This is a genomic window from Streptomyces sp. BV286, assembly GCF_019090165.1.
In the GTDB taxonomy this organism is placed as follows: Bacteria; Actinomycetota; Actinomycetes; order Streptomycetales; family Streptomycetaceae; genus Streptomyces.
On sequence record NZ_JAHRIB010000004.1, the window covers coordinates 1 to 56,550 of the forward strand.

Annotated in this window: 51 protein-coding genes, 1 tRNA gene, 1 pseudogene and 1 riboswitch; of the genes and pseudogenes, 26 read left to right on the forward strand and 27 right to left on the reverse strand. The window is 71.5% G+C overall.

Features of this window, described 5'->3' with window-relative positions; translation table 11 throughout:
- Nucleotides 1–1,536, reverse strand: a 1,536-nt coding sequence (locus KUF83_RS00345) for a glycosyltransferase family 4 protein (protein ID WP_374105948.1), incomplete at its 3' end; no start/stop codon positions are given.
- A gap of 220 nt (nt 1,537–1,756) precedes the next feature.
- On the opposite strand from KUF83_RS00345, the gene KUF83_RS00350 reads away from it, so the two are divergent.
- Nucleotides 1,757–2,410: a TetR family transcriptional regulator gene (locus KUF83_RS00350; protein WP_217452439.1), complete on the forward strand. Its 654-nt coding sequence runs from the start codon at nt 1,757–1,759 to the stop codon at nt 2,408–2,410.
- On the opposite strand, the gene KUF83_RS00355 is transcribed toward KUF83_RS00350, so the two are convergent.
- The 3 genes from KUF83_RS00355 to KUF83_RS00365 all read right to left on the reverse strand — a co-directional run bounded on the left by KUF83_RS00355 (nt 2,394) and on the right by KUF83_RS00365 (nt 4,717).
- Nucleotides 2,394–2,900 (reverse strand): hypothetical protein, encoded by a 507-nt coding sequence (locus KUF83_RS00355; protein ID WP_217452440.1) that lies wholly within the window; start codon nt 2,898–2,900, stop codon nt 2,394–2,396. The two genes, KUF83_RS00350 and KUF83_RS00355, sit on opposite strands and share 17 nt — an antisense overlap.
- A gap of 122 nt (nt 2,901–3,022) precedes the next feature.
- On the reverse strand, nt 3,023–3,256 hold the full coding sequence (locus tag KUF83_RS00360; RefSeq protein ID WP_217452441.1) for a ferredoxin: 234 nt from the start codon (nt 3,254–3,256) through the stop codon (nt 3,023–3,025).
- Nucleotides 3,257–3,259: 3 nt separating this feature from the next.
- Complete coding sequence (locus KUF83_RS00365; protein WP_217452509.1) at nt 3,260–4,717, reverse strand: aldehyde dehydrogenase; 1,458 nt, start codon at nt 4,715–4,717, stop codon at nt 3,260–3,262.
- A 198-nt stretch (nt 4,718–4,915) separates the two neighbouring features.
- Here KUF83_RS00365 and KUF83_RS00370 point away from each other — a divergent pair, with 198 nt between their 5' ends.
- Nucleotides 4,916–5,938, forward strand: a complete 1,023-nt coding sequence (locus KUF83_RS00370; RefSeq protein WP_217452442.1) for an MBL fold metallo-hydrolase — start codon at nt 4,916–4,918, stop codon at nt 5,936–5,938.
- A 127-nt stretch (nt 5,939–6,065) separates the two neighbouring features.
- On the opposite strand, the gene KUF83_RS00375 is transcribed toward KUF83_RS00370, so the two are convergent.
- Complete coding sequence (locus KUF83_RS00375) at nt 6,066–8,300, reverse strand: AAA family ATPase (RefSeq protein ID WP_308402877.1); 2,235 nt, start codon at nt 8,298–8,300, stop codon at nt 6,066–6,068.
- A 294-nt stretch (nt 8,301–8,594) separates the two neighbouring features.
- Nucleotides 8,595–8,674: riboswitch (cobalamin riboswitch) on the forward strand.
- 230 nt (nt 8,675–8,904) lie between these two features.
- Between KUF83_RS00375 and KUF83_RS00380 the strand changes: the two genes are divergently transcribed.
- From KUF83_RS00380 to KUF83_RS00405, 6 genes are all read left to right on the forward strand, one after another.
- Nucleotides 8,905–10,158, forward strand: a complete 1,254-nt coding sequence (locus KUF83_RS00380; protein WP_217452510.1) for a prenyltransferase/squalene oxidase repeat-containing protein — start codon at nt 8,905–8,907, stop codon at nt 10,156–10,158.
- On the forward strand, nt 10,155–10,808 hold the full coding sequence (locus KUF83_RS00385) for an SCO2322 family protein (RefSeq protein WP_217452444.1): 654 nt from the start codon (nt 10,155–10,157) through the stop codon (nt 10,806–10,808). The genes KUF83_RS00380 and KUF83_RS00385 overlap by 4 nt, the downstream gene beginning before the upstream one ends.
- A 13-nt stretch (nt 10,809–10,821) precedes the next feature.
- Nucleotides 10,822–12,078: an energy-coupling factor transporter transmembrane protein EcfT gene (locus tag KUF83_RS00390; protein WP_217452445.1), complete on the forward strand. Its 1,257-nt coding sequence runs from the start codon at nt 10,822–10,824 to the stop codon at nt 12,076–12,078.
- On the forward strand, nt 12,075–13,787 hold the full coding sequence (locus KUF83_RS00395) for an ABC transporter ATP-binding protein (RefSeq protein WP_217452446.1): 1,713 nt from the start codon (nt 12,075–12,077) through the stop codon (nt 13,785–13,787). The genes KUF83_RS00390 and KUF83_RS00395 overlap by 4 nt, the downstream gene beginning before the upstream one ends.
- Nucleotides 13,784–14,656, forward strand: a complete 873-nt coding sequence (locus tag KUF83_RS00400; protein WP_217452447.1) for an ECF transporter S component — start codon at nt 13,784–13,786, stop codon at nt 14,654–14,656. The genes KUF83_RS00395 and KUF83_RS00400 overlap by 4 nt, the downstream gene beginning before the upstream one ends.
- Before the next feature lie 330 nt (nt 14,657–14,986).
- On the forward strand, nt 14,987–15,412 hold the full coding sequence (locus KUF83_RS00405; RefSeq protein ID WP_217452448.1) for a transglycosylase SLT domain-containing protein: 426 nt from the start codon (nt 14,987–14,989) through the stop codon (nt 15,410–15,412).
- Between the two features lie 193 nt (nt 15,413–15,605).
- Here the strand turns inward: KUF83_RS00405 and KUF83_RS00410 are convergent, their stop codons facing one another.
- A complete protein-coding gene (locus KUF83_RS00410) occupies nt 15,606–16,775 on the reverse strand; it encodes a steroid 3-ketoacyl-CoA thiolase (protein ID WP_217452449.1) in 1,170 nt (389 codons plus the stop codon).
- Nucleotides 16,776–17,086: 311 nt separating this feature from the next.
- Here KUF83_RS00410 and KUF83_RS00415 point away from each other — a divergent pair, with 311 nt between their 5' ends.
- Nucleotides 17,087–18,331, forward strand: a complete 1,245-nt coding sequence (locus KUF83_RS00415) for a cytochrome P450 (RefSeq protein ID WP_217452450.1) — start codon at nt 17,087–17,089, stop codon at nt 18,329–18,331.
- Between the two features lie 222 nt (nt 18,332–18,553).
- The gene (locus KUF83_RS00420) at nt 18,554–20,191 is read left to right on the forward strand and encodes a hypothetical protein (RefSeq protein ID WP_217452451.1); all 1,638 of its coding nucleotides are present in this window, start codon (nt 18,554–18,556) and stop codon (nt 20,189–20,191) included.
- Here KUF83_RS00420 and KUF83_RS00425 read toward each other — a convergent pair.
- The gene (locus KUF83_RS00425; protein WP_217452452.1) at nt 20,124–22,184 is read right to left on the reverse strand and encodes a bifunctional glycosyltransferase 87/phosphatase PAP2 family protein; all 2,061 of its coding nucleotides are present in this window, start codon (nt 22,182–22,184) and stop codon (nt 20,124–20,126) included. The genes KUF83_RS00420 and KUF83_RS00425 overlap by 68 nt on opposite strands.
- A 310-nt stretch (nt 22,185–22,494) precedes the next feature.
- Between KUF83_RS00425 and KUF83_RS00430 the strand changes: the two genes are divergently transcribed.
- Nucleotides 22,495–23,166 carry an O-methyltransferase gene (locus KUF83_RS00430; RefSeq protein ID WP_217452453.1) on the forward strand — a complete coding sequence of 224 codons (672 nt, stop codon included), beginning with the start codon at nt 22,495–22,497 and terminating at the stop codon, nt 23,164–23,166.
- A 154-nt stretch (nt 23,167–23,320) separates the two neighbouring features.
- Here the strand turns inward: KUF83_RS00430 and KUF83_RS00435 are convergent, their stop codons facing one another.
- The gene (locus tag KUF83_RS00435) at nt 23,321–23,716 is read right to left on the reverse strand and encodes a hypothetical protein (protein WP_217452454.1); all 396 of its coding nucleotides are present in this window, start codon (nt 23,714–23,716) and stop codon (nt 23,321–23,323) included.
- Between the two features lie 171 nt (nt 23,717–23,887).
- Here KUF83_RS00435 and KUF83_RS00440 point away from each other — a divergent pair, with 171 nt between their 5' ends.
- Nucleotides 23,888–24,292 carry a DUF1992 domain-containing protein gene (locus KUF83_RS00440; protein ID WP_217452455.1) on the forward strand — a complete coding sequence of 135 codons (405 nt, stop codon included), beginning with the start codon at nt 23,888–23,890 and terminating at the stop codon, nt 24,290–24,292.
- 186 nt (nt 24,293–24,478) lie between these two features.
- Here KUF83_RS00440 and KUF83_RS42930 read toward each other — a convergent pair whose 3' ends face one another.
- The 3 genes from KUF83_RS42930 to KUF83_RS00455 form a co-directional block, all read right to left on the reverse strand.
- A complete protein-coding gene (locus tag KUF83_RS42930) occupies nt 24,479–25,291 on the reverse strand; it encodes a hypothetical protein (protein WP_254643158.1) in 813 nt (270 codons plus the stop codon).
- 5 nt (nt 25,292–25,296) lie between these two features.
- Nucleotides 25,297–25,983, reverse strand: coding sequence for a hypothetical protein (locus KUF83_RS00450; RefSeq protein ID WP_217452456.1), 687 nt, complete (start codon nt 25,981–25,983; stop codon nt 25,297–25,299).
- A 180-nt stretch (nt 25,984–26,163) separates the two neighbouring features.
- Nucleotides 26,164–28,272, reverse strand: coding sequence for an MFS transporter (locus KUF83_RS00455; protein ID WP_217452457.1), 2,109 nt, complete (start codon nt 28,270–28,272; stop codon nt 26,164–26,166).
- A gap of 334 nt (nt 28,273–28,606) precedes the next feature.
- Between KUF83_RS00455 and KUF83_RS00460 the strand changes: the two genes are divergently transcribed.
- Complete coding sequence (locus KUF83_RS00460; protein ID WP_217452458.1) at nt 28,607–29,803, forward strand: peptidoglycan-binding protein; 1,197 nt, start codon at nt 28,607–28,609, stop codon at nt 29,801–29,803.
- Between the two features lie 159 nt (nt 29,804–29,962).
- Here KUF83_RS00460 and KUF83_RS00465 read toward each other — a convergent pair whose 3' ends face one another.
- Entirely contained in the window at nt 29,963–30,646 is a 684-nt protein-coding gene (locus KUF83_RS00465; protein WP_217452459.1) for an HAD family hydrolase, read from the reverse strand.
- 321 nt (nt 30,647–30,967) lie between these two features.
- Between KUF83_RS00465 and KUF83_RS00470 the strand changes: the two genes are divergently transcribed.
- From KUF83_RS00470 to KUF83_RS00480, 3 genes are all read left to right on the forward strand, one after another.
- Nucleotides 30,968–31,612, forward strand: coding sequence for an HNH endonuclease family protein (locus KUF83_RS00470; protein ID WP_217452460.1), 645 nt, complete (start codon nt 30,968–30,970; stop codon nt 31,610–31,612).
- A 129-nt stretch (nt 31,613–31,741) separates the two neighbouring features.
- Complete coding sequence (locus tag KUF83_RS00475; protein WP_217452461.1) at nt 31,742–33,385, forward strand: alkaline phosphatase D family protein; 1,644 nt, start codon at nt 31,742–31,744, stop codon at nt 33,383–33,385.
- 472 nt (nt 33,386–33,857) lie between these two features.
- Entirely contained in the window at nt 33,858–34,310 is a 453-nt protein-coding gene (locus tag KUF83_RS00480; RefSeq protein ID WP_217452462.1) for a DoxX family protein, read from the forward strand.
- A 300-nt stretch (nt 34,311–34,610) separates the two neighbouring features.
- On the opposite strand, the gene KUF83_RS00485 is transcribed toward KUF83_RS00480, so the two are convergent.
- Nucleotides 34,611–35,210: a superoxide dismutase family protein gene (locus KUF83_RS00485; protein ID WP_217452511.1), complete on the reverse strand. Its 600-nt coding sequence runs from the start codon at nt 35,208–35,210 to the stop codon at nt 34,611–34,613.
- Between the two features lie 369 nt (nt 35,211–35,579).
- Between KUF83_RS00485 and KUF83_RS00490 the strand changes: the two genes are divergently transcribed.
- A complete protein-coding gene (locus KUF83_RS00490) occupies nt 35,580–36,257 on the forward strand; it encodes a DedA family protein (protein ID WP_217452463.1) in 678 nt (225 codons plus the stop codon).
- 182 nt (nt 36,258–36,439) lie between these two features.
- On the opposite strand, the gene KUF83_RS00495 is transcribed toward KUF83_RS00490, so the two are convergent.
- Nucleotides 36,440–36,679, reverse strand: a complete 240-nt coding sequence (locus KUF83_RS00495) for a DUF2277 domain-containing protein (protein ID WP_217452464.1) — start codon at nt 36,677–36,679, stop codon at nt 36,440–36,442.
- Between the two features lie 142 nt (nt 36,680–36,821).
- Between KUF83_RS00495 and KUF83_RS00500 the strand changes: the two are divergent.
- A pseudogene (locus tag KUF83_RS00500) lies at nt 36,822–37,142 on the forward strand (hypothetical protein); the annotation flags it as partial.
- Between the two features lie 313 nt (nt 37,143–37,455).
- Here KUF83_RS00500 and KUF83_RS00505 read toward each other — a convergent pair.
- Nucleotides 37,456–38,874 carry a hypothetical protein gene (locus tag KUF83_RS00505; RefSeq protein ID WP_217452465.1) on the reverse strand — a complete coding sequence of 473 codons (1,419 nt, stop codon included), beginning with the start codon at nt 38,872–38,874 and terminating at the stop codon, nt 37,456–37,458.
- An 82-nt stretch (nt 38,875–38,956) separates the two neighbouring features.
- Nucleotides 38,957–39,784, reverse strand: coding sequence for a DUF4097 family beta strand repeat-containing protein (locus KUF83_RS00510; RefSeq protein WP_217452466.1), 828 nt, complete (start codon nt 39,782–39,784; stop codon nt 38,957–38,959).
- 208 nt (nt 39,785–39,992) lie between these two features.
- Between KUF83_RS00510 and KUF83_RS00515 the strand changes: the two genes are divergently transcribed.
- The 3 genes from KUF83_RS00515 (at nt 39,993) to KUF83_RS00520 (ending at nt 40,849) form a co-directional block, all read left to right on the forward strand.
- Nucleotides 39,993–40,067 (forward strand) — tRNA-Val (locus KUF83_RS00515).
- 375 nt (nt 40,068–40,442) lie between these two features.
- Nucleotides 40,443–40,565 (forward strand): hypothetical protein, encoded by a 123-nt coding sequence (locus KUF83_RS42500; RefSeq protein WP_302828470.1) that lies wholly within the window; start codon nt 40,443–40,445, stop codon nt 40,563–40,565.
- A 14-nt stretch (nt 40,566–40,579) separates the two neighbouring features.
- Nucleotides 40,580–40,849, forward strand: a complete 270-nt coding sequence (locus tag KUF83_RS00520; protein WP_217452467.1) for a hypothetical protein — start codon at nt 40,580–40,582, stop codon at nt 40,847–40,849.
- An 81-nt stretch (nt 40,850–40,930) separates the two neighbouring features.
- Here KUF83_RS00520 and KUF83_RS00525 read toward each other — a convergent pair whose 3' ends face one another.
- Nucleotides 40,931–41,485, reverse strand: coding sequence for a hypothetical protein (locus KUF83_RS00525; protein ID WP_217452468.1), 555 nt, complete (start codon nt 41,483–41,485; stop codon nt 40,931–40,933).
- Between the two features lie 206 nt (nt 41,486–41,691).
- Nucleotides 41,692–42,195, reverse strand: coding sequence for a hypothetical protein (locus KUF83_RS00530; protein ID WP_217452469.1), 504 nt, complete (start codon nt 42,193–42,195; stop codon nt 41,692–41,694).
- Between the two features lie 383 nt (nt 42,196–42,578).
- Between KUF83_RS00530 and KUF83_RS00535 the strand changes: the two genes are divergently transcribed.
- From KUF83_RS00535 to KUF83_RS00550, 4 genes are all read left to right on the forward strand, one after another.
- The gene (locus KUF83_RS00535) at nt 42,579–43,991 is read left to right on the forward strand and encodes a Tat pathway signal sequence domain protein (RefSeq protein ID WP_217452470.1); all 1,413 of its coding nucleotides are present in this window, start codon (nt 42,579–42,581) and stop codon (nt 43,989–43,991) included.
- 96 nt (nt 43,992–44,087) lie between these two features.
- The gene (locus tag KUF83_RS00540; protein WP_217452471.1) at nt 44,088–44,690 is read left to right on the forward strand and encodes a DUF4383 domain-containing protein; all 603 of its coding nucleotides are present in this window, start codon (nt 44,088–44,090) and stop codon (nt 44,688–44,690) included.
- Nucleotides 44,691–44,699: 9 nt separating this feature from the next.
- Complete coding sequence (locus tag KUF83_RS00545; RefSeq protein ID WP_217452472.1) at nt 44,700–44,930, forward strand: zinc ribbon domain-containing protein; 231 nt, start codon at nt 44,700–44,702, stop codon at nt 44,928–44,930.
- A 99-nt stretch (nt 44,931–45,029) separates the two neighbouring features.
- Nucleotides 45,030–45,746 carry a DedA family protein gene (locus KUF83_RS00550; RefSeq protein ID WP_217452512.1) on the forward strand — a complete coding sequence of 239 codons (717 nt, stop codon included), beginning with the start codon at nt 45,030–45,032 and terminating at the stop codon, nt 45,744–45,746.
- Here the strand turns inward: KUF83_RS00550 and KUF83_RS00555 are convergent.
- Genes KUF83_RS00555 through KUF83_RS00565 form a run of 3 tightly spaced genes read right to left on the reverse strand, consistent with a single transcriptional unit; the run spans nt 45,673 to nt 50,268 of the window.
- Nucleotides 45,673–46,491, reverse strand: a complete 819-nt coding sequence (locus KUF83_RS00555; RefSeq protein WP_217452473.1) for an HAD family hydrolase — start codon at nt 46,489–46,491, stop codon at nt 45,673–45,675. The genes KUF83_RS00550 and KUF83_RS00555 overlap by 74 nt on opposite strands.
- Nucleotides 46,492–46,496: 5 nt before the next feature.
- Nucleotides 46,497–49,073 (reverse strand): phosphoribosyltransferase, encoded by a 2,577-nt coding sequence (locus tag KUF83_RS00560; RefSeq protein ID WP_217452474.1) that lies wholly within the window; start codon nt 49,071–49,073, stop codon nt 46,497–46,499.
- 28 nt (nt 49,074–49,101) lie between these two features.
- The gene (locus tag KUF83_RS00565) at nt 49,102–50,268 is read right to left on the reverse strand and encodes an HpcH/HpaI aldolase/citrate lyase family protein (protein ID WP_217452475.1); all 1,167 of its coding nucleotides are present in this window, start codon (nt 50,266–50,268) and stop codon (nt 49,102–49,104) included.
- Between the two features lie 199 nt (nt 50,269–50,467).
- Between KUF83_RS00565 and KUF83_RS00570 the strand changes: the two genes are divergently transcribed.
- A complete protein-coding gene (locus KUF83_RS00570) occupies nt 50,468–51,367 on the forward strand; it encodes a TerD family protein (protein ID WP_217452476.1) in 900 nt (299 codons plus the stop codon).
- A 125-nt stretch (nt 51,368–51,492) separates the two neighbouring features.
- Here the strand turns inward: KUF83_RS00570 and KUF83_RS00575 are convergent, their stop codons facing one another.
- From KUF83_RS00575 to KUF83_RS00600, 6 genes are all read right to left on the reverse strand, one after another.
- Nucleotides 51,493–52,230 carry a Tellurium resistance gene (locus tag KUF83_RS00575; RefSeq protein ID WP_217452477.1) on the reverse strand — a complete coding sequence of 246 codons (738 nt, stop codon included), beginning with the start codon at nt 52,228–52,230 and terminating at the stop codon, nt 51,493–51,495.
- A gap of 122 nt (nt 52,231–52,352) precedes the next feature.
- Nucleotides 52,353–53,498, reverse strand: coding sequence for a DUF475 domain-containing protein (locus KUF83_RS00580; RefSeq protein ID WP_217452478.1), 1,146 nt, complete (start codon nt 53,496–53,498; stop codon nt 52,353–52,355).
- Between the two features lie 270 nt (nt 53,499–53,768).
- A complete protein-coding gene (locus KUF83_RS00585) occupies nt 53,769–54,344 on the reverse strand; it encodes a TerD family protein (RefSeq protein ID WP_217452479.1) in 576 nt (191 codons plus the stop codon).
- 126 nt (nt 54,345–54,470) lie between these two features.
- Complete coding sequence (locus tag KUF83_RS00590) at nt 54,471–55,046, reverse strand: TerD family protein (RefSeq protein WP_217452480.1); 576 nt, start codon at nt 55,044–55,046, stop codon at nt 54,471–54,473.
- Nucleotides 55,047–55,207: 161 nt separating this feature from the next.
- Nucleotides 55,208–55,666, reverse strand: coding sequence for a peroxiredoxin (locus tag KUF83_RS00595; RefSeq protein WP_217452481.1), 459 nt, complete (start codon nt 55,664–55,666; stop codon nt 55,208–55,210).
- Nucleotides 55,667–55,917: 251 nt separating this feature from the next.
- On the reverse strand, nt 55,918–56,355 hold the full coding sequence (locus tag KUF83_RS00600; protein ID WP_055519877.1) for a DUF3052 domain-containing protein: 438 nt from the start codon (nt 56,353–56,355) through the stop codon (nt 55,918–55,920).
- Nucleotides 56,356–56,550: the final 195 nt, after the last annotated feature.

Genomic DNA, 56,550 nt, shown 5'->3' on the forward strand with positions numbered 1-56,550 from the left:
GGGCGTCGTGGACGCGGGGGCGCCGGTCGCCCTGTCGGCCGTCCGGGAGGGCGCGGCCGTGGCGGAAGCCGTGCCCGAGGTCCTGGTGGGCGCCGCGGGTGCTGCCGTGGCGGATGCCGTGTCCGTCGCCGCGGGTGCTGCTGCGGCGGGCGCGCGGTCCGCGTCCCGTGCGGCCGCGGAGCGGACGGAAGGCCGGGGGGCGGGGCGGCTCGGATTTACTGGCGCGGAGCGGTGGGTGGCTATCGCCTCGCGGTAGCGGGCCGCCGTGCCCTCCGCGGCCCTGGCCCAGGTGAACCGCTCCAGGACGCGCCTGCGCCCGGCGGAGCCGAGCCGCTCGCGCAGACCGGCGTCGCCCAACAGCCTGCTCAGCGCGGCGGCCAGGGCCCCCGCGTCGCCGGGCGGGACGGCCAGACAGGACTCGCCGTCAGGTCCGGTGACCTCCGGTATGGCCCCGCCGGTCGTGGCCACGAGCGGCGTGCCGGTCGCCATCGCCTCGGCGGCGGGCAGCGAGAAGCCCTCGTACAGGGAGGGGACGCAGGCGACTTCGGCGGACCGTACGAGGTCGACGAGTTCCGCGTCCGAGATGCCCTTCACGAACTGGACGGCGCCTTCGAGCCCGTACCGCTCGATGAGCTGGGCGACAGGCCCGTCCTCGGCACGCCTGCCGACGACCACGAGGTGGGCCGCCGGGTGCTCGGTGCGGATCTTCGCGAGCGCCTCGACGAGGAAGACGAGGCCCTTGAGGGGGACGTCCGCGCTGGACGTCGTGACGATCCGGCCCGGCACCTGCGGCACGGACGGATCGGGTGAGAAGAGGTCGGTGTCGGCACCGATGTGGACGACGTGAATCCGGTCGTCGCGCACACCGAGGTGGTCGACGATCTCCTGGCGGGACGTGCCGGAGACGGTCAGGACGGACGGCAGGCGGCGCGCGACACGCTTCTGCATGCGGGTGAACGCGTACCATCGCCGGACGGACATGCGCCTGCGCCGCCCCTCGGCGGCGTCCAGCTCCAACTGCCGGTCCACCGTGATGGGGTGGTGGATGGTGGTGACCAGCGGGGCACCCACGTCACCCAACAGCCCGTATCCCAGCGTCTGGTTGTCGTGCACGACGTCGAAGTCGCCGCGCCGGGCACGCAGATGGCGGCGGGCACGCAGGGAGAACGTCAGCGGCTCGGGGAAGCCGCCGGTCCACATCGTGCCGACCTCGACGGCGTCGATCCAGTCACGGAACTCGTCGCGCCCGGGGGTGCGGAAGGGGTCCGGGTGGCGGTACAGGTCGAGGCTGGGCAGCTCGGTGAGGGAGAGGCCGTCGAGTCCCTCGCCCTCGTCGAGCACGGGATAGGGCTGCGAGCCGATCACCTCGACCTGGTGGCCCAGGCGGGCGAGCTCGCGCGAGAGGTGTCGTACGTAGACGCCCTGGCCGCCGCAGAACGGGTTCCCCTTATAGGTGAGAAGCGCGATGCGCAGCGGTCGGTCGGCGTCGGCGGCCGAGCCCGCAGGGAGGCCTGCCTCCATGGCCTCATGGGTCACTCTCGGCCCCCTTCTTCCAGCACGTTCCCGCGAGATTACTTCGGGACGGTAATCTAGAACAAGTTTCAGACTTGATCGTTCAGGGAGCATCGAATCTACCGGCAGGTAGCCCTCCTGTGAGCGGTGGATCGGGTGATTCACGCCACGACGGGGCCCTACTCTGCTGTCACCCACCCGCCCCCACCGCCCTCTGTTGTACGAACGTCACGGAACGGGATCCATGCCTGCGGAAGCCAAGAGTGCGGCGAAGGCCGCGCAGCCGCCCGTACGGGCCGCGCAGCCGGTCACTCCCCCGCTCACCGAGCGCCAGGAGGCGCGACGACGGCGCATCCTGCACGCGAGCGCGCAGCTGGCGAGCCGGGGCGGCTTCGACGCGGTACAGATGCGGGAGGTGGCGGAGTCCTCGCAGGTCGCACTCGGCACGCTCTACCGCTACTTCCCGTCCAAGGTGCATCTGCTGGTCGCGACCATGCAGGACCAGCTGGCCCACATGCACGGGACGCTCCGCAAGAAGCCGCCGGCCGGTGACACGGCGGCGGAGCGGGTGGCGGAGACCCTGATGCGGGCCTTCCGCGCCCTTCAGCGCGAGCCGCATCTCGCCGACGCGATGGTCCGCGCCCTCACGTTCGCCGACCGCAGTGTCAGTCCGGAGGTCGACCAGGTCTCCCGGCAGACCACGGTGATCATCCTCGACGCCATGGGCCTCGACGATCCCACCCCCGCCCAGCTCTCCGCCGTCCGCGTCATCGAGCACACCTGGCACTCGGCCCTGATCACCTGGCTCTCCGGCCGTGCCTCCATCGCCCAGGTCAAGATCGACATCGAGACGGTGTGCCGGCTGATCGACCTGACGGAGGTCAGGGAGACGCGGTAGCCGTGACGGAGGAGCAGTCGAGCCGCGTCGCGGAGAGGGTGAACGGCGGGGTACCGGGCTCCTCCTCCGAAGGTGCTCTCGTGAAGACGTACATGCCCCAGTTCGCCCTCGTCAGGAACCAGGTGGCGCCGCCGTCCTCCGGCTTGCGGAACACCTGCTCCCAGCCGTGGCCCTTCAGGTCGGTCACCACCTTCGAGACGGCGGCCGCCTTCGGCTCGCCGTCCGTCCGCACGCCGACGATCAGCCGGCAGCGGGCGGGCTTCCCGTTGCGGTCGTCGACACCGTCGAAGCCCCCGGCGGCGACCGCCGCCCGCACGTTCCGCTGCACCGTGGCGCGGCTCAGCTTCGTCTCCTTCGCCGGAGAGGCGGACGTCGAACCCTCCTTCGGCCGGGGCGACTCGGAGCCGCCGCCGTCATCGGTCCCGCCGCCGCACCCCGTCAGCAGTACGGCCGCCACCACGGCACCCGCCGTCAACGCCTCTGCGCGCATCCCCGCCCCCTGTCCGCCCCGGCCCCGGGCCGTGCGCCCGGGGTCGTGACGCGGAGTTTCGCACAGGCTCCCCGGTCGCCGACCGTGAGGGAGCCCAGGCGCTTCGGGCGGGCGGGACGGACTCACTCCTCGGGCGGGAACACCGCCTCCCCGCTCCCCAGCAGGGAGATCGTGATCGCCTCGACCGGGCACCCCTCCGCAGCCCCCAGGACCTTCTCGTTGGCGTCCGTCTCGGCGTCCGTGGGGTGGGACTGCATGGCGGAGTCGAGGTGGAAGCCGGTGGGGGCGAGGTGGGCGCACTGGGCCGAGCCGATGCACAGCGAGCGGTCGACCTCGACGTGCCAGCGATCACCCATCCCTCAGGCCTCCCAGCCGGCCGGCAGGTGGATCATCTTGTGCTCCAGGTACTCGCCGTAGCCCTCGGGGCCGAACTCGCGGCCCAGGCCCGAGTTCTTGTAGCCGCCGAACGGGCCGAGCATGTCGAGGCTGAAGGTGTTGACGGAGTACGTGCCGGTGCGGACCTGACGGGCGACGTCGATGCCGCGGGCCACGTCGGCCGTCCAGACGCTGCCGCTCAGGCCGTAGTCGGAGTCGTTGGCGATCTTCACCGCCTCCTCCTCGTCGCCGTACGGGAGCAGGCAGATGACCGGCCCGAAGATCTCCTCGCGCGCGATCCGCATGGAGTTGTCGACGTCGCCGAAGAGTGTCGGCTCGACGTACCAGCCGCGGTCGAGGCCGGGTGGGCGGCCACCGCCGGTGAGGATCTTGGCGCCCTCCTCCTGGCCTATGCGGATGTAGTCGAGGTTGCGCTGCTGCTGCCGCTGCGCGACCAGCGGGCCGACCTGGGTGGCCGGGTCGAGCGGGTCACCGACGACCAGCGCGTTCGCCGCCGCGGTGAACGCCTCCGCGAACTCGTCGTAGCGCGAGCGCGGCAGGAGGATGCGGGTCTGGGCGACGCAGGCCTGCCCGTTGTTCATCCAGGCGGCCGAGGCGATGCCCGGGACGGCGGTCTCGATGTCCGCGTCCGGCAGGACCAGGGCCGCCGACTTGCCGCCCAGCTCCAGTGTGACGCGGGTGAGGTTGCGCGACGCGACCTCCATGACGCGCCGGCCGGCCGCGACCGAACCCGTGAAGGAGACCTTGTCGATTCCGGGGTGCCCGACCAGGTACTCGCTGACCTCACGGTCCGCCGGCAGGATCGACAGGACGCCCTCCGGCAGTCCGGCCTCCTTCGCGATCTCGCCGAGGATGTACGCGTCCAGCGGCGACTCGGGCGAGGGCTTGAGCACGACCGTGCAGCCGGTCAGCAGCGCGGGCGCGAGCTTGGCCGCCGCCACGAACTGCGGGACGTTCCACGGGGCGACGGCGGCCACGACCCCCACCGGTTCACGCCGCACGAGGATGCGCCCGAGCACCCCGTCGCGGGTCTCCTCGTACGTGAAGTCCCGGGCGACGGTGATCGCCGCGTCCCACACCATCATCGCGCCGAGCGCCTGCGCGAGGACGCTCCAGGAGTACGGGGAGCCGTTCTCGGAGGAGATGACCCGGGCGATCTCCTCGTGCCGTACGGCGATGGCGTCCTTGATCCGGCCGACCACCTCGATCCGCTCGTCGAGGGACATCCGCGGCCAGGGCCCCTCGTCGAAGGCGGTACGCGCCACCGCGACGGCCCGGTCGACGTCCTCCCGCGAGGCGTGCGGCACCCGGCCGATGACCTCCTCGGTGTGCGGGGAGACCACCTCGATGACGTCCCGGCCCAGGGGAGCGGCCAACTCCCCGCCGATGAACAGCTGTCCGTGTTCCACGAGTTCGGTCATGACCGACTGCCTCTCCGAGGACATTTCCTGACGGTGCATCAGACACTGAAACTGATACCAGTTCCACTTGGAGGAGTCCACGGAGCTCACAGCACTTCGCTCTCTCCGCCTCCTGCCGTGCGGGGTGGTTGAGTGACTTGGGCTCCCATTGGAACTGGTTCTAGTTATAGTGACCGGAAGTCGGCGACAGGGGAGCTCATGCCACAGGTGACCGATCACGGCGGAGGCGTACGGTCCGTCGAGGTCCCCATCCCGGACAACCCCCTCGGCAACACGCTCGTGTACGTCGTGGACACCGACCGCGGACCGGTACTGATCGACACGGGCTGGGACGATCCCGCGTCCTGGGACGCGCTCACCGAGGGGCTGACGGCCTGCGGGACGGCGGTCGGGGAGATCCACGGAGTGGTGATCACCCACCACCACCCGGACCACCACGGGCTGTCCGCCAAGGTGCGGGAGGCTTCGGGCGCATGGGTGGCCATGCACGCCGCCGACATCTCCATCGTGCGGCGCACCCGGGAGACACGGCCCGAGCGCTGGTTCGCGTACATGGTGGACAAGCTGACGGCGGCGGGGGCGCCCGAGGAGCACGTGACGCCGATGCGCGGCGCCCGCTCCCGGTTCCCCGGCCTCTCCCCCGCACTGCCCGACCGCGAGATCGTCCCCGGCGAGCTCCTCGACCTCGCCGGCCGCCGCCTGCGCGCGATCTGGACCCCGGGCCACACACCCGGCCACGTCTGCCTGCACCTGGAGGAGGCCCATCCGGCACAACTGCCGGGTCACGGGCGCCTGTTCTCCGGCGACCACCTCCTGCCGAGGATCACCCCGCACATCGGGCTGTACGAGGACCCGGACGACGACACCGTCCCCGATCCGCTCGGTGACTACCTCGACTCCCTGGAACGCGTCGGCGGCCTCGGACCGGCCGAGGTGCTCCCCGCCCATCTGCACGCCTTCACCGACGCCCCGTCCCGCGTACGGGAGTTGCTCGACCACCACGAGGACCGCCTCACCGATCTCCTCTCCCTTCTCAACGCCCCACTCACCGTGTGGCAGGTCGCCGAGCTCATGGAGTGGAACCGTCCCTGGGCCGACATCCCGTACGGCTCGCGGAACATCGCGGTCTCGGAGGCGGAGGCCCACCTGCGCCGCCTGGTGAAACTGGGGCGTGCGGAAGCCGTGACGGGAAGCGATCCGGTGACGTACGTGGCGGTATGACGCCACGTCAGCAGCCGACGCCCGGGCGGCCGGTGCCTCAACTGCCGCTGCCCACGCGGCCGGTGCTTCGGCAGCCCCAGTCCGGACGGCCGGCGCTTCGGCAGTCCCAGTCCGGACGGCCGGTGTTTCAGGGGCGCGGGCGCCGGTGGTCCGGGACGTCGCCCACCGCGTAGTCGATGCCCCGCTCGTACGACATGGCCAGCCCCTCCGCGTACGCCTCGGTGTAGGCCTCGTCGCCGATCTCCCGGCGGACCAGGTGTTCACGGGCCCGGCGGGCGGACATCAGGTCCGGCGACTGCATGTGGACGCTCCCGAGGCGCTCCCAGATGCGCTGGCCGACGGCGAGGAGGCGGGCCGCACGATGCCCGTCACCGGTCGCGACGACCGCCGAGGCCAGCACGTCGAGGGTGAGGGCGACACCGAGCGTGCTGTTCAGCAGCGAGTGCCCGACGATGGCCGTGCGGGCGTTGCGCACCGCGGCCACGAGGTCGCCCTCGTCCAGGTCGGCCTGGGCGACGAAACAGTCGGCGAAGGCGCCCACCCAGCACTCGCCGCGTCGCGCGCTCTCCTCGCGCACCTCGTCGGCGACCTCGCGGGAGCGGACGAGGTCACCGCTCAGCAGGTGGACGAAGGACAGCCCGAGCCGCACCTGGAGTTGCGCGGACCCCAGCCAGTCGTCGCGGACCGGGAGCAGTTCGGCCTCCCGGAACACCACCAGCGCCTCGGCCAGTCTGCCGCGCAGGAGCAGGTGCCCGCCGTTGAGGTACGCGGCGGCGACGACCGCCACGGGGTCGCCCTGTTCCACGGACGCCGCCGTACAGACCGCCGCCCAGCGCTCGGCGCTGTCCAGGTCGCCCTGGAGGAGCGCGACCGCTCCCCTCGCCCACAGGGCGCGCACGACGTCGGGGCCGGGCTCCGGATCGGCGGTGAGCACCTGGTCGAGGCAGTGCTGCGCGTCCCGCAGGTAGCCGCAGTGGCGCCACAGGAAGCCGATGTCGGCCGCCGTGCGCAGGGCGTCCGGGCCGTCGTGCCCGGACAGCGCGTAGTCCATGGCGGTGCGCAGGTTGGCGTGTTCGGTGACCGTACGCTCGCACCACAGCACCTGACGGCCGGTGTTCCACTCCGCGCAGCCGCTGCGGGCGAGGCTCCGGTAGTGGTCGAGGTGCCGCATCCGCAGGGCCCGCTCCTCACCGAGCGCGCGCAACCAGTCGGCGCCGAACTCGCGGACACTGTCGAGGAGTTGGTAGCGGTCGTCGGCGGTGCGGTGGCGCAGCACGATGGACTGCTCGACGAGCCGTTCGAGCAGCACAGCGATCCGCCCGGCGGGCAGGGGGCCGCCGGCGCAGACGTCCTCGGCCGCGGCCAGGTCGAAGCCGCCGGTGAACACGGAGAGCCTGGCCCACAGCAACCGCTCCAGGGGCGCGCACAGTTCGTGGCTCCAGCCGATGGCCGTGCGCAGGGTGCGGTGCCGCAGCGGCCCCTCGCCCGGCCCCGACGCGAGCAGGTCCAGCGGGGACGGCAGGCGCTCGCCGAGCCGTTCGTCCAGCGCGGCGAGGGAGAGTTCGGGGAGGCGGGCCGCGGCCAGTTCGATGGCCAGGGGGATTCCGTCCAGGCGACGGCAGATGGCGGCGACCGTGCCGGTGGAGTCCCCGTCGAGGACGAAGCCGGGCCACGCCTCGACAGCCCGCTGCGCGAACAGGTCGAGCGCGTCACCGGAACCGTCCCGGTCACCGGCGTCCTCCCGTACGGGCGTGCCCGCCGCCTCCTCCCGCACGGGGGCCGCTCCCTCCCGGTCCTCCCCCGCGGGGGACGCCCTGGCCTGCCGCGTGGGGCCGGCGTCCTCCCTCACCGGCAGCGGGGCGACCTCGATGCGGAGTTCGGACGGATGACCGAGGTGTTCCCGGGTGGTGGCCAGGAGCCGCAGGCCCGGTGCGGCGGGGAGCAGGGCGCGGGCCAGGTCGACGCAGTCGGGAAGCACGTGCTCGCAGGAGTCGAGGACGATCAGTACGTCCTTGTCCCGCAGCCATTCCGCGAGCACCTCGGTCACCGGACGGGTCGACTGGTCGGCGAGCCGCAGCGCCTCCATCACGGCGAAGCCCACCAGGCCCCGGGCCCGCAGCGGCGAGAGCTCCACGAACCAGACGCCGTCCGGATACCGAGGGGCGGCACGGCGGGCGGCACGCAGGGCGAGCCGGGTCTTGCCGACGCCGCCGGGCCCGACGAGCGTCACCAGGCGCTCGCGGTCCCCGGCCGGGCCCAGGACCGCGTCGAGCCGGGCCAGTTCGGGGCGCCGGCCGACGAAGCTCCGGGTCTCGGGCGGAAGATTTCCCGGCCGCCCGCCGGTCGTCCTGTCCTCTGGCACGGCAACGCCCTCCCCGCACGGCACACGGACGAGCCCCGTGGGACCCCGCATCCGGGCCAGTGTGACCCGGCCACCGGGCCGCTTCGCACCGCTCCGGCGAGGCGAACACGAACTCGGTCCATTGCCGTCACTTCCGGGCACATTCCGGAGGGATGCGGTCACAGCAGCTCCGTACGGACGGGCAACCACGTACGGGCGGGCAGCCTCGCGCACACGGGCATCCCGACCGGGCCGGGCCCGGGGGCCATTGCTACGGGCCGGTACAGTGAGCGGGTCGTCATCACGCTCGTACGGGGGGAAGCCGGTGCAAAACCGGCGCTGACCCGCAGCCGTGTGCCGCCCTCGGTCGAGCCGGGCGGTGAGCCGGAATGCCCCGTGCGGAAGTGACCGGCTCGCGTCACCGGGACCGCCGGTGACCGGCACCGTCGAGGCATACGGAGCCGAGCCGCCCGGTGCTCCGGGCTGCCCGGCTCCCCCGCAGGGACGCGCCGGTTCGGAGCCGGCGGACGTGCGGAGGCCGAAGGCCCGAGCGCGGTCGCCGGCCCGACACCGACCGCGGCGCCCCGCGGGCGAACCCGTGAGCACAGAGAGGCACCCGCCGATCATGTTTGTCCGCCGCAGCGCCGTGGTCCTGGCCGCCACCGCCGTGATCGGCACGGCCTTCGCGCCGGCCGCCCCCGCCGACGAGTCGCCCTCCGCATCCCCCTCCCAGGCCCTTCCCACGGGCCTCTTCGGCAGCACCGACCCCACGTACGACGGCGTCTGGCGCCAGTCGCTGGCGCTGCTCGCCCAGCACACGATGGACGTGAAGCCCGCGGGGAAGGCCGTCGACTGGCTCACCGGACAGCAGTGCGCGAACGGCGCCTTCGCGGCCTACCGCGCGGACCCGGCCGCGAAGTGCGACGCCAAGACGCAGATCGACACGAACAGCACGGCCGCCGCCGTCCAGGCCCTGGCGGAACTCGAAGAGGACGACGCCACGACCGGCCCGGCCGTGAAGTGGCTGAAGTCCGTGCAGAACAAGGACGGCGGCTGGGGCTACCTCCCCGGCGGGGCCACCGACACCAACTCGACGTCCGTCGTGATCGGGGCCCTGGAGGCCACGGACACCGACGTGGAGGGCGTGCGGTCGAAGGGCGGCCGGACGCCGTACGACGCCCTGCGCGGGCTGTCCGTCCCCTGCGACGAGGACGGCGGGGGCGCCTTCGCCTTCCAGCCCGACAAGAAGGGCGCGCTCGCGGCGAACGCGGACGCCACGGCGGCCGGGGTGCTCGGCGCGCTCGGTGAGGGGCTGGCGGCGGTACCGGACGACGAGCCCGTCTCCCCCAAGGCCCCCACCTGTGCGGGCAAGGGCTCGGTGACCCTGGACGAGGCGGCGGCCAACGGTGCCGGGTACCTGGTCGGGGCGGTCGCGAAGACCGGCCACCTGGAGTCCTCCCTGCCCGGCGCCGAGGACCAGCCCGACTACGGCAACACCGCCGACACGGTCGTCGCGCTCGCCGCGGCGGGCCGGACGGCCGATGCCAGGAAGCCGCTGGCCTGGCTGGAGAAGAACGCCGCCGCCTGGGCGGCGAAGAGCGGCCCGGCCGCGTACGCGCAGCTGATCTTCGCGGCGCACGCCACCGGTTCGAGCCCGAGCGACTTCGGCGGGGCCGACCTGGTCAAGCAGCTCGGCCGGACCGGCCCCGCGCCCGCACCCTCCGACTACTCCGCCGCGCCGTCCGACAGCGCGGACGAGCAGAGCGGGAACGAGGACGACGGCGGGGTCAGCGTCTGGTGGATCATCGGGGTCGGCCTGGTCGGCGGCATCGGCATCGGCTTCCTCATCAGCGGCCGCACCAGGAAGCAGCAGCTGTGACCCGCCGCCGCCCGGCCCTGCTGGTCCTGGGCCTCCTGCTCGCCGTACTCGGTACGGCGGGGCAGGCCCAGGCGGCCGGCTATCGCTACTGGTCCTTCTGGGACCGGGACGCCGACGGCGGCAGGTGGGTGTACGCGACGCAGGGCCCGTCGACCGCGCGGCCGTCCGACGGAGACGTCCAGGGCTTCCGGTTCTCGGTGAGCGAGGACTCGAAGGACTCGGCCAAGCCCCGAGGGGCGGCCGACTTCGCGACGATCTGCGCGAAGACGCCCGCCCGGGAGGGCACGAAACGGGTCGCCCTCGTCCTCGACTTCGGTACGGCCGCGGACGCCCCGACCGGCTCGACACCGCCGGGCCCGCGCACCGCCTGCGCCCGCGTCGGCGAGGACGCGACGACGGCCGACGCATTGGCCGCCGTCGCCAAGCCGCTGCGCTACGGCACGAACGCCCTGCTGTGCGCCATCGAGGGCTACCCCCGCACGGGATGCGGCGAGGCCGTGTCGGGCGACCGTCCGAAGGCCGCCGCGTCGCCCGGCGAGGAGAGCGGGTCCGAGGGCGGCGGACCGTCGGTGGGCCTGCTGGCCGGGGCCGCCGCCGTAGCCGTACTGGGTGCGGCCGCGGTCTGGCAGGCGCGTCGGCGTCGCGGCTGACGGGACGTACGTGATGGAGGACGACGGGAAACCCGGGCTGAGGCGAGCACATGCACCGGCACCCGCACCCGCACCCGCACCCGCACCCGCACCCGCACCGGGCAGCGTGTCCCGCCGGGTCCTGGGGCGCCTTCGCGCTCCTCGGGCGACGCGTGCCAACGCCCTGCATCCCGGCGCCTGGTGGGTCTGGGCCCTGGGCCTGGGGACCGCCGCGTCCCGCACCACCAACCCCCTCCTGCTCGCCCTGCTCGTCGGCGTGGCCGGTTACGTGGTGGCCGCACGCAGGACGGAGGCACCCTGGGCCCGCTCCTACGGCGCCTTCGTCAAGCTCGCCCTCGCCGTGCTGGCCATCCGGCTGGCCTTCGCGGTCCTCCTCGGCTCCCCCGTCCCGGGCACGCACCTCCTCGTCACCCTCCCCGAACTCCCCCTCCCCGACTGGGCGCAGGGCATCCGCGTCGGTGGCCGTGTCACCGCGGAAGGCCTGGTCTTCGCCCTCTACGACGGCCTGAAACTCGCCACGCTCCTCATCTGCGTGGGCGCGGCGAACGCCCTCGCGAACCCGTCCCGCCTCCTCAAGTCACTCCCAGGCGCCCTGTACGAGGCGGGAGTGGCCGTGGTCGTCGCTCTCACCTTCGCCCCGAACCTGATCGCGGACGTCCAGCGGCTGCGCGCGGCCCGGCGCCTGCGAGGGCGCTCCGACAACGGTCTGCGCGGCCTGCTCCAGGTCGGACTGCCGGTCCTGGAGGGCGCGTTGGAGCGTTCGGTGGCCCTCGCCGCGGCGATGGACGCGCGGGGTTACGGCCGTGCCGCCGAGGTGGCGCCCGGTGTCCGCCGCACCACCGCCGCACTCACCCTCGGCGGTCTGGTCGGAATCTGCGCGGGCACGTACGGCCTGCTCACCGCGGAGGGCGGCAGCTACGGCCTGCCCGTGCTGCTCGCCGGACTCGCCGCGGCCCTGGGCGGTCTGCGGCTCGGCGGCCGCCGGTCGCTGCGCACCCGGTACCGGCCGGACGCGTGGGGGGTCCGCGCGTGGCTCGTCGCCGCGTCCGGGGCGGCCGTCGCGGCGCTGCTGATCCTGTACGCCTCCCACGACTCGGCGGCGCTGCATCCGGGCGTCGTCCCGCTGACGGCACCGACGCTGCCGCTGTGGCCCGCGGCGGCGATCCTGCTCGGCCTGGCCCCCGCCTTCATCGCCCCGGCCCCGGCCGCCCCGGCCGCCGTCCCATCCCCCGCTCCCCCTCTCGGGAGCACCGGCAAGGAGTCGTCGTGATCCGCTTCGAGGATGTCTCCGTGACGTACGACGGGGCGTCGGAGCCCACCGTCCGCGACATCGAACTCACCGTTCCCGAGGGCGAGTTGGTGCTGCTGGTCGGGCCGTCCGGGGTCGGCAAGTCGACCCTGCTCGGCGCGGTGAGCGGTCTGGTCCCGCACTTCACGGGCGGCACCCTGCGCGGGCGCGTGACGGTCGCGGGCCGTGACACACGTACGCACAAGCCGCGCGAACTCGCCGACGTGGTCGGCACGGTGGGCCAGGACCCGCTGTCGCACTTCGTGACGGACACGGTCGAGGACGAACTCGCCTACGGAATGGAGTCGTTGGGGCTCGCGCCGGACGTGATGCGCCGCCGCGTCGAGGAGACCCTGGACCTGCTCGGTCTCGCCGACCTGCGCGACCGCCCCATCTCCACCCTGTCCGGCGGCCAGCAGCAGCGGGTGGCGATCGGCTCGGTCCTCACCCCGCACCCCAGGGTCCTGGTCCTCGACGAACCGACCTCCGCCCTCGACCCGGCCGCCGCGGAGGAGGTCCTCGCCGTCCTCCAGCGCCTCGTCCACGACCTCGGCACGACGGTCCTCATGGCCGAACACCGCCTGGAGCGCGTCGTCCAGTACGCCGACCAGGTCGCCCTCCTCCCGTCCCCGGGCGCCCCCCTGATGCTGGGTACGCCTGCCGAGGTCATGGCCGTGTCGCCGGTGTACCCGCCGGTGGTGGCCCTGGGCCGGCTCGACGGATGGTCTCCCCTGCCGCTGACGGTCCGGGACGCCCGGCGCAGGGCCGGAGCCCTGCGGGAACGGCTGGAGCCACTCACGTACGACGAGCCGGCCACGCCAGGAGCCGTACCCACGGCGAGCAGCGGCGCGAGGCCCTCCCGGCGCCCTCGGCTCCTCCGCAGGCGCCCTGCGGAAAGCACTGCCGACCTCCACCCGGCGGTGGTCGAGGGGCTCGCCGTCCGCCGCGGCCGCACCGAGGTGCTCCACGACGTCACCCTGAGCGTCGCCCCCGGAGAGACCGTCGCACTCATGGGCCGCAACGGCGCCGGGAAGTCGACGCTGCTGTCGGCCCTCGTCGGCCTCGTCCCGCCCGCCGCGGGCACCGTACGCGTGGGCGGTGTCCAGCCCCACCGCACGGCGCCCGCGGAGCTCGTCCGCCGCGTGGGCCTCGTACCGCAGGAGCCCCGGGACCTGCTGTACGCGGACACCGTGGCCGGCGAGTGCGCGGCCGCGGACACCGACGCGGGAGCCGGGCCGGGAACCTGCCGGGCCCTGGTGTCCGAGCTGCTCCCGGGCATCGGGGACGCCACCCATCCGCGGGACCTCTCGGAGGGGCAGCGGCTCACGCTGGCCCTGGCCGTCGTGCTGACCGCCCGTCCGCCCCTGATCCTTCTCGACGAGCCGACCCGCGGCCTCGACTACGCGGCCAAGTCCCGGCTGGTCACCCTCCTGCGGTCGCTCGCGGCGGAGGGCCACGCCATCGTCCTGGCCACCCATGACGTCGAGCTGGCCGCCGAGCTCTCCCACCGGGTCGTCATCCTCGCCGACGGCGAACCCGTCGCCGACGGCCCGACGGCCGAGGTCGTCGTCGCCTCCCCGTCCTTCGCCCCGCAGGTCACCAAGGTCCTCTCCCCGCAGAAGTGGCTGACCGTGGCGCAGGTGCGCGAGGCACTCCACGCGTCCGGGCCGGCGGAGGGCGCGGGCTCATGAACCTCCCGCCCCTGCCGCCCCAGCCCCAGGCCCGCCCCATCCGTCTGGGCCCCCGCTCGGTCGCCACCCTCGTCCTGGTCGGTGCCGTCGGTCTCGCCGCGCTCACCTGGCCCTTCTTCAGCGGTCCGACCTCGCAGGTCGGCGCCCACTCGAAGGACGCGCCCTGGCTGTTCGCCGGACTGCTGGTCCTGCTGGTCGGGGTCGTGGCGGCGACGATCTCCGAGTCCGGGCTGGGCCCCAAGGCCGTGGCCATGCTCGGGGTGCTCGCCGCGACCGGGGCGGCGCTGCGGCCGATCGGGGCCGGCACGGCGGGCATCGAGCCGATGTTCTTCCTGATGGTGCTGAGCGGGAGGGTGCTCGGTCCGGGGTTCGGTTTCGTGCTCGGGGCGGTCACGATGTTCGCGTCCGCGCTGCTCACGGGCGGGGTCGGGCCCTGGATGCCGTTCCAGATGCTTTCGATGGGCTGGTTCACGATGGGTGCGGGGCTGCTCCCGGGTCCGGACCGGCTGCGCGGCCGGGCCGAGTTGGCGATGCTCGCCGCGTACGGCTTCCTCGCGGCCTTCGCGTACGGCACGCTCATGAACCTGGCCGGCTGGCCCTTCATGGACGCGCTGTCGTCGAGCGTGGCCTTCGACCCGGCGGACGCCGTGGACACCAACCTGGCCCGGTTCGTCGCGTACTGCCTGGCCACCTCCCTCGGCTGGGACCTCGGGCGGGCCACGGTGACCGTCGTCCTGACCCTCACTCTGGGCGCGACGGTCCTCAAGGCGCTCCGCCGGGCCACGCGGAGGGCGGCTTTCGAGACGCCGGTCACGTTCGAGGACCCCGATGGTGCGGCGCCCGTCACACCGCCCGGCCGCGCACTGTAGAAGCGGCAACTACTTCCTGTTACACCGGCCGTGAGGCGGCCCACAGGACCTTGGTCCTCGACGAAGCGCGATCGTAGATCTTTTCCGCTGTCATGCCCACGTCGTTTCCCGCTCTGACCTGCGGATTGAGAGCCACGTCACAGAAGGACCTTTTCCGGCACATACGACCACAACTAGCAAAAGGGGTCATTGCGGACGCCTTGCCGGCCTGGTTCTCTGGAGGAGTCGCAAGGCGCCGACGTGCCCCTCCGGGCCTCGGCGCCGCCGCATGCCAGGGCTGCACGTCACGGCGTACGAGCGACCGTCCCGTCCCCGAAGAAAAGGTTCTCCGTGTCCTTCTCCACCCGCATTCGTCGCATCGCCTCCCCGAAGAGGGCCCTCACCGGTGTCGCCGTGGCAGCCGCCACCACCGGCATGGTGATCGCGGCGTCTCCCGCCCAGGCCGCCACCCCTACGGCGGCCACCTCCGCCTCGGCCAAGGCGATCGCGCAGAAGATGATCCACAACGACGCCCAGTACAAGGCGTTCGCCAAGATCGTCGAGCACGAGAGCGGCTGGGACGTCGACGCCACGAACTCCTCCTCCGGCGCCTACGGCCTGGTCCAGGCCCTGCCGGGCTCGAAGATGGCTTCGGCCGGCTCCGACTGGAAGACGAACCCGAAGACCCAGATCGAGTGGGGCCTCGACTACATGAAGTCCCGCTACGGCAGCCCCGTCGGCGCCTGGAACTTCTGGCAGGCCAACGGCTGGTACTGACCGGCCCGCACGACACCCCCGTACGCGAAGGCGGCGGCCCCGATCCCCGGGCCGCCGCCTTCGCCATGCGCCGGTGGGACACGTCCGGAGTCCCGGAGCGGGGACTCCATCCGGTCACAGGACAACGGCACCGGACAGCGGACACCGGCTTCAGCCGCTGGAGCCGCTCCAGCCGCCACAACCACTGCAAGAGCTACAACCGCTGGATGATCGTCCCCGTGGCCAGCGCTCCGCCCGCGCACATCGTGATGAGCGCGAACTCCTTGTCCCGCCGCTCCAGTTCGTGGAGCGCCGTGGTGATGAGCCGCGCCCCCGTCGCCCCCACCGGGTGACCCAGCGCTATCGCGCCGCCGTTCACGTTCACCTTCTCCAGGTCCTGTTCGAAGACCCGGGTCCAGCTCAGCACCACGGAGGCGAAGGCCTCGTTGATCTCGACGATGTCGATGTCCTTCAGGGACATCCCGGCCTTGCCCAGCACGGCCTTCGTCGCGTCGATCGGCCCGTCGAGGTGGAAGTGCGGGTCGGAGCCCACCAGCGCCTGGGCGACGATCCGGGCGCGCGGCCGCAGCTTCAGCGCCCGCGCCATCCGCTTGGACGCCCACATGATCGCGGATGCTCCGTCGGAGATCTGTGACGAGTTGCCCGCCGTGTGGACGGCCGTCGGCATGACCGGCTTCAGCCGCGCCAGAGCCTCCATGGAGGTGTCGCGCAGCCCCTCGTCCCGGTCGACGAGCCGCCACATGCCCTGCCCGGCACTCTGCTCGTCCTCCGTCGTGGGCACCTGCACGGCGAACGTCTCGCGCTTGAAGCGCTCCTCGGACCAGGCGATCCCGGCCCGCTCCTGCGAGACGAGTCCCAGCGAGTCGACGTGGGCGCGGGTGAGGCCGCGACGGCGCGCGATGCGCTCCGCCGCCTCGAACTGGTTCGGCAGATCCACGTTCCACTCGTCGGGGAACGGCTTGCCCGGCCCGTGCTTGGACCCGGAGCCCAGCGGCACCCGCGACATGGCCTCGACGCCGCACGAGATCCCGACGTCGATCACGCCCGCCGCGACCATGTTGGCGACCATGTGCGAGGCCTGCTGCGAGGAGCCGCACTGGCAGTCGACCGTCGTCGCCGCCGTCTCGTACGGCAGCCCCATGGCCAGCCAGGCCGTGCGGGCGGGATTCATGGACTGCTCACCGGCGTGCGTCACCGTACCGCCGACGATCTGCTCGACGCAGTCCGCGTGGATGCCGGTACGGCCGAGCAGCTCACGGTAGGTCTCGCCCAGCAGATAGGAGGGGTGCAGGTTGGCGAGCGCGCCGCCGCGCTTGCCGATGGGCGTGCGTACGGCTTCGACGATCACGGGTTCCGCGGCCATGGGGAGTTCCTCTCCTCGGGTCACCCGCGCGGCGCGGGCGTCCCGGCCCACCCGCCACGCTGAACTAGTACGCGTTCTAGTTCTGTCTGCAGTCTGCTGACACGGCGTCCGCCACCGCAAGGGTCGTGCAGCTCCCGAAGTCGCGATCTGCACCGATCCCGCACGCAATTCGGGGTGCCGCGCCTCTTGCCTCTTGTAGAACCCGTTACTACCTTCACGGCAATTCCCGGTTCCTGATGGGCCGTCAGAACTCGACAGTCAGTGCCCACCACCAGCACAGAACCCGACCGTCGCACGACCTGGAGTTGCCGATGCCCTGTCCAGCGCTGCCCGACGGGTTCGATTTCACCGACCCCGATCTGCTGCACCACCGCGTGCCCCTCCCGGAGTTCGCCGAGCTGCGTCAGGCCGAACCGGTGCGCTGGATCCCCCAGCCGCCCAATCTCGCAGGCTTCGAGGACGAGGGCTACTGGGCCGTCACCCGGCACGCCGACGTCAAGTACGTCTCCACGCACCCCGAGTTGTACTCCTCCACCCTCAACACCGCGATCATCCGCTTCAACGAGCACATGGAGCGCGACGCGATCGACGCCCAGCGGCTGATCCTGCTCAACATGGACCCGCCCGAGCACACCCGGGTCCGCCAGATCGTCCAGCGGGGCTTCACCCCTCGCGCCATCCGCGCCCTGGAGGAGAACCTGCGCGGCCGCGCGGTCCGGATCGTCGAGACCGCGCTCGCGGACGCCGGCCCCGGCGGTTCCTTCGACTTCGTCACCCAGGTCGCCTGTGAGCTGCCCCTGCAGGCGATAGCCGAGCTGATCGGCATCCCGCAGGACGACCGGGCCAAGATCTTCGACTGGTCCAACAAGATGATCGCGTACGACGACCCGGAGTACGCGATCACCGAGGAGGTCGGCCAGGAGTCGGCCACCGAGATCCTCGCCTACGCGATGAACATGTCCGCCGACCGCAAGCAGTGCCCCGCCAAGGACATCGTCACCACACTGGTGGCCGCCGAGAACGAGGGCAACCTCGCCTCCGACGAGTTCGGCTTCTTCGTGCTGATGCTGGCCGTCGCGGGCAACGAGACGACCCGCAACGCCATCACGCACGGCATGCACGCCTTCCTCACCCACCCCGACCAGTGGGACCTCTACAAGCGGGAGCGCCCGGCGACCGCCGCCGAGGAGATCGTCCGCTGGGCGACACCCGTCGTCTCCTTCCAGCGCACGGCGACCCAGGACACCGAACTGGGCGGCAAGCTGATCAGGAAGGGCGACCGCGTCGGCATCTTCTACTCGTCCGCCAACAACGACCCGGAGGTCTTCGACACGCCGGAGGTCTTCGACATCAACCGGGACCCGAACCCGCACCTCGGCTTCGGCGGCGGCGGCCCGCACTTCTGCCTCGGCAAGTCCCTGGCCACCCTGGAGATCGACCTCATCTTCAACGCGATCGCCGACGCGATGCCCGGCCTGCGTCTGGTCGGGGCCCCGCGCCGACTGCGCTCGGCCTGGATCAACGGCGTCAAGGAACTGCAGGTCAGCGCCGGTTGAGCCGCCGGTGACCCGCTTCGTGGGAGGCAGGGGCATTCCCCCCTACGCCCCGCCCCTGCCTCCCCCGGGTCCCACCGGACCCGGGCGGGAGGAACGTTTCCACTCCCTGGCACGTCTTCACGGGTGGCACAGACAACGCACACCTTCGAAGACTTCGAACGGAAACGCCGAGCCGTGGTCGCAGCCGAACCGTCCCCCCACCGGGCGGAAGGCGTCGGCTCCTTGCGGAAGCGGAACCTCCGGCCGGTTCCGGGACAACGCCGAGTGCCCCTCCTCGCCACCCTTGCGACCGTGCCGCTGTACGTCGTGTGGTGGCTGTTCCTCGCCACCGGCGGCGGTGATCTGGCGGCCCAGGAGGCCTGGGCGGACTTCGCATCCCGGCACGGCGACTCGGCGTACAGCCTCTTCTGGTACGGCGGGATGCACACCGCCAACTACAGCCTGATCTCGCCCTATCTGATGGCCGCCTTCGGCGTGCGGACGGTCACCGTGGCGGCCGGGCTGCTGGCCGCCTGGCTGGCCGCGGCGCTCATCGTCCGTACGGGGATCCGCCGCCCCCTCGGCCCGGCGCTGCTCGCGTCGCTCGCGCTGTGGTGCAACGTCGCGTCGGGGCGTACGACGTTCGCGCTCGGAGTCGCCTTCGGACTCGCCGCCTGCCTGCTGCTGACCCGCGAGCGGCGGATACCGCAGGCCGTGGCGTACGCGGCGCTCTCGGCCATGGCGAGCCCGGTGGCAGGCCTGTTCCTGGTCGTCGCGGGCGCCGGCCACGCCCTCGTGCGGGACCGGGGCCGGGCCGCCGCGCTGATCGTGCCCCCGGTCGTGGTGGTGGGCGCGACCACCCTGCTCTTCCCGTTCACCGGGGAGCAGTTGATGCCCGCCGCCCGGATCTGGCCGCCGGCGGTGATCGGTGTCGTCGTGCTGACGCTGGCCCCGCGCGGGTGGCGGGTACTGCGCTGGGGTGCCGTCGTGTACGCGGCCGGGACGGTTCTCACGTATCTGGTCCCCTCGCCCGTCGGCACGAACGTGGAACGCCTCGCGGAGCTGTTCGCGCCCGCCGCCCTGCTGGCCGCGCTGCTCGCCGTGCCGGGCTCCCGGCACACCTCGAAGGCCGACGCCCACCGGTGGCGCAGCAACAGAAGAAGGCGCGTCGCGCTCACGATGGCGCTGGTCTTCTCCGTGGGCTGGGTGGGCAAGAAGACCGTCGACGACCTGGAGGTGTCGACGGTGGTGCCCGCCTGGGCCCACGACACGACCAGCGTCGTGGAGGCCCTCGACCGGCTCGGCGCCGACCGCACCCGGGTCGAGGTGGTCCCGGCCCGCAACCACCGCGAGGCCACCGCGCTCGCCCCGCACGTCAACCTCGCACGGGGCTGGAACCGGCAGCTGGACATGGAGCGCGGCCGTCTCTTCTACGACGGGACGTTCTCGGAGAGGACGTACCGGGCCTGGCTGGACCGGTGGGCGGTCGGCTTCGTCGTGCTGCCCTCCGGGAAGCCGGACGGCTTCGCGGAGGACGAGGCGCGTCTGGTCAGGGGCGGCACCCCGTGGCTGGAGCCGGTGTGGCGGGACGCGAACTGGCGGATCTACCGGGTCCGCGGGGCGGTGCCGCTGGTGTCGCCGCCCGCCACGGTCCTGCGGGCCGACAGCGCCGAGATCGTGGTGCGTGTCCCGCGCCCCGGACCGGTGACCGTGCGGGTCGCCTTCTCGCCCTGGCTGTACGCCGAGGGCGGCTGCCTCGACAAGGAGGGCGAGTTCACGCGGCTGACGGTGACCGAGCCGGGCGAGTACCGGATCAGCTCGGGGTACGGCCCTTCGCCGGGACCGGCTCCGCGATGCCGGCCTCCTCGGCAGGTTCCGTGAGGGGCCGCGGCCTCGGCCTCGGTCCCTGGAGCAGATGGGTCAGCGCGAAGCCGGCGCCGACGACGGCCGCGCCGCCCACCGCGTCCAGCACCCAGTGGTTGCCGGTCGCCACGATCGCGGAGACCGTGAACAGCGGGTGCAGCAGGCCGAGAGCCTTCATCCACCACCGGGGGGCGAGGATCGCGATGACGAGCCCGCACCACAGCGACCAGCCGAAGTGCAGCGAGGGCATCGCCGCGTACTGGTTGGTGAGCGCGGTCAGCGTCCCGTAGTCCGGCTGGGTGAAGTCCTGCACGCCGTGCACGGTGTCGATGAAGCCGAGACCCGGCATCAGCCGCGGCGGGGCCAGCGGGTAGAGCCAGAACCCGACGAGCGCGAACAGCGTGGCGAAGCCGAGCGCCGAACGGGCCCAGCGGTAGTCGGCGGGCCGGCGGACGTACAGGACGCCGAGGACGCTCAGCGGCACCACGAAGTGGAACGACGTGTAGTAGAAGTTGAAGAAGTCCTCCAGCCACCCCACCCGCACGACCGCGTGGTTGACCCAGTGCTCGATGTCGATGAAGAGGAACTTCTCGATCGAGTGGATCTGCTCGCCGTGCTGCTCGGCGGTGGCCCGGCCGCCGCTGTTGGTGCCTCCGGTCGCCGCGAGCCTGACCTGCTGGTAGGCGGAGTAGCCGACACGGATCAGCAGCAGTTCGAGGAGCAGGTTCGGCCGGGTGAGGACCCGGCGCAGGAACGGCAGCAGGGGCACCCGCTTCCACCGGGTGGGCACGGGCTGCGCGTACCGCGTCGGGACCGGCGAGCGGTAGTACTCGGACGTACGCGACAGGAACGGGACGGCGGTCGCCGCGGCGAGGGCGGCGAGCAGGACGACGTTGTCGCGCAGCGGGTAGAGCGACTCCATGTTCGGCAGCATCATCTTCGCCGGCAGTGTCATCACCAGGATGACGGCGACCGGCCACACGTACCGGTCGCCCGCCTTCTTCCCGACCCGGCCGACCAGCGCGAGCAGCACCCACAGCAGCTGGTGCTGCCAGGTCGTCGGCGACACGAGGACGGCGACACAGCCGGTGATCGCGACGGCGAGCAGCAGTTGCCCGTCGCGGGCGTAGCGCACGGCGCGGCGCAGTCCGAGCACGGCGACGGCCGTGCCCAGCGTCAGGAAGAGCGCGATCTCCGGCGGGCCCTCGACGCCGATCCGCAGCAGCGCCCCGTGCAGCGACTGGTTGGCGAGGTCGTCGGCGGGCAGACCGAGGCCGACCCCGGCCAGGTGGTGCACCCAGTACGTGTACGAGTCGTGGGGCATCGCCGCCCAGGCGAGCGCCGTGAGCGCGGCGAAGGTGAGTCCGGTGGAGGCGGCGGCCCGGCGGCGTCCGGTGAACCACAGGAGCGGCGCGAAGAGGAGCACGGTCGGCTGCAGGGCCGCCGCGAGGCCGATGAGTACCCCGCTCGCCCGTTCCCCCCGCACGGCGAAGCAACCGAGGAGCACCAGCAGGACGGGGATGATGCTGGTCTGGCCGAGATACAGCGTGTTGCGCACGGGCAGCGACAGCATCAGCAGGGTGATCGCGACCGGAGCGGCCAGGAAGGCCGTACGACGGCTCACGGGCTGCGGCAGTGCGCGGGCGGCGACCAGGCCGAGGGCGGCGACCAGCAGCAGCGTGCCGAAGGTCCAGCCCCAGCCGAGGGCCTGTTCGGCCGCCCGGGTGAGGGGTTTGAGGACGAGTCCGCCCAGCGGTGTGCCCGTGAACCGCGTCGAGTCGTACAGCGATCCGTTCACGTGCAGCACGCCGTCGGGTCCGACCCAGGTCTCCAGGTCCGTCAGCCGTTCACCTTTCGGCGTGCTCAGGACAACGGCGACCTGCCGTACGGCCAGCACGGCGGCGACCAGCCAGAGGCCCGCGCGGACCATGCCCAGCCGTGCCTTCGCCGCCCCGGGCCCCGCCGCCCCGAAGGCGTCACCTGGTCGTCCACCGTGCTCCACGTTCGCCACGCGCCGTCGGCCCTCCCGCCCCGTTCGTCCCCTGCATCCCATGAGTCCCATGAGTCGCGTGCGCCTGATTCCTGTCCGAACCATATGAGGCTCGCACCACCCCCGACGTGAGACGCAGGCAACCCCCACTTCACCTGACGTCCTCCAGCCTTTTGTCCGGATGAAGGTGTTGTACGGCCGATGCGGACCCCTGGCACGCCGCGACGCGCGGGCGTGACGGAAATACAACCAGTCAACGTGCCGGTGACCGGCTATATTCGGCGACGCGACTAGTTAGGTCGTCTAACTAGGCAGGCGAAAGGTATGTCGCATGACCGATCCGCAGCTCTGGCACGACGTGGACGACTACTTCACCGGCCTCTTCACCCCGCCGGACGCCGCCCTGGACGACGCGCTGCGCGACAGTGACGCCGCCGGGCTGCCGCCGATCAACGTCGCCCCGCCCCAGGGCAAGCTGCTGCACCTCCTCGCCGCGGTCCAGGGTGCGACCCGCATCCTGGAGATCGGCACGCTCGGCGGATACAGCACCATCTGGCTGGCCCGCGCCCTCCCGCAGGACGGCCGGCTGATCACCCTGGAGTACAGCGGGCACCACGCCGAGGTGGCCCGGCGCAACCTCGCCCGCGCCGGCCTGGACAAGATCACCGAGGTCCGTGTGGGGCCCGCCCTGGACAGCCTGGCGAAGCTGGCCGAGGAGCAGTCCGCCCCCTTCGACCTGGTCTTCATCGACGCGGACAAGGTGAACAACCCGCACTACGTGGAGTGGTCGCTGAAGCTCTCCCGCCCGGGCGGCCTGATCATCCTCGACAACGTCGTCCGTGGCGGCGCCGTCACCGACGCCACCAGCGACGACCCGAGCGTGCGGGGCACCCGCGAGGCCCTCGAACTCTTCGCCGGGCACCCCAGGCTGAGTGCCACGGCGATCCAGACGGTGGGAGCGAAGGGGTACGACGGGTTCGCGCTGGCGCGCGTCCTGCCGTAGGCCCTGTCGGCCCAGGGCCTGTTGGCCCAGGCGCGGCTCACACCCCGCACGGGCTCCTTCCGCTCGCGTCCGGGCGCCGGCCCCCTCCCGCCCACATCGGGGCGCCGGCCCGTTCCGCCCACGACCGGGCGCGGGACCGTCGCCCTCGGGGCTCTCAGGCCTCGTGGTAGAAGCCCACGTTCACGCTGCACGGGCTCGTGCGGTCGTGGATGACGATCTCGCCGGCACCGCCCGGGGGCAGCTTCGCCGTCCCGCCGTACGGGAGCGCCTGCGGGGCCCCGCCCACCAGCGCGAACCGCACCTCGGAGGACGGGTCGTCGTGCGTGCCCCGCAGCCAGGTCACCTGCCAGGTCCCCTCGGGTCCGCACAGGAACTCCAGGTGGACCCGGGAGACGAACAGCCAGTCGTCGGGCGTCGCGAGGCGGCAGGCGCCCCGGTCGCGCCCCACCCGCAGCATGGCGCCCGGCTCGCTCGGCGCGTCGGCCATCTGCATTCCGGCCGTCGCGCCGGCGTCCGTCCCGGACACCGAGGCCATGGTGAGTTCGAGCACGTGCGCTCCTTCGTTCCCGCGCGTTCCCGCGATTCCAGTCGTGCCGCGCCGGGACACTGTCGATGCCCGGCGACGTACCGCCGCCGAATGATAAATCGCCCGGACGTGCAGCGTCCCGCACAGTCGCAATACAGCTCGGGGCGCTCTCGCGCCCTCCGGCACAATGGACCCATGACCGAGCGCAAGCCTCCCGGTGTCAGCTTCGAGTCCTGGATCGACAAGCAGATCCGCGAGGCGGAGGCCCGCGGCGAGTTCACCGAACTCGCCGGTGCGGGCAGGCCGCTGCCGAGCGGACCCGACACGTCGTACGACGAACTGTGGTGGATCAAGCAGAAGATGGCCCGCGAGGGCATGTCCGTGCTGCCCCCGACCCTGGCCTTGCGCAAGGAGGCGGAGGACGCGCTGGAGGAGGCCGCCGGGGCGCCCTCGGAGCGGGTGGTGCGCCGGATCGTCACGGAGATCAACGCGAAGATCCGCGAGATGATGTTCAAGCCGCCGCCCGGACCGCCGTTGGGCCTCAAGCCGTACGACGTGGAGGAGATCGTCCGCGCGTGGCACGAGCGCCGCGCCGGCTGATACATCAGGGGCGGGACGCGCCGAGGCAGACACGAGTGGGCCCCGCCCGGGCGATGTGCCGGGCGGGGCCCACTCGTGTCCCGTCCGCGCACCGCCGGACGGGGCCTTCCGTCTGATCACCCAAGTCACCTGCCGCGCAACGGAGTTGGCGGGGGCGGGTGGGTCGCGGGTGGGTCACAGGGTGGGTCACATCTTCAGGAGCCGTTCGGCCAGTTCGCGGTAGTCCCGCAGGGCCAGCCTCAGCTGCTCCGTGTCGGTCTTGTCGTCGCCGGTGGTCTGCCATGACGTACGCAGGGTGCGCCGCCGCTGGGTCACGGCGTCGGCGAACCGCTCCGCGACCTCCTGCAGCACCTGGTCCGCCTCCTCGACCGAGCCGCGCGGCCCGTCGACGAACGCGGTGACCGCGTGCTGCAGCCGCAGCGACCACTTGTCGCCCTCGTCGTGCGGCATGAGCCGCCCGCCGACGTTCTCGGCGCTCCCGCCGCTCGCCCTCGTCCCGGCGCCGACGACGCCGTCGCGGGACGCGTGGTTCCGGCCGCCGTGGCCGTCCTCGTGCGCACCCGCACCCGCACCCGCTCCCGCTCCCGCCGGGCCGGGGATGCCGCCCTCGTGAGCCGGTGAACCGTCGCGTTCCACCGAGTCCGGACGGGCCGGCACGCTTTCACGGGCCGCCGAGTCCCGGCCGCCGCGCACACCGTCCTGGCCCGCCGTGTCACGGCCGCCCAGCACGTCGTCACGCGTGCCCGACCCGGCCCGTGCCCCGACGCCCTCGGGGGCGCGGGGCGAGGTCTCACGCTCACCCGCACCGGCGGACGTGCCGGGGACGGCAGAGGCAGCGCCGGTACGCGTACCGGAACCCTCGCGCCCGATCACACTCTCGCGCACCGTGTCACCGCCACCGCCGGTCCTGCTCGCGCCACCCGTTCCCGGTGTCCTCGTCACGTCGTCCCGCTCGCCGCGCCGGTCCTTGGACGGTCCAGCCGCAGTGTTGTCCTGCATGCTTCTCAACTCCCCTTCACATGGCGCCTGTTGAGCGCCCACGGCGCGTGCGAACGGCCGCGGGAGCTGTCGGTCCGGGAGCTCGCGGCTGCTTCCGCGTCGCCCTGCTCGGCCTTGCCCAGCCGCGCCCTGTCGTCACGGCCGGAAGTCGTCAGGTCCTCGAAGAGGGCCCGGGCCTCGACCAGGGCCTCACGCAGTTCCTCGGTACCGGCCCGGCCGGCGTCCGCGCCGTTCGCGTGCGCGGCCAGGTGGACGCGCCGGTAGCCGTTCACGTGGTGCGCGTGGTGCACGGAGAGCGCGGAGAGCTGCTCCTCGTAGCGGCCACCGTCCGGGAACCCGCGCGCGCCCGCCACCTCGGCGAGCAGCCGGTCCGCCTCGACGACCGCGTCACGCGGCGAGTCGACGAACTGCTCCTGGATCGCGGTCCAGCGGACCGCGTACCGGTCCTGCGCCGCGGGGTCCAGCGGCTGCGTACGCAGCGACCCGTGCCGCTCCACGCGCTCCTCGAGCTCGCGTTCGGCAGCCTTGGTGTCGCCGTCGTGCCGGGCGACCGCCCGGTCGTACTCGGGCCCGAAGCGCCGCTTCAGACCTCGCCCGCCGCCCGCACCGCGGGCCATCACGAGCCGTGCGATCACGACGGCGGCTAGGGCCACCGCGACCACGATCAGAACGATGATCACGCCTGTGGACATGGATTGCCTTCCGGGTTCTGGGCCCAGTGGGCCACCAGTGGGCCGCTTCACAGGTCGGGTTGCCCGGAGTGGGCCGTCCAAACGGCAACAGTCACATTCGGGAGAAGGGGCGGCGCCGGTCAGGGCGCTCCCGGAACGGTTCCCGTTCGCCGCGGTGGTGCAAGGCGGCGCCGGGGCACCTCACTTGCCGAGCCAGGCCCGGCCGGCCGGCCCGGGCGCCGCCCCGTCGTGCGGCCGCTCCTCGTCGGAACCGCACATCTCGGCGTTCAGCTCCGCCACCAGCTGGGTGAGGTCGGTGGGCCGGTCAGGTCCCCACCAGTCACCGAGGAGTTCGGCGAGGGAGTCCTCCCGGGCCGCGGCCAGTTTCTCGGCCACCTCACGGCCCTGCTCGGTGAGGACGAGATCGAGACCCTCGCGCACGACGAGACGCCGCTCCTCCACCTGGCGTGCGGCCGCGATGACGATGTGCAGGGGAACCGAGCTGCGTTCGGCGAGGGTGGCCGCTTCGGCCCAGCCGTGACGCCGGATGCGCAGCAGCAGCCAGCTCGCGCCGGGCAGCAGGTCGTACCCGGCCCGGGCGGTGATCTTCTCGTAGATCTGCCGCCGCCCCTCCCGGGTGCCGAGCACGGACAGCGCGCGGCACACCTCGTCGTACGAGGTGCGTTCCACGGGGTTGCTGGCGAGGGTCTGGGTGCCGTCGGGCGCCGTCACCGAGGCGCGCAGCCGGTCCTCGCGAAGGAACCAGGCGAGCACGAACCCGACGAGGGCGACCGGCGCCGCGTACAGGAAGACGTCCGTGATGGAGACGGAGTACGCCTCGACGACGGGCGCCCGGAGTGCGGGCGGCAGGTCGGCGATGATCTTCGGATCGGACTTCAGCGCGTCGGCGCCGAGGCTCGGCGGGAGCTCCTGGCCGCGCAGGACGGTGGCGAGTTCGTCGCTCAGGCGGCTCGCGAAGAGCGAGCCGAAGATGGCGACACCGAACGAGGCGCCGATGGAGCGGAAGAAGGTGGCGCCGGAGGTCGCGACGCCCAGATCCTCGTACGAGACGGCGTTCTGCACGATCAGGACGAGGACCTGCATGACCAGGCCGAGCCCCAGGCCGAACACGAGGAAGTACGCGCTCATCTCGCCCGTGGAGCTGTCCGCGTCGAGGCGGTGCAGGAGGAGCAGCCCGAGGGCCGTCACGGCCGTGCCCGCGATGGGGAACACCTTCCAGCGGCCCGTGCGGCTGACGATCTGCCCGGAGACGGTCGAGGAGACCAGCAGTCCGGCCACCATCGGCAGCATGTGCACGCCCGACATGGTGGGCGAGACACCCTGGACCACCTGGAGGAACGTCGGCAGGTACGTCATGGCGCCGAACATCGCGAAGCCGACGACGAAGCTGATCACCGCGGCGAGGGTGAAGGTGCGGATCCGGAACAGCTTCAGCGGGAGCACCGGTTCGGCGGCGCGGCGCTCGACCGCCACGAAGACCACGATGAGCACGGCGCCCAGTACGGCGAGCCCGACGATCTGCGGCGAGTCCCACGCCCAGGTGTTGCCGCCGAGCGAGGCGACGAGGACCAGGCAGGTGGCGACGGACGCAATCAGGAGCGTGCCGAGGTAGTCGATCGTGTGGCGCCGGGAACGGACCGGGATGTGCAGGGCGGCGGCGATGACGGCGAGCGCGACGATCCCGACGGGAAGGTTGATGTAGAAGACCCAGCGCCAGCTCAGATGCTCGGTGAACAGGCCGCCGAGCAACGGCCCGAGGACACTGGTCGCGCCGAAGACCGCACCGAACAGGCCCTGGTACTTGCCCCGTTCGCGCGGGGAGACGAGGTCGCCGACGATCGCCATCGACAGCACGATGAGTCCGCCGCCGCCGAGGCCCTGGAGGGCACGGAAGGCGATCAGCTGGGGCATGTTCTGCGCCATGCCGCACAGCGCGGAGCCGATGAGGAAGATCACGACGGCTATCTGGAACAGCTTCTTGCGTCCGTACTGGTCACCGAGTTTGCCCCAGAGCGGGGTGGCGGCCGTGGAGGCCAGCAGGTACGCCGTGACGACCCACGAGAGGTGGTCCAGGCCGCCGAGGTCGCTGACGATGGTCGGCAGCGCGGTCGACACGATCGTCTGGTCGAGCGCGGCGAGCAGCAGCCCCAGGAGCAGCGCCCCGATCGGGACGAGGACACCGCCCGGCTTCCGCTCCTGACCGGCCGGTGCGCCGCGCGGACGGTTCCGGGCGTCGCGGGATGTCTTCCGTGTGTTCACGCCGTCCGAACCGTGCGCGTCCCCGGCCATGAAGACCTCCCGGCCACGAGAATCCCGTTGCTCTTCCATCCTGGTCGGTGTGACCGGTTATGGCCTGTTGAATCCAGCCAGGAGCCCTGGATTCCGGGGGTATCCGGGAGATTGTGTGGAGGGGGTCTGCATAATCGCTGGTGTTCGAATGGGGAGGGATCCACACGTGAGTGACCGGAGCGGTCATATATGTCCGGAATGCGGGACACCTAGGGAGCCGGGAGGCTCCCCCGCCTGCGGCTGCGCCCGCAGAGCGGCGGACGAGCTCCTGGAGACCCGCACCGCGGAGGCGGCCGCCGCGGAGGACTTCGACCCGCTGCGCATCCGCCCCTACGTGGACCTGGGGGTAAGGGACACCTCGGCCGACGCCGCATCCCCGGGCACCTCCACCGAACCGGCGACCGCTGAGGACCACCCCGGGCCCGGCTCGCGGTCGGCCGCGGCCACGGCCCCGACCGGCACCGCGAGCGAGAGGCCGCCCGGGGCCGGGGGTCTCACCGGACACGGAAGCACGGGCGGCACGGGGATCCCGTACACCGGGGCACCCGCCTCGTACGGCACCGACGGCTCCGCCCCGTACGGAACCGGGGGCCACCCCGGGCCGCAGGGCCACGCGGGGCCCGACGGCCGGGAAACCCTCGCGACACCCATGCCCTCGGCCGGCCACACGGGCCTGCACGGCCCACCGGACCTACGTGACTCACAGGGCTCACAGGGCTCACAGGAGCATCAGAGTCCGCTCGACGCCTTTGGGGCGTCCGGCACTCCGGGGGCCCACCCCGCCGACGCGTTCGCCGACACCGACGCGACCTCGCGGCTGCCCCGCCTGGCGGCCCTGCCGCACCCGGTCGGCACCCATCTCTTCGACACCCGGCCACCCGGCCCCGATGCGGCCCCCGCCCCCGCTGCCGCCGACTTCCCGGACGACTCCGCCGAGGTCCCGAGCCGGCGCCGCCGTTTCGCGCTCGTGGGCGCCGGCGCCACCGCGGTCGTGGTCGCGGCCGCCGGGTTCGCGAGCGGGCTGTTCTCGTACGAGTCGCCGTCGCGGGACAGCGCCGCGCCGGACGACATACGCGCGAGCGTGCCGGACGCGTCCGTGGAGGAGCGGTCGCCGTCGGCCTCCGCGTCACCGAGCCCGTCGCCGTCGGCGTCCCCGTCCGCGTCGCCCAGTCCGAGCGTCACACCGTCGGCCACACGGCCGGCCGCCCCGCCCACCCCGTCCCGGGCGGCCAGCACGTCGAGTACGCCGTCGGCCGACTCCCCGACGGGTACCACCCGGCCGCCCTCGGGCCCACCGGAGAAGGGCGTGCAGCCGGTCCTGCGCCGCGGCGACACCGGCCCGGAGGTCACCGAACTCCAGCTCCGCCTGCAGCAGTTGGCACTCTTTGTGGGCAACTCGGACGGCGACTACGACAACCGGACCGAGAACGCCGTACGCAACTACCAGGTCACCCGGGGCATCAACGAGGAACCGGGCGTGTACGCCGAAGAAACCAGGAACCGCCTGGAAACGGAAACGTCAGAACCGTAACCCCGCCCCGTCTTCAGGCGCGCGGGGGCGCCGAACCCCCACCCGCAGCCCCGCCCCTTCAGGGGCGCGGGGAACTGCGCGACCAGCCACGAAGCACCCACACCCTCCCCCACAACCCCTGGCGCCCCGAGCCGTCCCCCGTCAACCCGAACCCGCACGTCACCCCACGTGCAGCCGAACCGCCCCACCCTCAGCACCGTCGACACCCTCGATGACCTCGACCCGAACCTGCCGAAGATCCCGCACCACCACGTCCGGCCGATGAAACGCGGCCCGGGGACCCACCCCGACCACCCGCATTCCGGCGGAGCGCCCTGCCGAGATCCCCGCCCCCGAGTCCTCGAACACCACACAGTCCTCGGGCGCCACACCCAACTCGGCCGCCGCCTTCAGGAACCCTTCGGGATCCGGCTTGCTCGCCCCGACGGACTCGGCGGTGATCCGCAGCTCGGGCAGCGCCAGTCCCGCCGCCCCCATCCGCGCGGCGGACAGCGCCACATCCGCGGACGTCACGAGCGCGTGCGGCACCCCGCGCAGGGAGGCCAGGAACTCCGCGGCCCCGGGGATCGCCACGACCCCGTCCATGTCGGCGGTCTCCTCGGCGAGCATGCGCGCGTTGTCCGCGTGGTTCTGCTCCATGGGCCGGCCGGGCAGCAGCACCGCCATCGACGCGTATCCCTGCCGTCCGTGGACGACCTTCATGACCTCGTCCCCGTCGAGCCCGTGCCGGTCGGCCCAGCCGCGCCAGACGCGCTCGACGACGGCGTCCGAGTTGACGAGGGTGCCGTCCATGTCCAGCAGCAGGGCACGGGCGGTCAGCACGGTCGTGGCCGTCATCGGCATGCTCCAAAGCGTGGAAGAGGGGGCCACGCACGGCCCCCGGGGAACAAGGCGGCCCCGTCCGCCGGTCAGGGAGAACGGACGGGAGCCACTTTGTTCCCCCACGGTACAAAACAAAGGGGCGATCCCGCCACCACTCCCGGGGACTCATTCCGCACAAGGGCACGACAAACCGGGCGGCCCGACCCGAAAGTCCCGCCATAAACCTTGTCGTGTCATGCCCGCGTCATTAACTTCTCACCTGACGCTCATCTCCCGGAAACCGGCCACCGCGAGCATTCAGTCGCCCGCTGGTCAACTTCCCCCCGCCCCAAGGGAGTTCGCATGCCCAGGTTCTACGCGCGTCGACGGCTGAGTCTAGCCGCCGCCTTCACCGGACTGATAGCCATGGCCGGCCTCTTCAACGGCCCGGCCGCCTCCGCCGCCCTGCCCACCCCGGTCAGCGCCGCCACCGCCCGCACCTACCTCGCCTCGCTCACCGTGGCGACCGAGGACCGCACCGGCTACAACCGTGATCTCTTCCCCCACTGGATCACCATCAGCGGCACGTGCAACACCCGTGAGACGGTCCTCAAGCGGGATGGCACGAACGTCGTCACCAGCTCCGCCTGCGCGGCCACCAGCGGCAGCTGGTACTCCGTCTACGACGGCGCGACCTGGACCGCCGCCTCCGACCTCGACATCGACCACCTCGTCCCGCTGGCCGAGGCCTGGGACTCCGGCGCCGACAGCTGGACCACCTCGCAGCGCCAGGCCTTCGCCAACGACCTCACGCGCCCCCAGCTCATCGCCGTCACGGACAACGTGAACCAGTCGAAGAGCGACCAGGACCCGGCCGAGTGGATGCCGTCCCGCACCGCCTACGCCTGCACCTACGTGCGCGCCTGGGTCCAGGTGAAGTACTACTACGACCTCTCCGTCGACTCCGCGGAGAAGAGCAAGCTCAGCTCGGTCCTCAGCGGCTGCTGACCGGAAGTCCCGGGATCTGCCGCAGCCGCTGACCGAAAGTCCCCGGGATCTGCCGCGATCTCTCGCCGGAACCTCCCCACCGACCTCCGTCGTTCCGTACCGTACGGGGCGATGGAGGAGGCTGATCACGTGGCGAATCTGCGCCTGGGTCCACTGCTGAGGTACGTCGACGGCTCGTCCGCGACCGTCTGGGTCGAGGCGAGCCGTCCGTGCACGGCCGAGGTGCGCTGCGCGGACGGCGCCGGCGGTGAGACCCGCACCTTCCAGATCGCGGGCCATCACTACGCCCTGGTCCAGGTGACCGGACTGACACCGGGCACGACCTCCGCGTACGAGGTCCTGCTCGACGGGGCGCAGGTCTGGCCCCTGCCCGACTCGCCGTTCCCGCCCTCCGCCATCCACACCCCGGTGGACGGCCAGGAGGCCGTCCAGGTCGCCTTCGGCTCCTGCCGCTGGGCCTCGCCGCCCGCCGGCGAGAAGGACCCGGTGGGCCCGGACGCCCTGGACACCCTCGCGGCCCGGATCGCCGGGGACCCGCAGGGCGAGCGCCCGGACGTCCTGCTGCTGCTGGGCGACCAGGTGTACGCGGACGAGGTGTCCAAGGCCACCCGCCACTGGCTGAAGGCCCGCCGAGGCCTGCACGAAGCCCCGGGCGCCGAGGTCGCGGACTACGAGGAGTACACGCACCTCTACTACGAATCGTGGCTCGACCCCGAGGTCCGCTGGTTGCTCTCCACGGTGCCCAGCTGCATGATCTTCGACGATCACGACGTCATCGACGACTGGAACACCAGCGAGGCCTGGGTCACCGACATGCGGGCCACTCCCTGGTGGCGCGAGCGTGTCCTGAGCGGCCTGATGTCGTACTGGGTCCACCAGCACCTCGGCAACCTCTCCCCCGACCACCTCGCCGAGGACCCCCTGTACGCGGCCGTCCGCGCCACCCCCGACGGCACGGACGCCCTGCGCGACTTCGCGTCCCGGGCCGACGCCGAGCCCGCCTCGGTCCGCTGGAGCTACCGCCGCGACTTCGGCCGCGCCCGCCTCCTGATGGTCGACAGCCGCGCCGCCCGTGTCCTCGACGAGCAGAACCGTTCGATGCTCGACGAGGAGGAGTGGACCTGGCTCCGGGAACAGGCACTGGAGGGGACCGGCGCGTACGACCACCTCCTCATCGGGACCTCACTGCCCTGGCTGCTCCCCAACCTCGTGCACGACGCGGAAGCGTGGAACGCCGCGATGTGCCGGGGCGAGCGGGGCCAGCGCTGGGCGCGGCGGGGGGAGAACCTCCGGCGGGCGGCCGACCTGGAGCACTGGGCGGCGTTCCCGTCGTCCTTCGACGCGCTGGCGGAGCTGATCGCCGAGGCCGGCTCGGGCCCCGGGGCACCGGCGACGGTGTGCGTGCTGTCCGGGGACGTGCACCACGCGTACATCGCCGAGCCGGTCTGGCGGAAGGGCCTGCCGGGGCCGGACGCCCGGGTGGTCCAGCTGACCTGCTCCCCCGTCCACAACTCCATCCCGCCCTACATCAAGATCGGCTTCCGCTTCGGCTGGAGCGGGGTGGGCCGGGCCATCGGCCGCCGCTTCGCCCGGCACGGCAGGGTCACGCCCCCGCCCGTCGACTGGCGCAAGACCGGGGGCCCCTGGTTCGGCAACCAGCTCATGACGCTGACCCTGCGCGGCCGTTCGGCCCGGCTCCGGCTCGACCACGCGCGGGAGGATCGCGGCGGCGGGGCCAGTCTGCGGACGATCGACGAATCGGAGCTCAGCTAGCCCGCGGCCGCGGGTATTCCGCGGCCGCGGGAGTGACGGCGGCGCCGACGGGTGAAGGGCGGACAGGCGAAGCGCGGACGGGTAGGGGCGGACGAGTTGTTCGCGCGGACCGGGCAGGCGCCCCATCCCTCGATATCTGATGTTCCGTCATATACGTGCGCAATCAAGGTAGTTCGCGAACGACGCCTGGCCGGATGACGTGCGTCAGGTGACCGCGGCCGGTGCCGTCCGCGTGTGGACTCGGTCACCCCGCCGGACACCGCCGAGCCGGCGCCGGGCCGCGCTTCGGGCGGTCGCCGCCCAGGCCGGACAGGGGGTGGAGCCCTGTTCGACAGCCACTTCGATGACTGAACCATGGCCAAAAGTTGAACTTGCAAGCGTTGAACAGGCAGACCTAACGTGGAGCACTCACTCGGTTCCGTCCCCCACCGGTCCCCCCAGGACCGCACTCAGACCGAAGGAGTTCCCCCACATGACCGGACGCCTCAACAGCGCCCAGCCGTACGCCATCGGCCTGTTCCGCATCGTCATCGGCCTGCTCTTCGCCTGCCACGGCGCCGTATCGCTCCTCGGCGTCCTCGGCGGCGTGGACGGCAAGGGCGCCACCGTCGAAACGGGCGCCTGGCCCAACTGGTACGCGGCTGTCATCGAGCTCGTCGGCGGCACCCTGGTCCTGCTCGGCCTCGGCACCCGCATCGCGGCGTTCATCGCCTCCGGCGCGATGGCCTACGCGTACTTCAAGGTCCACCAGCCCGAGGCCCTGTGGCCGATCGACAACAACGGTGAAGCTGCGGCCATGTACAGCTGGTCGATGCTCCTGCTCGTCTTCACCGGCTCGGGCGCGTTCGGCCTCGACCGGTTCTTCGCAGGCCGTTCGTCCGCGACGGCCGAGGAGAAGCGCACCACGGAGCCCGTCACGGCCTGACGCACGTACGGCTTGACGCACGTAGGGCCTGACGCACGTAGGGCCTGACGCATGTACAACCGGATGCACGCACAACCGGACGCACGCACAACCGGACGCACGCACAACCGGATGCGCCGCCGGACACACGACCGGTGACACGGTCGCCGGCACCACCGCACATGCGACTCCAGGCAGCGCCCGTCCCCTCACTCGGGGGCGGGCGCCGTCGCGTCGCCAGGTCCCTCGAACCGGCAGGCCCGTCGCACCGCCGCGCCTGCGAGCCGAACGGCCTGACGAACCGACAGGCCTGGCGGGCTCTCAGGTGGCCCACCCGAAGGGCACGGTGAAGCACGCCAACCGCGCGCCGGAGCCGCCCTGTTCGCCGTGCAGCACGACGGAGGCGGCCTCACCGCGCCGGAAGTTCCACTCGTGGCGCGCGCTCACCCCGCCCGCACCCTTGGCATCGGCGGTGAAGTCGAGCCACACCTCGTTGTCCGCGTTCACGTCGGCGGGATCGGTGGACGGCCGGTGCTGATAGTGCCCGCCCGCCGCGGCCGGATCGGTACCGCACGGGTTGCGGTGTACATGCACCCCGTACGCGCGCCCCGGCTTCAATCCCGTCGCCCGCAGCCGCACCGTCGTACGCCCGCGCTCCTCGCTGTGCTGGCTCACCTCGATCCACGAGGCGGCGGGCACGAGCCCGGTGTCGTACGTGACGGCCGCCGACGGAACGAGGGCGCCGAGCGGAGCGAAGCGGGCGTCCGTCCGCATCCGGTAGCCGGGGGTCGTACCGGTGGCGTCCGGACCGGCGGCCGCCACGTCCGCGCCCTCCTCGCCGGGGACGCCCGGGCCGTCCGAAGCACCGGCCGCCCCTGCCGTGAACACGACCGATGCCAGAGCACCGACCACGAGCACCATCACTCCGGCCGACCTCACCGCTCTCGTGGTTCCCTCTGCTCCCGCTGTTGCCGCTGTTGCCGCTGTTGCCGCTGTTGCCGCTATTGCCTCTGTTGCCGCTGTTACTCCTGCTGCTGCCGTCATCGCCGGATCCGCTCCTCACACCGTCGGTCCCCCCATTCGTTGGTACGGGACGTACGACCGACCCGCCCCCGGGGGCGTGGCAGCCGAGTGAACATGGTGTGGCGAACCCACGATCCCCCTGTGGATCTCCAGTCGGACTCGAGGCGTACGCTGTATGGCTGTCACAGGCCGCTCCGGCCGCTCCCCCGCAGCATCGGGGGCACGCGGCACGGTCCGGGCCCACGGGGGAGACACAGGGGAGTTTCGGTGCTTGAGAGTGTGGGGTCGCTGTCCGGCACCCCTTGGATCTACAGCCAATGGATCTATGCCGTAGTGGCGCTGTCGGTCCTTTTCGACGTATTTCTGCCGGTGCTGCCGAGCGGCGTGCTCGTCATCACGGCGGCGACGGCGGCCGCGGCCGGCACCGGAGCCGCGGCGACCGCGCACGTGCCGGACATCCTGTCGCTGATCCTCTCCGCCGCGACCGCGTCGGTCCTCGGCGACCTGGTGGCGTACCGGCTGGCCTGGCGCGGCGGTGAGCGGCTGGACCGTGCCATCGCCCGCTCCCGCCGCCTGAGCAGCGCGCAGGAACGTCTCGGCGCGGCCCTCGCACGCGGCGGCGGCGCCCTGGTCGTCCTCGCCCGCTTCGCGCCCGCCGGCCGCTCGGTCGTCTCCCTCGGCGCGGGCGCCGCACACCGGCGCGTCCGCGAGTTCCTGCCCTGGTCGATCCTCGCGGGGCTCGCCTGGGCCGCGTACAGCGTCGCCCTCGGCTACTTCGGCGGGCAGTGGCTGGGCGCCACCTGGCTCGCGTCGGGCATCTCGCTGGTGGCGCTGTTCGGGGCGGGGGCGGGAGCGGCGTACCTGATGCGACGCCCGTCGCCGTTGCCGGTACCGCTGCCGGTACCCCTTCCGGTGCCCGTGGTGGAGGCGGGCCCGAGCGTCTGAGGCCTGGGGCGGGACCGGGTGCGACGGGACAGGGAGCGACGCCACCGGGGCCCATAGGGGCGCCGGTGCCCCTACCGGACATCAGGGCACCCCACAGCGGGGCCCGGTGAGCGCCCGCCCCGCGGGACCGCGCGGTGGGGCGCTCACCGGCCCATACAGCCAGGTATCCCGGGACCGTGCGGTCAGCCGGCCGCCCGGTGGGGCGGAGTGGTCTGCCCGCGCACCTCCAGGCCGCTCAGCAGTTCGGCCGTGGCCTCCGTGATCGCGTCGACCGCGCGATCGAAGACCTCGCGGTTGTGGGCGGCCGGGGCGCGGAACCCCGAGACCTTGCGGACGTACTGAAGAGCGGCGGCGCGGATGTCCTCCTCCGTGGCCTCTTCGGGCAGGACTGGGGGGCGAAGTGTCTTGATGCTCCGGCACATGCGTCCAGTCTCGCGCGCGGCACTGACAACGCGAGCGGAATCGGCGGTCCGTGCACCCCGTCCCGGCGTTCGCCCGTCACAGTTCGCGTGAAGTCCCCCGAGAAACTCGCATCCCAAAATCGAACAGGCGTAGCATTGTCGTGTGGCTGCGACCTACGAGTTCCCAAGCGACCTCCTGGCCGGTCAGGAGGAACTGCATCAGGTCCGGGCCGAGCTTCTGGCCCTGCTGAAGCGGCTTCCCTGGTCGGTCGAGCCCCTGGACGGCTTCAGTGACGACCACGGCTGGCGCAAGGTGGAGCGCCCCGCCTCCCCCGGTTGGACACCCGACGAACAGGCCGAGGTGGAGAAGCTGCGGGAACGCGAGCGGGAGCTCGCCGTCTACGTGACCTGCCACCGCTTCTGGTCGGAGGTCACGACCGCGGACAAGGTGGAGGCCCGGATGACCCTGAAGCACGTACGAGAGGCAGACGTACGCGAAGCGGACGCACGTGACGCGGACGCACAGGCAACGGACGCACAGGCAACGGACGCGCGGCAGGCGGACGTGCAGGGAACGGTTGCGCGGGAGGCGGGCGCACTGGAGTCGGGGGAGAAACAGGGACCCGCGTGAGGCCGCGCACTGGGCCGCGTGCCGCCGCACGCCCTCTCACCAGGGCTTCGGGCGGGCAGCGGGAAGGACTCTCCGCACCCGCCGGGATCCCCCTCAGGCCCCTCCCGGACCATTCCGGAACCGCCCTGACCATTCCGGAACCGCCCGGACGCTCCCGGACCGTCGCTCAGGCCCCGCCCCCGCGCTCTTCCCGGATCTGTGAGACCACGCCGGACACCGACCCGCGCACACCCTCCAGCTCGGTCAGGAAGTGCCAGTAGTCCGGGTGCCGGCCCTCCAGCGTGCCGATCGCGCGGTCCAGACGGGCCACCGCTTCGTCGAGGGGGCGCGCCTGCCGGGGGTCCGGGGTGCTGCGGCCGGCCATCGCGAGGCGCTGCGCGTCCCGGATCGCGAACCGCGTACGGTCGATCTCCCGCTGCGGGTCCTTCGACACCTCGTTCAGGCGGCGCAGCCGGTCCCCGGCGGCGGAGACGGCCTCGTCGGTGGTGTTCAGCAGCGCCCGGACCGTGGACAGCAGCGATGTGGCGTCCGCCCAGCGCTGCTCCTCGCGGGCGACCCGTGCCTCCGTCAGCTTCCGCTCGGCCTGGCGGACGGTCTCCGCGGACTGGTCCGGCACATGCTGGAGGTCCTGCCAGCAGGCGGCCGCGAACCGTCGCCGCAGCTCGCTGAGCACCGGGTCCACCTGCCCGGACCGCGTGGTGAGCGCCTGCGCGCGCGTCCGCAGCGAGACGAGACGGCGGTCGATCTCGGTGGCCCGCTCCGGCAGCCGCTCGGCCTCCGCGCGCACGGCTCCGGCATCCCTCGCGACCCGGTCGGCCCGCTCCAGGGTCTCGGGCACACCGTGCTGCCCGGCGCCCTGGTTGAGCCTGGTCAGCTCGGGGGCCAGCGCGGCGAGGCGGGCGGCCAGGTCGTCGGCCTTGAGACCCGATCCCCGTACGGCGTCCAGTGCGTTCGAAGCGGCGAGCAGGGACTGGCGGGCGCGCTCGACGGCCGGGGCGAGGCGGGCGAGCTGCGTCTCGGCCTTGCCGAGGAGCGGGCCGAGCCCCTGCTCGAAACGGTCCAGCTCCTGCTTGACGCGGGCCAGCTCGTCCTTGGCCCGGGTCAGCTCCGTACGTGCGTGGGCGGCGACGGAGGCCTCGAGGTCGTCGCGGTCGAGATCGTGCGCGTCCACCGCGCCGATGTACGTACTGCTGGCCTCGTCGATACGCCGGCCGAGCGCCTCGAAGTCGGCGACCACGCGGCGGGCCGCCGGGGAGTCGTCGACGGCGGTGATGGTCTCGATCGAGATGCGCAGATCACGCTGCGCCGTGTCGAGTTCGTAGAACGCGGCCGCCGCGGCGTCCTTCGCGGCCTGTGCCTCGGCCCGCTGGCTCTCGGAGCGCCCGCCGAACCACCGGCGGGTGCCGCCGCCCGCGAACGCGGCGGGCATGGCGAGCGCGAGGAGCGGAAGCGGCAGGAGGACGAGGGCCAGCAGGTCGCGGCCTGCGCCGCGGGTCCTCGCGGACCCGAATCCGGCACAGGAGGGAGGTACTTGCTGTGCGCATGGCACAAACGGCGTGTACGGCTGCGAAGGTGTCGCCGTCACTTCCCTCTCCCGTGCTGTGGTCCGTCCGGCCCCGGTGCCCCGTGCCATTCTCCCACCAGGTAAGGACGAACACACGGGCCGGTTAGTTCGCCGTACGCACGGTGACTTTCCCGTCCTCGGTGTGGGCGGACACCACATGGGAGCTGCCCTTGTCACGGGGTACCGACACATCCACGGAGCCATCTTCCGCGTCGGCGTCGACACGGTAGGTGGCGTCCGGCAGCCCGATGGTGAGCGAACCGTCCTGTCCACGCGCCGAGACCCGGTCCGGGACCGAGGCGAATTCGAGCCGGGTGGAGCCGTCGTGGGTGTTCACGTCGACGCGTCGGGAGTCGATGCCGGTCGCGTGCACCGAGCCGTCGTCGGTGCGCAGGGTCAGCGGTCCGGAGGCATCCTCGACCCGGACGGATCCGTCGCTCGCCCGGATGGTGAGCGCCTCCTTGAAGCCGGTGGCCCGCACGCTGCCGTCGTCGTCGTTCACCGTGACGGCCACGCCGCGCGGCACCACGATGCGGTGCTTGGCCGAGCAGTCGGCCACCACACCGGAGCAGTGCATACGGAGCTTGAGCGTGTCGTCCTTCATCCCCCAGGTCACCTCGGGGTCCCCGCCGATCGCGACGCGGCCCTCGAACCACCGGGTGACCTCCACCTTCTCCACGTCCGCCACGACCAGCTCCAGCGCCGAGTCGTCGGAGTCGACGGTCAGCGTCCGGCCGTCGAGCGCGAAGGAACGCTTCTCCGGGTCCGTGTCGTCCCCCGCGCTGGCACCGCACCCGGAGGCGAGCAGCCCCACGGCGAGGACACCCGCCCCGGTGGCGGCGAGGGAGACCCGGCGCCCCCTCCCGCCGAACCGGCCCGAACGCCGCACATCACTGCTCGAAGAGCTCGAAGAACGCAGACGACCACTCATGACGGGACTCCCCCAGATTCGAACGCCCTCGGCCCCACGCTGTGACCCGGACACACTTCGACCGTACGGATCCGGCCCCCGCCAAGGGATCCGGGCCGCTCCCGAATGAGGGGTGGGGAAAACCCCCGCATCAACCGGCAGCCCACGGGGCCCCGGGAACGGGTTTGCGGGGCACCTCCCCGGGCAATGTAGGCTGTCGACTCGTCCCGGGCGCGTAGCTCAGTGGTAGAGCGCCGCCCTTACAAGGCGGATGTCGGCGGTTCGAAACCGTCCGCGCCCACCAGTCCCAGGACACGACTGAGGCCCAGGTCAACCGGTGTGATGCCGGATGCCTGGGCCTTGATCTTTGATGGCGCGCTTTCGCCGCCGTGCCACTCACGTGCAAGGTGGCGCCCCCGTCGCGGCAAGGGTGTTCCCGGTGTGCCGGAGATCGTGGAAGTGGACGTCACCGAGGCCGGTCGCGTCGAGCGCCCGGAGCCAGATCCGCGGAAGTTGTTCCGCCGCAGAACACCACCGCGAGCGCCGACGAAGACAAGTCCGGTTCGGCCGACACTCGCGCAATCGGCGAAATGGTTGTGCCCGTGGTCTTCGAGCCGAGCGTAGATGCCACCACCGCCGGGGTTCTCCGCCACCTTCTCTGCCTCCTATGCTCCTGCACATGAGTCGATCACAGGAGGCGACGTCGCCGGTCTTCGCGATCCGCCTCCCGGACGCCCTGGACGGCAACGGCCCTCACGTGCGGAGCCACGACGGCAATCAGCTCATCGGCGGAAGCAGGTGAAGAACAGACTGCCGGTGGAGAACGCAGGCGACACAGACATCTGCCTGTCCATCGAGCCGTACGGCGAGGACTTCTGGCTGAGGCCCCGAGAGGTCTTCACCGTGGTGCCGATGGGCGACGGAAACGCACAGTTCACGGTGGTCGTCGCGACGGGTGTCATCACGGTGTGGCTCTATGAGGACGGTGACCCGCACGAAGTGATGCTCGACTACGAGGTGGTCGACGCCAACGGCGAAAAGCTGGAGTGCGGCCACCAGCGACCACCTGATTTTGACAGCAGCTGAGCCCGGCGTTCTGACTGTCGGAGCCGTCAAGTACCAGCCGAGACAGGACACAAGCGCCTCATCCCAGCGAAGTCGGTACGGCTAAAGGGCTGCCCCCAGCACGTGACGAGCAGTGCTGATGAAGGAGTCGCGCACGTCGATCCTCTTGCTCCAATTGGCCATTGCCATCTCCTGGGCGTGGTGATCGGGAGATCGGCCACTGTCTTTATTAGCAGCGATCACACTCATCAAGTCGGACATGCACTGCGATTCAAAGGCCATGATATTTGCAGCAGGAACCGTGATGTCGAGCGATCCTTCCAGCTCGGCAAGGTGCAGGCGCTCCTGGAGGATATTCATCTCTCGGACGAGCTCCGCGTAGCGTCCGGATGAGTTCATCTCGGCACATGGGGTTTCTTCCCACGCAGCTCGCATGGCTCTTTCCACGACCGAGTGTTGGTTCAGTACGCCAACGTAGGCACTTCGCCTCAGCTCTCGGATGCTGGCTTGGCGCCCCTCGGTTATCTGTGCGTGTTGGACAAGCTCTTGCGATCTCAACTGATGCCTTCCCGCTATGTATCCCACGGTGCCGGTGAGGGCGCTGGAGAGAAGCGTCGCAACGGCCGTGATGAGAGCGACCCAAGTTGTGTCTGTCACAGCGCTATTATCGCGGAACCGGACGAGGTGAGCGTCAACCTGTCAAGGCATCCGTCGAGTGTAGAACTCGTCATCACCCACGCGTGGGTGCCAATAGAGTCGCAGTCATGACGAGACCTCTTGCAGCAGCCGACCACCTTGGCGACCGAGAAGCCTTCAGCGAGTGAGGCCGTGCCCCCGGCGGGCCCGATTTCAGCCCAGCTCACTCATTGAGCGCAGGAAATCTCAGCCAACCATTCAGGGGTGTAGCACTCAGCAAACGACCACTTCTGGTCCGAGTAGCGGTCATCCGTGCTGTCGGTGTAGACCTCAAGCCTGCTCTGCGGCGTCAGTCGGTAGTACTCGCGAATCGGGTCACCCTCCACGGTGGGATACGTGATCTTCAGTTCTGCGCTCTCGCCATTCTTGAGGGCTCGTCGGAGGCAGCCGATTTCCCGCATCGCCTGCTTCTGCATCTCCTCACCCTGAGCCAGGCTCACCGCGCCACAACTTGAAAACTCAGTTCTGGCCTCCCAGCGGTCCTTGACCGGATCGTCCAGCATGCCGCAGCCTGCAGCCAGCAAGGACATGGCCGCTACCGCGATGATCCGTGCGCGGACCGAAACAACCGCCACGAAGCGACGGCGGGCCCTGCTCTGGCCAGTCGTCCGTGCCAGGTGCGCCGGCCGCACCCGCTGCAACTGGTCCAGCACGTCGTTGTCGGCGTACACGAGCAGACCCGTCTTCGCTCTCAAAGCCCCTCCCCAGACTCAATGCTTGATCGCAGCCGGACCATACCCGCCCTGACATGGCAGATGTCGGCTGTTCGAAACCGTCCGCGCCCACGGGAGCAGCACGCAGCTCAGCGTGCCGTTCGGCCCCTCGCCCATCGGGTGGGGGGCCGTTCGCGTGGGCAGGCCCCTCTCCTCCGGGCCGGGCCCTCCCCCTCAATCCCCACCCGCACCACCCGCCCCAACGCCCGCCCAACGCCCGCACCCGTCACGCCCGTTGACCCCCGCCAGATGGGCCAGCACAATGGGCGCGCGCCGCGTGAGAGCGCTCTCAAGCTCGGTGTGGTGTGCGCACCGGGGCCGTATGTCCTCCAGGGAGACCCATGACCGGCAGACAAGGTTCGAGTTCGGTGTTCAGTCGTCGTGCGCTCATCGGCACCGGGCTCGGTGTCGGTGCCGCGGTCTTCACCGCGGCCGGTTCCGGCGCGGCGCGGGCGGCCGGCGACGTCGTAGGTTCTGAGGGCGCCGGAGGTGCCGGGGGTGCCGTCCGGCGGGGGCATGCCTTCCTCGCCGCCGCCATGGACGCGTATCCGGACCACGGTGCCGTCCGTCTGACCCAGAGCTACACCGACCAGGCCGGTCTGTTCAGCACGGCGTTCACGTACGACAACGCCCTCGCGATCCTGGCCCATCTGGCGACCCGTACCGCGGACGGCCGGGCCAGGGCCGTGGTGCTCGGCGACGCGCTGCTCTACGCCCAGGCCCACGACCCGGTGTACGACGACGGCAGGCTGCGGCAGGCCTACAACGTGGGGCCGTACGTCTTCTTCGACGGGGTGCCGCAGCCGGACGGGTTCGTCCGGGCGGACGGCACCGCCAACGTCGGGACCCAGTTCGGCTTCACGGGCACGGCGGTCGGTGACATGGCCTGGGCCGGTATCGCCCTGAGCGCCCTCGCCGACCGGACCGGCGCCCGCCGCTTCCTCCGCGGTGCCGTACGGATCGGTGACTGGATCGAGCGGACCGGGCGCACGGACGAGCCCCTCGGCGGCTACAAGTTCGGCGTCGACGGGGCGAACGTGAAGCTGCCCTTCACCTCGACCGAGCACAACACCGACCTCGTCTGCCTCTTCGGGCGGCTCGCCCGGCTCACCGGGAACCGTGTGTGGCTGGAGCGGCGCGCACGGGCCCGGGCCTTCGTCGAGAAGATGTGGGAGCCCTCCGGGAACTTCTTCTACACCGGCACCAACGACGGCGTGAGCGTCAACAGGTCGCCCGTCCCCGAGGACACCCAGACCTGGACCCAGCTCGCCCTCGGCTCCCGCCCGTACTCCCGGTCGCTGGACTGGGCCGCGGCCGAGCTGGCCGTCCTGGACCACGCCGACCGGCGGAACAGCACGGTCCCCGCGGGCCAGTCGTACGCGGGCGTCACCTTCAGTTCCGTCAGTCTGCTGGCGAACGAGGACGCCCCGATCGCGGAGTTCCAGCCGAAGCCGGACCGCAACGGTGTGTGGTTCGAGGGCACCGCCCATCTCGCGCTCGCCCTGCGAAACCGGCACGGGCGCGGCGACGAGGTGCGGGCCCGCCGACTGATCGCCTCCATCGAGCAGGCGCAGGACCTTCTCGGCACCGACCAGACGATCAACAAGAAGGCTCTCCCCGCCCGCTCCGGGGTCGTCTCGGCGAGCAGCCCGCTCGACACCGGGTTCGGCTTCGGCTACTACCCGTACCGGCACGCCGGTGCGACCGCCTGGTACCTGCTGGCGGCGACGCGTACCAACCCCCTGGATGCCTGACCGGGCGGCGGCGCATTCCCCGGGGCTGGCGTGAGAGCCGCCCCGGGCGGATGCTGGGAGTACGGACGCCCTCCGCTCACTCCCGAGGAGGCGGACATGGCCACGCACGCACTGCGCACCGCGCCCAGGCGGCGGATCAGGCTCGACGAACACCTCCCGGTCGATCACCGTCTCAGCAGGTTCTACCGGATCGGTGCGGGGCTGATGGGCCTCGTGCTGCTCGCCTTCGGCATCCTGGGACTGATCGACCAGGTCGGATTCTTCGACACCCGCGGGGACGAGGTCTCGGGGCTGAGCACCAACGGGGCGCTCAGCGTGCTGTCGATCTGTGTCGGGCTGCTGCTCTTCGTCGGCATGGTGATCGGCGGCAACGTCGCCTCGACGCTGAACATGGTCCTCGGTGTCCTCTTCATCCTCAGCGGCTTCGTGAACCTCGCCCTGCTCGACACCGATTTCAACTTCCTGGCCTTCCGCATCCAGAACGTGCTGTTCAGCTTCGTGGTCGGCGTGCTGCTGATGTTCTTCGGGATGTACGGGCGCGTCGGCTCGGCCCTGCCCCACGACAACCCGTACTGGCGCTCCCGCCACCCCGAGCAGGCCGCCCGCGAGCAGCGGCTGCGGGCCGGGGCCGACCTGCGCGCGAGGGCCCTCGCCCAGGGCCGCGGCTCTCCTCTGGGAGAGGACCGGGCCGCCCGCTAACCTGGGCCCATGCCTCGCTACGAATACCGGTGCCGGACCTGCGGTGACACCTTCGAGAAGAGCCGGCCGATGGCCGAGTCGTCCGCGCCCGCGGCCTGCCCCGCCGGCCACGACGACACCGTGAAGCTGCTGTCGACGGTCGCCGTCGGCGGCGCCGCCTCGGCGCCCTCACCCGCGCCCCGTGCCGGAGGCGGGGGCGGCGGTGGAGGCGGCTGCTGCGGTGGGGGCTGCTGCGGCTGACACCCGCGCCGGGCAGCGGCTTCAGTCTGGCTTCAGCTTCGGTTCACTAGCGTCGGGTGTGTGACCGACAGCAGCGCACCCCAGTGGATCAACAGCCTCATGGACACGCTCGGGGCCCCGGGCGCGGGCATCGCCATCGCTTTGGAGAACCTCTTTCCTCCTCTGCCGAGCGAGGTGATCCTGCCGCTGGCGGGGTTCGCGGCGAGCACCGGGCAGATGAACCTGTTCGCCGTGCTGCTGTGGACGACGGCCGGTTCGGTCGTCGGTGCGCTCGCCCTGTACGGCGTCGGTGCGCTGCTCGGCCGCGACCGCACGGTGGCGATCGCGGCCCGGCTGCCGCTGGTGAAGGTGTCGGACATCGAGAAGACCGAGGCGTGGTTCAACCGCCACGGCACCAAGGCCGTGTTCTTCGGCCGGATGATCCCCATCTTCCGCAGTCTGATCTCGGTGCCGGCGGGCGTCGAGCGCATGCCCCTGCCCGTCTTCCTGGGCCTGACCACGCTGGGCAGCGCGATCTGGAACACCGTCTTCGTCCTCGCCGGCTACCTGCTCGGCGAGAAGTGGACCGAGGTCACCGGCTATGTCGCGACCTACTCCAAGGTGGTGCTGGCCATGGCGGCGCTCGCGCTGCTGGTCTTCGCGGGCGTACGCCTGTTCAGGCCGGGGCGGGGCGGCCGACGGCGTGGCGAGGAGACGGGCACAGAGAAGGAAACAGAGCCGGAGACGGCCGGCTCCGCGACCTCTAGCGGGCCTCGCGGAGGAACTCCCGCAGGATCCGCTCCCCCGCCGCGACACCGCGCTCCGGAAGAGAAGTGATCCCGGGCCCCGTCCACCCCGCGTCGGCCAGTTCGCCGTGGCCCGGGCGCCAGCCGCGGTCCGCGGCCAGCAGCAGGTCGGCGTCGAGGAGGGAGTCCCCGGCCGCGAGGGTGAGGGTCGCCCCGGTACGGCGGACGACCTCGCGCATGGCGGCGCTCTTGGTGAGCGGCTTCGGTACGGCGTAGAGCTTGCGGCCCTGTACGGACACGGTCCAGCCGCGGTTCTCCGCCCAGACGGCCAGCTCCTTGACCCAGTCCTCCGGAAGCAGCTCCCGCTCGAGGACCAGGTACACGAAGAGGTCCTCGGCGACCCGGTGCTTGCGCACCCACAGCGGGTCGGCGGTGGCCTCCAGGTGGGCGCGCACCTCGGCGAGCGGGGCGCACTCCCGTGCCAGGAGCTCGGTCACCCGGGCGTGCCACGCCGGGTCGGAGACACCGTCGACGAGGACGTGGCCGCCGTTGGCACAGATCGCGTACTTCGGTGCGGGGCCCGGAAGTTGGATCCGCTGGTACTGCTTGCGGGTCCGGGTGGTGGTCGGGACGAAGACCGCCACGTCACCCAGTTCGGCGAGCAGTCCGGCCGCGGTCTCGGTCATGTAGGAGAGCGGCTTGCGCTCGTGCACCTCGACGCTGAGCAGCCGGGGTGCCCGCTCGTCGGGCATGGTCAGCGCGAGTGCGGCCGAGGAGTAGATGAGGGTGCGGTCGAGGTCGCTGGCGACGAGGACCCTGGGTGAGGTGGTGGGCATGGACATCAGACTGTCACTGCCTTGCCGTCGGCGCCGGTCGCGCCGCGCGTGTACTTGGGGTGGATCAACCCGACGCAGGTGTACGGGAGTTCGGCGACCTCCTCGACGGGTACGCCGCGCTGTTCGGCGAGCAGGCGTACGTGGTCGAGGTCGGCGCCCGCTCCGGCCCGGGCGAGGATCTTCCAGGGGACGCGGCGCAGCAGCACCCGGGTCGCCTCCCCGACGCCCGGCTTGACGAGGTTCACGTCGTGGATGCCGTACTCCTCGCTGATCCGCTCGACGGCTGCCCAGCCCTCCCAGGTCGGGGTGCGGTCGGTGGAGAGCAGTTCCTTGACGCGGTCGTCCACCGCGTCGCCGACCTCGTCGAAGCGGGCGGAGACGGCGTCCAGGAAGTCGACGGAGACGTCCACGTCGGCGAGTTCGCGGTAGAACTTCGCGCCGTGGTAGTCGTGTTCGCCGACCAGGTCCGCGCGGAGCACCGTGCGCGAGATGAGGCCGGAGACCGTGGAGTTGAGGCAGGCGGACGGGATGAGGAAGTCCTCGCGGGTGCCGTAGGTGCGCACGCAGGACCCGGGGTCGGCGAGGACCGCTATCTCCGGGTCGAAGCCGGTGATGCCGTCGGAGGCCTCGAACTCCTCGATGGCCTGGGCGAGTTCGCGGGTGATGGCGCCCTTGCCGGTCCAGCCGTCCACGAAGACGACGTCGGCCGGGTCGTGGTGGGCGGCCAGCCAGCGCAGGGCGTTGGCGTCGATGCCGCGGCCGCGCACGATGGAGACGGCGTAGTGCGGCAGGTCGAGGCCGTGGCGGTGCTGGGCCCAGCGGCGCATCAGGACGCCGACGGGGGTGCCGGCGCGGGCCAGGGAGACGAGCACGGGGCGCGGTGAGCGTTCCGCCAGCACCGTCTCGGTGACCGCGCCGACGGCCACGGCGATGCGGGCGGCCGAGACGGCGAGGGCGCTGCGGAACAGCTCCTGGTACTGGGGGCTCGGCTGGTACTCCACCGGGAGCGACTCCGCGTAGTGGGCGCCGCCGCTCTGGATGGCCTCCTCGCGCTCCTCGGTCGGCGCCTCCAGCCGGGTGTCCGAGAGGTCCTGCAGCAGCCAGCCGACCTCGTCCGACGCGTACGAGGAGAAGTCGGGGCCACGGAGGGGCTCGGACAGCATGGAGGGCCTTTCGGTGGGCGACGGGGCGGACGCCCGTTCGGGGACGTACGAGGGGACGACGGCGAGCAGCACGCTGCGCGTGTGGGCGGCGAGCTGCGCCAACAGGCCGTCCGGTGCGTGCAGTTCAGGAGTGTCGGCGGTGGAGTCGACCACGGCGACGACGGCGTCGAAACCGGCGCCGGCGACGTTGTACGCGTACCGCTCGCCGGGGCCGTCCGCCGGGCCGTCGTGGGCGGGGAAGACGAGCCGGGTGCGGATCGCGTAGCCGGGGTCGTCGACGGCGAGCACGGGAGAGCGGGTGGTCGTGGAGTAGCGCACCTCGGCGTCGGTCAGCTTCTCCAGCGCGACCCCGAGGCGGAGCGGCGCGTACATCAGCTCCTCGCAGCCGAGTACGAGCACGCGGCCGGTGCCGGGCGGGAGTGCCTCGGCTATTCGGGTGGCCATGGCGGGCAGGGCGCCCTCCAGGCGGACGCGGTGCTCGGGTGTGAAGCCGTGCCGTCCGCCGTCGGCGAGGCCGTGGGGCCAGCCGAGGTCCACGGGTACGACGCTGCCGGGCTCCGGGCGCGGTGCGGGCGCCACGGCCGCCTTCTCGTGCTCGGCGACCAGCGCCTGCCCCTTCTCCAGTACGCCGTCGGGCAGCCGTACCGTGCCGGAGGCGGCCGTCACGAGGTCCACGGTCGCGCCGATCTCGCGGGCGAAGTCCGCCAGCCGCCCGAGGTCCGCGGCCGAGCGCATGTCGACCAGGGCGACGATCACGTACCGGCCGCGTGGATAGCGTTCGTGCAGGTCACGGATGGTGTTGAGGACCGTGTTGCCGGTGGAGAACTCGTCGTCGACGAGGACGAGCGGGCCGTCCGAGGCCAGCAGGGCGGGGTCCTCCGGGAGCAGCAGGTGCGAGGTGGCGTGCGAGTGGGACTCCTCGAAGCCGCCCGCGGGTGCGACGCCCTCGACCGGGCGCCGGGTCGAGTGGAGGCAGGGGGCGAGGCCCACACCGTCCGCGACCGAGTGGCCGAGGCCGGTGGCCGTCTCGGCGTACCCGAGGACGACGGCCCGGCGGGCCTCGTCCTCTCCGAGCAGGTCCCGCACCCGGAGCCCGAGCGCGAAACCGTATCCGTACACGACGGCCGGCGACTGCGGTACGTGCTTGCCCAGCACGTTCGACACGAGCAGGTGGGCCCGCCGGGGATTGCGCCGCAGGGCGAGCCCCAGCAGTTCGCCGAGGCCCTCGTCCCCGACGAGCTCGACGCCGAGCCGTCCGGCGACCCAGCTCCCGGACCAGATCCCGCCTGCGGGCCCCTCGCCCGGTCCGGCCGGGGACGAGGCCTCGCCGGCGGACCCGGCCTTGGTTCCGGCCTTGGTTCCGGGGCGGAAGCCCGTCGCGGACCAGACGCCGGACCCGTCGTTCACAGCCTTGTTCATGGATTCCTTGGGTGTCAGCCGGTGTGTGTCAGCCGGGTATTCCGGCGGCGAGCAGCTCCACGAAGCCGATGTCCTCGTTCGTGACGCCGAAGACCTCGGCGCGCTGAAGGGTGCGCTCGGCCCACGCGCGGTGCGGCTTCACCTCGTTCATCTTGTTCGTGTACGCGGACCGCAGTACGCCTCCGCCGCCCCGCTCGGGCCGCAGGATGTCCTGGGCGTCACTGAACTCCTCGTGACTGACGACGGACAGGGCGTGCACGGGCAGTACGTGCGAGGGGTGGATGCAGGTCTTGCCCTGCAGGCCGTTGGCCCGGTCGAGGGCGATCTCCCGCAGCAGGCCGTCCATGTCGTGCTCGATCAGCGCGGCGCGCAGGTCCTCGGCCTCCGGGCTGAAGGGGCTGCGGCGCAGCTGCGGCTTGAACATGCGCTCCTGGACGCGGAAGTACTCCCACACGGGCCCGGTCACCGTGAATCCGGTGCCGTCCGCCCGCCCGAGGACGTTCACCACGTCGGCGATCACGGAGGCCACTATCTGCACGTCGTACGCGGTCATGTCGGGCGCCCGGCGCAGCCCGTAGGCGGAGCAGAAGTCGGTGACGCCGAGCCGCAGGGCGAGCACGCGGTCGCGGTACTTGTCGACGGCCCGGTAGATCCCCGCGAGGACCTCCGCCCTCGACTCGCGGTACAGCAGATCGGGCGACTCCAGGACGGGCATGGCGAAGAGTCGCCGTCCGCTCGCGCTCTCGGCCGCCGTGAGCGCCTCCAGGAAGGGGATGCCCCGCTCCTCGGTGAACTTGGGCAGCACGAATCCGGACAGCAGCCGCACGGACGTGCCGAGCCGGTGGACGAGGTCGGGGATCTGTTCGGGTGCCCTGACCCGGATGAAGAGCAGCGGCAGATTGGTCTCCGGGCAGCGTTCGGCCAGGTCACCGAACTGCCTGACCAGGTTCTCCTCGGCTTCGACGACGTCCGCGTCGTCGATCGAGTCCTCCAGGCACACCACCATGGAGACGACACCGCGCTGGGCCTGCTTCACGACGTCGTCGGCCAGCTTCTGCCTGGTCGCGGGGCTGTAGAGGGTGGCTCCGAGGGCCGCGGCGAGCACCCGGGGCGGGGAGTCCGCGGTGAAGGCGCACGGCTCCTGGAAGAAGAGGCGCTCCCGCACCTCAGGGGCGATGTGACCGAAATGACGCATGAGTCTCCCCCAGGGCGGCTAGTCGGACTGACGATATGTGGCCGGTAATAGTACGTAGAGATCCGTGTCGGAGATTCCCACCGGGCATGAAGTTCAGGTAACGCACACAAACACCATTGTGCGTCTGCCCGCATTATCCGGCCGGACGCAGGCTCACCCCACGTTGTCGTGGCCAGGACCGAGAAGGCAGGATGACCGCATGACGCACGCCATGCTGAAGGGGTCGAACGTCCCGCTGGACGCCACCGCGGTACGTGCCGTGCTGCGCTGGACGCCGGGGCGGGGCGTTCCGGACGTGGACGCCTCCGCGCTGCTCCTCGGCCCCGACGGGCGTGTGCGGTCCGACGAGGACTTCGTCTTCTACAACCAGCCCCGGCACCCCTCGGGGAATGTCTGGCGACTCGGCAAGAAGCGCGTCAACAAGGGTCTCGCCGAAGGGCTCACCGACACGATCCAGTCGGATCTGGCCGCCGTCGACAACGGTGTGGGACGGATTCTGCTCATCGCCTCCGCCGACGGGGTCACCTTCGACCAGGTGCCGGCTCTGCGGATCCTGGTCTTCGACGCCGCGATCGGGGACGCCGAGCCGCTGGCGTACTTCGACATCAAGCCGGAGACCGGCGAGGAGACCGCGCTGGTCTGCGGCGAGCTGTACCGGCGCGGCGAGGGCTGGAAGTTCCGGGCGCTCGGCGAAGGCTATTCGGACGGCCTTCAGGGGCTGGCGTCGGACTACGGCATCCTGGTCGACGAGTCCGAGGCCGAGGACGGCTCGGCGCCCGCCGGGCAGCCCGGTTCGCAGCCGCTGCCACCGGAGCAGCCCACCACCCAGGTGCCCCAGCAGCCGGTCCAGCCCGCGTACGGCTATCCCCCGGCCGCTCCCGGCCCGGAGCCCACCCGGCAGCAGCCGCCCGCCACCCAGCCCGCGTACGGCTACCCGCAGCCCACCAGCCAGCCCGCCTACGGCTATCCGCAGACGTCCCCGGCGCAGCCCGCCGCCGCGGGCGCCCAGTCCGGCTACGGCTACCCGCAGCCGGTCAGCACGCTGCCGGACCCGGACTTCCGGCTTCCCCCGCAGGGCCCCCAGTTCATCGGCCGCTAGGCCGGCGCCCGCGCCCCGAAGGGGCGCGGGGATCTGCGCGACAAGCCCCACCGAACCCGCAGCCGCCGCTGAACCTGCCCTGCCGGGCGCTGGGGCGCCCCGGCTGAGCCAGGTGGCAGCGCCTGTCAGCGGTCGGCCTTCGCCTTGTAGCCGCGCCCCCAGGTGAGCCCCCAGCCGTAGAGCCGGTCGAGCTCGGCCTGGAAGCCGTAGACGAACTTGACCTCGCGGCGCACCACCAGCTCGTTCTTCACGTTCTCGATCATGACCACCGCGCAGGACCTGGCCTGGGAGTGGCGCTCGTCGAGGCCGATCTCGATCCGGGGTCCGTTGCTCGGGTACAGGGTGACGATGGCGTGCGTACGGTCGAAGGCGGGGGTCTGGTCGTAGATGTAGACGAAGACCAGGAGCCGCTTGATCTCCTCGCGGTGATCGAGGTTGACGAAGATCGTCTCGCCCGAGCCGGAGCCGAAGCGGTCGTCGCCGCTGAGTTTCACGTACGGCGCTCCGTTGAGCTCGCCCAGGAAGCCGCCCAGTGGCTGGACGACGCCCTTGGTGCCGTCCGTGAGCTCGTACATGCAGCCCAGGTCCAGGTCGACGTTGACCATGCTCTGGGTGTGCGCCTGCACCACTTCCGGCTTGAACGCCTTGAAGGGGTGGCGCAGCAGGCTCTCCCGCTGGGGCCCGCCTATGTCGGAGGTGCGCATCCGCCAGGAGAGGTTGACGCGGAGGTTGCCGGTGGCCGCGCCCTGCTTGGTGAGTGAGATCGTGTGGTTCCGCTTGGTCAGTTCGATGGCGTTGGTCGACGCGCTGCCCGAGTCGAACTGCGTCGACCGCCCGCGCCACAGGCCTTCCCAGAAACTCATTCCCGCCCCCACGCTTGCCTGTTGACCCCCGACGAAGATTTCGGGGACGAAATACGCCGGGGCGGCCGCGAGGATTCCCTCGACGGCCGCCCCTTACAGAGCGTTCCTCCCACGGACCGGTGTCACACCCCGGACGAGACCTCTGTCTTGTCACCCGAGGCGTCAGCTTTTCCCTCGGCGGCCTCCAGTGCCTTGTTGCGGCGCACGGAGGACCAGAAGGACCAGGCGATCAGGACGACACCGATGAGGCCGGTGACGATCTCGTTGACCTCGAACCGGATGGTGATGAGCAGGATTCCGGCGAGGGCACCGATCGCGTAGTGGGCGCCGTGCTCCAGGTAGACATAGTCGTCCAGGGTGCCCTGGCGGACCAGGTAGACGGTGAGCGACCGGACGTACATGGCACCGATACCGAGGCCGAGGGCCATCAGGATGATGTCGTTGGTGATGGCGAAGGCGCCGATGACACCGTCGAAGGAGAAGGACGCGTCCAGGACCTCGAGGTAGAGGAACATGAAGAAGGCGGCCTTGCCGACCATGGCACCCGCGGAGATCTCCTTGCCCTTGGCCTTGGCCTCCTCCTCGGCCTCGTGCTCGCGCTCCTCGGCCTCCTCCAGGCGGTTCTCGAAGAATCCGGAGAGGCCGCCGACGACCAGGTACGTGATGAGGCCGGCGACGCCGGAGAGCAGCACCGTCTCCGTCTTGTCGGCGGAACCGGCATGCAGGTGGGCGTGCGGGGCGAGGAACAGCGCGGTGACCAGCAGGATGATCAGCGCGATGCAGGCCGAGAGCATGTCGACCTTGCCGAGCTTGGCGAGCGGGCGCTCCAGCCAGCCGAGCCACTTGATGTCACGGTCCTCGAAGATGAAGTCGAGGAAGATCATCAACAGGAACATGCCACCGAAGGCGGCGATCGACGGGTGGGCGTCGGTGACGAGTTCCTGGTAGCGATCCGCGTCGTTCAGTGCCAGGTCGACCGCCTCGATGGGGCCGAGTGAGGCGCTGATCGCGACGATCACGACAGGGAAGACGAGCCGCATTCCGAAGACGGCGATGAGGATGCCGATGGTGAGGAAGATTTTCTGCCAGAAGGCACTCATCTTCTTCAGGATCCCGGCGTTGACCACCGCGTTGTCGAAGGACAGCGAGATCTCGAGGATGGACAGGATCAGCACGATCCCGAAGGCGGTCCATCCGCCGATCAGCACGGCTGCGACCAGGCCGAGCGCGGTGACCGCGAACGACCAGCCGAAGGTTTTCAGAACCACTGGCTACCCAATCATGAGTATGGGGGGCTACCCCCGGACGAAGTCCGGAGGGGGTTTCCCCCCGCCGTACCCGGCTTTACGAAACATTGACCACGAAGTCTAGAGGGCAGGCTCCCCGGAGGAGCGGGCCGGGCCCGTCCCCCCGGAGAGTCGCAGGTCCAGGGCGTCCGAACGCGGGTGACGCGCCTTCAGCCATTCCGGACACCTCACTTTCGAGACACCACGGCCGACCCTCCCGACTCACAGGGGTCGCCTTCCGCACACCGGCCTCTACGAAACGTGGACCCCGAAGTCCAGGGCGATGCCCCGCAGTCCGGAGGCGTACCCCTGGCCCACCGCCCGGAACTTCCATTCGACGCCGTAGCGGTAGACCTCACCGAAGATCATCGCGGTTTCCGTGGAGGCGTCCTCGGAGAGGTCGTAGCGGGCGAGCTCCTGGCCGTCGGCCTGGTTGACGACCCGGATGAAGGCGTTGCTGACCTGACCGAAGGTCTGGCCGCGGTTGTCGGCGTCGTGGATCGAGACCGGGAAGACGATCTTGTCCACGTTGGCCGGCACCTTCGAGAGGTCGATCAGGATCGACTCGTCGTCGCCGTCGCCCTCACCCGTGAGGTTGTCCCCGGTGTGCTCGACCGAGCCGTCCGGGCTCTTGAGCTGGTTGTAGAAGATGAACCACTCGTCGCCGAGCACCCGCCCCGAGTTGCACAGCAGTGCGCTGGCATCGAGGTCGAAGTCGGCTCCGGTGGTGGAGCGCGCGTCCCAGCCGAGCCCGATCAACACCTGCGTGAGGTTCGGTGCGGCCTTGGAGAGGGAGACATTGCCCCCCTTGGCGAGCGTGACGCCCATGTTCCTTGTCCTCCCCGGTGAAGCCATTGGGTTGTCCAGCACGTCCGGCGCCGCACTAGGAGTGTGCGGCGCCGGACGGGAAGTGGTGGAGCGGCCCGGGGTCGGAAGAGACCCCGGACGAAGGGCTCAGACGTTGACGCCGAAGTCCTGCGCGATGCCGCGCAGACCCGAGGCGTACCCCTGGCCGATGGCGCGGAACTTCCACTCCGCGCCGTGACGGTACAGCTCGCCGAAGACCATCGCGGTCTCCGTCGAGGCGTCCTCGGAAAGGTCGTAGCGGGCGAGCTCCGCCTCGCCGGCCTGGTTCACGACGCGGATGAACGCGTTGCGCACCTGACCGAACGACTGCTGGCGGTTCTCGGCGTCGTAGATCGACACCGGGAAGACGATCTTCTCGATGTCGGCCGGGACCCCGGCGAGGTTGACCTTGATCTGCTCGTCGTCGCCCTCGCCCTCACCGGTGGTGTTGTCCCCGGTGTGCTCGACCGAACCGTCGGGGCTCTTCAGGTTGTTGAAGAACACGAAGTTGGCGTCACTGCTGACCTTGCCCTCCGCGTTCGTCAGGATGGCGCTTGCGTCGAGGTCGAAGTCCGTACCGGTCGTGGTGCGGATGTCCCACCCCAGACCGATGATGACCGCGGTCAGGCCCGGGGCCTCCTTCGACAGCGATACGTTGCCGCCCTTGCTGAGGCTGACTCCCACGAGTCCTCCCATTGGTGTCCGGGGGCGGGAAGCCCCGTAGTGCGTTGGTATCGGATCAACGTGTCGATCCTAGTGACGGGTTCCCCGCCACCGCAGGCCCTGGGCGCGAAGAATCCCGAAGTGTCGGCATCCCCGGCCCGCCGGGCGCGGCGGCGCCGGGATCACAGGGCGTCGAGCGCCCGTACGTACGCGTCGAGGTCCCGCGCGTCCGGCAGGGCGTTGACGACGGTCCAGCGGACGACGCCCTCCTTGTCGATGACGAAGGTGCCGCGCACCGCGCAGCCCTTGTCCTCGGCGAAGACGTCGTACGCCCGCGAGACCTCGCCGTGCGGCCAGAAGTCGGACAGGAGCGGGTACTCCAGGCCCTCCTGCTCGGCGAAGACGCGCAGTGTGTGGATGGAGTCGTTCGAGACGGCCAGGACCTGGGTGTCCCGGTCGGAGAACCGCGGCAGGTTGTCGCGCAGCTCGCACAGTTCGCCGGTGCACACGCCGGTGAAGGCGAAGGGGTAGAAGAGCAGCACGACGTTCTTCGCGCCGCGGAAGTCGCTGAGCCGCACGGTGGCGCCGTGGTTGTCCCTGAGTTCGAAGTCCGGGGCCTTGTCGCCGACCTCGATCGCCATGGTCCTGCATCCCTTCCGTCGGGTCCGTCGGGCTGTTCGGGTGACGTCCACCCTACGCAGCGCTCCCGCCGGGCCCCGTCAGGGGCGCGGAAACCGCGCGACCGGCCCCCGGGGACCCACGGCGATCCACGGGCCGCCGGCGGGCCCGCCGGGCCGTCCGCCGGCGTCGAGGGCCCATCGGGGCGGGCCCGCCGACGGACGAGGCCCCCGCCGACGGATGTCGACGGGGGCCTCCTGGCCTCGGCTGCGCCTCAGCGCTTCTTGGCGGCCGTCTTCGGCGTCGCCAGCTTCGTGCCGCTCCAGTCCTTCCCCACGCTGATGCCCTTGGTCTGGGACAGACCCGCGGTCGTCACAGCTTCGGCGATGTCGCTGGGCTCCACATAACCGTCTCGGCCGGTCTTGGGCGTCAGCAGCAGGACGGCGCCGCCCTCTTCGACGTACGTGGTGGCATCCACCAGCGCGTCCGTCAGGTCGCCGTCGTCGTCTCGGAACCAGAGCACCACGGCGTCGGCGACGTCGTCGTACTCCTCGTCCATGAGCTCGCTGCCGATTACTTCTTCAATGGCCGAGCGGAGCTCCTGGTCGACGTCGTCGTCGAAGCCGATCTCCTGGACCACCTGCTCGGGCTGGAATCCCAGCCTGGCGGCCAGGCTCGTCCGCTCCTCCGCGTGGTCCGCGGTCGCGCTCACGGGTTGCCTCCTGATCATGTTCGGTAATGGGGTCCTCCCCGGCTCGGGCGAAGCCGAGACCTTGGGGAAGTTCAAGCCACGCGCGTGCGCGAAGCATTGGCCGTAGTCCACACGGGCGGGACGGATCGCGCAAGTACCCGGCGGTCGAGACCGCCGAAACGGTGACGATCCCGACCGTGTCGCCGCAACTCCAGT

Excerpts from the sequence above, each read along its gene's own strand:
- KUF83_RS00350 (WP_217452439.1), top strand. The coding sequence starts at position 1,757 with ATGCCTGCGGAAGCCAAGAGTGCGGCGAAGGCCGCGCAGCCGCCCGTA.
- KUF83_RS00355 (WP_217452440.1), bottom strand. The coding sequence starts at position 2,900 with ATGCGCGCAGAGGCGTTGACGGCGGGTGCCGTGGTGGCGGCCGTACTG.
- KUF83_RS00360 (WP_217452441.1), bottom strand. The coding sequence starts at position 3,256 with ATGGGTGATCGCTGGCACGTCGAGGTCGACCGCTCGCTGTGCATCGGC.
- KUF83_RS00365 (WP_217452509.1), bottom strand. The coding sequence starts at position 4,717 with ATGACCGAACTCGTGGAACACGGACAGCTGTTCATCGGCGGGGAGTTG.
- KUF83_RS00370 (WP_217452442.1), top strand. The coding sequence starts at position 4,916 with ATGCCACAGGTGACCGATCACGGCGGAGGCGTACGGTCCGTCGAGGTC.
- KUF83_RS00380 (WP_217452510.1), top strand. The coding sequence starts at position 8,905 with ATGTTTGTCCGCCGCAGCGCCGTGGTCCTGGCCGCCACCGCCGTGATC.
- KUF83_RS00390 (WP_217452445.1), top strand. The coding sequence starts at position 10,822 with ATGGAGGACGACGGGAAACCCGGGCTGAGGCGAGCACATGCACCGGCA.
- KUF83_RS00400 (WP_217452447.1), top strand. The coding sequence starts at position 13,784 with ATGAACCTCCCGCCCCTGCCGCCCCAGCCCCAGGCCCGCCCCATCCGT.
- KUF83_RS00410 (WP_217452449.1), bottom strand. The coding sequence starts at position 16,775 with ATGGCCGCGGAACCCGTGATCGTCGAAGCCGTACGCACGCCCATCGGC.
- KUF83_RS00415 (WP_217452450.1), top strand. The coding sequence starts at position 17,087 with ATGCCCTGTCCAGCGCTGCCCGACGGGTTCGATTTCACCGACCCCGAT.
- KUF83_RS00430 (WP_217452453.1), top strand. The coding sequence starts at position 22,495 with ATGACCGATCCGCAGCTCTGGCACGACGTGGACGACTACTTCACCGGC.
- KUF83_RS00440 (WP_217452455.1), top strand. The coding sequence starts at position 23,888 with ATGACCGAGCGCAAGCCTCCCGGTGTCAGCTTCGAGTCCTGGATCGAC.
- KUF83_RS42930 (WP_254643158.1), bottom strand. The coding sequence starts at position 25,291 with ATGCAGGACAACACTGCGGCTGGACCGTCCAAGGACCGGCGCGGCGAG.
- KUF83_RS00450 (WP_217452456.1), bottom strand. The coding sequence starts at position 25,983 with ATGTCCACAGGCGTGATCATCGTTCTGATCGTGGTCGCGGTGGCCCTA.
- KUF83_RS00455 (WP_217452457.1), bottom strand. The coding sequence starts at position 28,272 with ATGGCCGGGGACGCGCACGGTTCGGACGGCGTGAACACACGGAAGACA.
- KUF83_RS00465 (WP_217452459.1), bottom strand. The coding sequence starts at position 30,646 with ATGCCGATGACGGCCACGACCGTGCTGACCGCCCGTGCCCTGCTGCTG.
- KUF83_RS00470 (WP_217452460.1), top strand. The coding sequence starts at position 30,968 with ATGCCCAGGTTCTACGCGCGTCGACGGCTGAGTCTAGCCGCCGCCTTC.
- KUF83_RS00480 (WP_217452462.1), top strand. The coding sequence starts at position 33,858 with ATGACCGGACGCCTCAACAGCGCCCAGCCGTACGCCATCGGCCTGTTC.
- KUF83_RS00485 (WP_217452511.1), bottom strand. The coding sequence starts at position 35,210 with ATGGTGCTCGTGGTCGGTGCTCTGGCATCGGTCGTGTTCACGGCAGGG.
- KUF83_RS00495 (WP_217452464.1), bottom strand. The coding sequence starts at position 36,679 with ATGTGCCGGAGCATCAAGACACTTCGCCCCCCAGTCCTGCCCGAAGAG.
- KUF83_RS00510 (WP_217452466.1), bottom strand. The coding sequence starts at position 39,784 with ATGAGTGGTCGTCTGCGTTCTTCGAGCTCTTCGAGCAGTGATGTGCGG.
- KUF83_RS42500 (WP_302828470.1), top strand. The coding sequence starts at position 40,443 with ATGAGTCGATCACAGGAGGCGACGTCGCCGGTCTTCGCGATCCGCCTC.
- KUF83_RS00535 (WP_217452470.1), top strand. The coding sequence starts at position 42,579 with ATGACCGGCAGACAAGGTTCGAGTTCGGTGTTCAGTCGTCGTGCGCTC.
- KUF83_RS00540 (WP_217452471.1), top strand. The coding sequence starts at position 44,088 with ATGGCCACGCACGCACTGCGCACCGCGCCCAGGCGGCGGATCAGGCTC.
- KUF83_RS00545 (WP_217452472.1), top strand. The coding sequence starts at position 44,700 with ATGCCTCGCTACGAATACCGGTGCCGGACCTGCGGTGACACCTTCGAG.
- KUF83_RS00550 (WP_217452512.1), top strand. The coding sequence starts at position 45,030 with ATGGACACGCTCGGGGCCCCGGGCGCGGGCATCGCCATCGCTTTGGAG.
- KUF83_RS00555 (WP_217452473.1), bottom strand. The coding sequence starts at position 46,491 with ATGCCCACCACCTCACCCAGGGTCCTCGTCGCCAGCGACCTCGACCGC.
- KUF83_RS00560 (WP_217452474.1), bottom strand. The coding sequence starts at position 49,073 with ATGAACAAGGCTGTGAACGACGGGTCCGGCGTCTGGTCCGCGACGGGC.
- KUF83_RS00565 (WP_217452475.1), bottom strand. The coding sequence starts at position 50,268 with ATGCGTCATTTCGGTCACATCGCCCCTGAGGTGCGGGAGCGCCTCTTC.
- KUF83_RS00570 (WP_217452476.1), top strand. The coding sequence starts at position 50,468 with ATGACGCACGCCATGCTGAAGGGGTCGAACGTCCCGCTGGACGCCACC.
- KUF83_RS00575 (WP_217452477.1), bottom strand. The coding sequence starts at position 52,230 with ATGAGTTTCTGGGAAGGCCTGTGGCGCGGGCGGTCGACGCAGTTCGAC.
- KUF83_RS00585 (WP_217452479.1), bottom strand. The coding sequence starts at position 54,344 with ATGGGCGTCACGCTCGCCAAGGGGGGCAATGTCTCCCTCTCCAAGGCC.
- KUF83_RS00595 (WP_217452481.1), bottom strand. The coding sequence starts at position 55,666 with ATGGCGATCGAGGTCGGCGACAAGGCCCCGGACTTCGAACTCAGGGAC.